The organism is Cellulosimicrobium sp. GQ32 (assembly GCF_059758455.1).
In genome coordinates this window covers 1-57671 of record NZ_JCAXEP010000005.1, presented here as the reverse complement: position 1 = coordinate 57671, position 57671 = coordinate 1, and the positions used below count along the sequence as shown (strand labels likewise).

Here is a 57671-nt window from a genome sequence, read left to right as displayed (position 1 = left end):
GTCGAGCACGGCTTGACCTGGAGCGCGCTCCAGCATCGAGCATCGGGGCCATGACCGCACAGCAGAACGCCCCCCAGATCGTCCTCGGGACCATGGACCACGGCACGCGCGTGGAGCAGACCACCGCGTTCCGGCTGCTCGACCGCTTCGTCGAGGCCGGCGGCCACTGGCTCGACACCGCCAACTGCTACGCCTTCTGGACCGACCCGAGCGGTCTGGGCGGCGCCAGCGAGCGCGTGCTCGGCGCGTGGCTGCGGGCGAACCCGGGGGCGCGCTCGGCCGTCGGGCTCGCGACCAAGGTCCGCCAGGACCCGCTGGTCGCGCACGCCTGGCCCGAGAGCGCGGAGGGCCTCTCCGCGTCCGCCGTCCGGGCGGGCCTCGACGGGAGCCTCGAGCGCCTCGGCGTCGACCACGTCGACCTGCTGTGGGCGCACGCGGAGGACCGGACGGTGGACCTCGGCGAGACGGTCGCCGCGTTCGGAGAGGCGGTGGCCGAGGGGCGTGCCACCCGGATCGGCGCGGCCAACCACGCGTCGTGGCGGGTGCAGCAGGCGCGTGACCTCGCGTGTCGGCAGGGCGTGGCCGAGTGGTCGGCGCTGCAGCTTCGGCACTCCCTCGTGCAGCCCCGTCCGGGGACCACGGTCCCGGAGGCGGGCCACAAGCTCCTGGCCCCGGACGACCTCGACCACGCCCGCACGGAAGGGCTCGACCTGTGGTGCTACACGCCCTTGATGATGGGCGGGTACACCCGTGCGGACCGCCCGTTCTCCGCGGGCTACGACCATCCCGGCACCGAGCGGGTGCTCCGCGTGCTCGGCGAGGTCGCCCGGGAGACGGGGGCGACGCCGAACCAGGTCGTCCTGGCCTGGCTCATGAGCCAGGGGATCTCGCCCATCGTCGGGGCGAGCAGGATCGAGCAGGTCGACGAGGCGATGGCCGCGCGCGACGTCACGCTGTCCCCGAGCCAGCTGGACCGCTTCGCCGACGCCCGCTGACCCCCGAGGAAGCCCCCGTCGAGCACGACATTGCTGTCGTTATCAGCCCGATAACGACAGCAACGTCGTGCTCGGCAGGGTCACTGGGGCTCTAGCGGGCCGTCTTGGCCCGCTACCAGGTCGCCGCAGGTGGTCTCCTGGGCCGTGGTGACGACCGGGTCGTCCGGGGCGGCGTCCTGGGCGACGGTCTCCTCCTCGCCGTTCGTCGCCGTCTGCGCGCCCGCGTCGAGGTCGACGAAGGTGCGCGAGACGGTGAAGGCCGTGCCGTCGTCCGACACGGCGTTCAGGCCCGCGAGGTGCAGCTCCCCGTCGACCTCGGTGCACCCGACGCCCGTGCCGAACCCGGTGAAGCCCTTGTCGAACGTGTACTGCTCGCCCTGGGAGTTCTGCGTCGGCGTGACGGCGCAGTCGGCGGCGGAGAAGAGCAGGACCTCGCGGCCGGTGTCGACGAGGGCGATCGGCGCGGTGGCGTCGCCCGCGGCGACGAGCTGGACGACGGCGCTCGCCGCGACCGGGCTCGCCGACTCGATCGGCGCGGAGAACGTCGCACCCGAGGCCGTCGTGATCCCGAACGCGCGGTCCGCGCCCCCGGTCAGCCACGCGGTGTCCGGGCGGCCGTCACCGTCGACGTCGACGATCTCGTGCGTGCCCGCCCCGGCGGGGACACCGTCGCCCGCCGCCGGGCACCCCTCGGCAGCGGGCGTCGACGTGTCGTCGGTCGTCGTGCCGGTGTCCGTCGGCGACGGGTTCGGGGACTCCGTCGCCGTCGGGGTCTCCGCCGCGGGCGCGTCGTCCGCCGGGCGGTTGACGAGCCACACGACGACACCGATCACCACCACCGCGACGACCGTGAGCACGATCCACGGCCAGGTGCGCCGCGGCTGCTCGGGCTCGGGGTCGGGCATGGGGAAGGGCAGCTCCGGCGTCGTCATTCCCTCAGGCAATCACCCGCGACGACACGCGGCATCCCGGCGCGCCGGGCAGGTCACGAGGTGGCGTCGCTCACCCGGCGGGCCGGGTCGGCCCCGCCCCCGACCGCTCAGCGGCGCAGGGCCCGGGCGAGGGCACGGGTGAGCGCGTCGCCGTCGGGGCCGAACGCCGTCGGGACGCCGCTGCCGACCTCGCCCGGGAGGCTGCCCGGCGTGGGCAGCGGGGAGCCGTGGGCGAGGACCTGCTGCGCGGGCGTCAGCTCGCGGATCGCGACGGCCGCGACGTGGTCCGGGTACCGCCGCGCCGCACGCGCGTAGATCTCGGGGTCGTGCTGGCCGTCGTCGCCCACCAGCAGCCAGTCGACGTCGGGCAGCTCGCGGAAGAGGCGGTCGAGGGACGTGTCCTTGTGCTCGGGGCCGCTGCGGAACCAGCCGGTGTTCGTCGGGCCCCAGTCGGTGAGCAGGAGCGGGCCGGGCGGGAACCCGTGGCGCTGGAGGAAGCGCCGCAGGTTCGCGGCGGTGTTCCAGGCGCCGGTCGAGACGTAGACGAACGGCGTGCCGGGGCGCTCCGTCGCGATCCCGCGGTACAGGGCGGCCATGCCCGGCACGGGCACGCGCGCGCTCGAGTGCCGGACGAACGTGTTCCACGCCGCGATGAACGGGCGGGGGACGGCGGTCACCATCGCGGTGTCGTCGATGTCGGACACGACGCCGAGCCGGCGCCCGTCGGCCACGACGAACACGCGGCCCTTCGCGACGGCGCCCGAGGACGGGCGGAACGTCACGTCGTGCCACCCGGGAGCGAGCGCGACGTCGATCGTGGCGTCGAGGTAGCCGCCGCGGTCGGACACGAGGTCGACGGTCGTGCCGCCGACGTGGACCCGGACCTCCTCCCGCGGCGCCGGGGCGGTGAAGAAGTACCGCCACCCGCGGCGGTCCGCGGACTCGCGCTCGTGCAGCGCGGGGTCGAACGCGGGGCTCGCGAGGAGCACACGGCCCAGGACGCGGACGCGTCGGGGGCTGCCGTACCCGGCGAACGGCTCCACGCGGGGTCGCCACCCGCGCGCCTTCTGGAAGCGGGAGACGACGGCGCGCCACCGGTCCTCGAGCCGCGCCGCCCGGTGGGGTCGCTGGCTCGGGGTGGCCTCGGTCGAGACGGTCGGTACGGGTGCGGTCTGGGGCATGGGCGCAGCGGTGTCCTCGGTCGGGGGTGGCTGGTCAACCCTGTCACAGCCCGCCGACGCGCGCGGTCCCGGCCGGGCGCGGCGTGCGGGCGGGTGCGCCCCCACCTAGCGTGGGCGCGTGAGCGAGCAGACGCCCCCGAACCCTGCCGACCTGCCCACGAGAGAGACCCCGCCGGGCGTGAGCGACGCGACCGTCGAGGCGCTCGGCGCGCTGAGCGAGGCGCTCGAGACGACCGAGCGGGCGCGCGGGCACCTGTACACGTTCCACCAGCTCACCGGCGAGGCGGACCTCGCGCTCGGCGACGCCGTCGAGAAGCTCCGGGCGGCGGGGCACGCGGAGGTCGCCGACCGGATCGCGACCGACCTGGTCGGGCGCAACGTCGCGCCCGGACGCTGGACGTTCCAGCTCGTCGAGGAGTACGACGACGGCTACTGGTCGGTGTTCCGCGACCACGAGCGCGCGGCGCGCGAGCAGCTCGCGGGTGGCGTGCGCCATCTCTTCGAGGCGCGCATGAAGCAGGAGCGCCGCACGGCCGGGCGGCCGGGCCACGAGGCGGGGCCCGGCGACCTGGGCTGAGGCCGATGAGTCCGGGCGTGCTCGACGGTCCCAGGAAGGACGGACGAGACCGCCGACGAGAGGCGCATGACGACCGCACCGCCCACGGGCACGCCCGGCGCGCCGGAGGGCACGCTGATCCCCGGCTACAGCTCCCCGGGCGCGAGCCCGGTGCCCTGGGAGTCCGTCCGGCGGGCGCTCGAGCGCGCCGAGATCTCCTGGATCTCGACCGTGCGGCCCGACGGCCGGCCGCACGTCACGCCGCTCATGACGGTCGTCGCGGACGGCTGCCTGCACGTCACCACGGGGCCGCACGAGCGCAAGGCCCGCAACCTCGCCGAGAACCCGCACGTGGTGCTCACGACCGGGACGAACGTCTACGAGGACGCGCTCGACGTCGTCGTGGAAGGGACGGCCGTGCGCGTCACCGAGGACGCCGCGCTGCACCGGCTCGCCGAGCGGTGGCGCTGCAAGTACGGCGACGAGTGGTCGTTCACGGTCGAGGACGGCGCGTTCGTCAACGACGGCGACCCGGCGCTCGTCTTCGCGGTGCGGCCCGAGGTCGTGTTCGCCTACGAGCGCACGGCCGAGCACGCGGCGATGCGGTGGCGGTTCGGGTCGGGCGAGCGGCCCGACCTGCGTGCCCCGGACGCACCGCAGCCCGCCCCGTGAGGCGGGCTGCGGCGTCGAGCGGGGTGTGGACGGACGTCAGTTGCGCGTGATGGTGAAGGTCGACGTCGTGTTCTCGATGTCCCGGAAGTTGCCCGAGAACGTGAGGTTGGTGAACGTCGCCGTGCCCACGGCCGGGCCCTGGCCGGCCTCCGGCATCGGGTTGGCCCAGATGCCGTAGCCCGACTTGGCGTCGTACTGGTCCCCGCTCTTCTTCGCCCCCGTGATGGTGACGTTGGTGAAGGTCGGGTTCTGGAACGTGTTCTGCGGCTGCCCGCCGACGTAGTTCGTCTGGAACATGATCCCGGAGTACGTCGGGTCGATGACGTCGAGGTTGTTCACCTGGATGTTCCCGAACGCCTTGGACGCCGAGAACATCCACACGGCACCGAACACCTGGTCGCCCCAGAAGTGCCCGCCGGAGCGGACGACGGTGAGCCCGTCGAACACGGTGGGCGCCGGGCCGAAGCCCTCCATCGGGTACCCGAAGTCGAGCGAGCTGATCGTGACGCCCGAGTAGACCAGCGTGTCCGCGATGTAGATGTTGCGGAACGTGTTGTCCTGGCCGCCGTAGACCGCGAGGCCGGCGGCACGCCAGGTGTTGGTCGAGGTGAGGTTCTCGAACACGTTGCCGCGCTGCCCGCTGCCGCCGTTGTCGGTGGCCGCGAAGAGCGCGAACGAGTCGTCACCGGTGCCGCGCGCCTGGTTGTTGTGGACGTGGTTGTTCGCGCTGCCGTTGGTCATGTTGATCGCGTCCGCGAACGTGTTGCGGATGCGGGAGTTCGTGACCTCCGAGTCGTCCATGTTGGACGCCCAGAACATGCAGATCATGTGCTCGACCCAGATGTTGTCGATCGTCATGTTCTTCACGTTGGCGAAGTCGAAGACCTTGCCCGGGCCGTCGATGCGCGACGTGTAGTTCCCGAAGTACGCGAAGTCGCGGAACGTCGAGCCGTTCGCGCTCGCCTCGGCACGGAAGCCGACGTCGGTGTTCTCCTGGCCCTGCGGCGCGAAGAACCGCGTGAACCACGGCCCGGCGCCGACGACGTCGACCCCCTTTCCGTAGACCTGGAACTTGCTCGACGTCTGGTAGTCGCCGGCCGGGAGGTAGACGCCCTTGAGCGTGCCCGTGGCGTCCATGCGGACCTTGTCGAGCGCGGCCTGGACGTCCTGGTGCGTGAAGCCCGCGGGCTGCGTGTACTGCGCGGGGTTCGGGTTCGCCTGCGGCGTCGCGAGCTCGAGGTCGACGAAGTCGATCGCGTACTGGCTCGTGCTGCTCGCCGTCTTCTGGAGGCGGATCTTCGAGCCCGCCGGGACGGTCGTGCCGAGCAGCGTGCTCGCCTCGTCGTAGACGTGCCGCGGCGCGCCCTGGCCCGGCTGGTTGCCCGGGTTGGTCTCGTTGCCGTAGAGCCACGCGTAGCGCGAGGTGAGGTCGATGTTCTTGAGGAACTGGCCGTCGACGTAGATCGCGAGGGTCGCGTTCGTCCCGCCGCCGCCCGCCGAGTCGGGGATGGAGAAGCGGGTCAGCAGGGTGTTCGTCGGGGCCTTGGTGGTCCACTCGACGTACGCGCCGGTCTGGTTGAGCGTCACCGCGCGGCGGCCCGACGCCTCGCCCGCGAGGTCGCCGACGACGCGGTTGGGCGCCAGCACGGTCGCGCCGCCGCCCGTGACGCCGTCCTCCGCCTCGTACGTGTCGAACGGCAGGTTGGCGCCGCGCCCGACGAAGAGCGGTCGGGTGGCGGTGTTGTTGGCCTGCTTCGCGGAGACCTCGGTCGAGTCCGGCGCGGCGACGACCTTGAGGTCGTAGTTGCCGTTCGCGGCGGTCCACGTGCCGAGGTTGACGCTCGTGCTGCTGGCGCCCGCGGCGATCGCGCCGCTCGCGGAGCCGGTGAGGGTGCGCACGACGGCGCCCGTCGCCTTGTTCGTCACGGTGACGGTGAGGCCGTGCGCGGCCGTCGACGTCGCGACGTTGCCCTGGTTGGCGATCGTCGCGGAGAAGGTCACGGTGCTGCCCGCGGCGGGGTTGCTCGGCGACCACGTGAGGGTCGGGAGGAGGTCCGAGCTCGGGACGGCGGTGACGACGAGCGGGGTCGGGTTGGCGTAGGCGTTGTTCCCCTCGTTCTGCTCGGCCACCGTGCTGCCCGCGTCGGCGACCGCGCCGATCGTGTAGCTCGCGGCGGGGCGGGCTCCGACGTCGGCCGTGACGGTCGCCTGGGCGCCGGCCGCGAGGCCGCCGACCGGCTTGGTCGCGACGGTCTGGCCGTTCAGCGTGAACGCGACGTCGGTCGCGGCCGACGACTGCGTGCCGATGTTCTTGACGACGGCCGCCAGCGTGATCGCCTGCGACTCGAGCGGTGACGCGGGGGTCGCGGTGACGCTCGTGACCACGAGGTCCGGGTTGGGCGCGGCGGTGCCGAACACCTGGAGCTCGGCGACCTGGCCGTTGCCGGAGCCGGTGTTGCCGGTGAACCGCAGCCGCACGTCCTTGGCGGTGCCGGTCACGGGGACGTTCACGGTGTTCCCGGTGCTCGGAGAGAACGCGTAGCCCGCCGACGCCTTGAGCGTCTGCCACGCGCCGGTCGTGGTCGCGCGACCCTGGACCTCGAAGGTCTGGGTGCGCGGGCCCCACACCGACGCGGGCGGGAGCTTGACGACGACGTTCGTGAGCTGCGCCGCGGAGTCCAGGGACACGGTGAGCGTGCTCGGGTACTGGCCGCCCGCGCCCTCCCAGTAGGTCGAGGTGCTGTCGTCGTTCGCGTTCTTCGCCACGAACTGCCACTCGGTCGACGACGCCTCGATCGGCTTGTTCAGCGCGAGGTTGGTGCCGGTCGGAGGCTCCGGGTCGCCGGGGTCTCCCGGGTCGGTGCCGCCGGCCGTGCCGCGCACCTCGAGCTCGGAGAGCTGGCCCGCGGGCCAACCCGTGTTCGCGGTGATCTGCACGCGCACGTAGCGGGCGGACGTGTCCGGCACGTCGATCGTCACGGTGTTCCCCGACGCGGGGTTGAACGCGTACGCCTGCGACGCCTTGATCGTGGAGAAGGTCGAGCCGTCGGTGCTGGACTGCACGCTGAGGGTCTGGTTGCGCGTCTCCCAGCCCGTGGGCAGCTTGAGCACGAGGTCCTCGACCGTGGCGGGCGCGCCGAGGTCGACCTGCGCCCACTGGGGGAACGTGTTGTTGGTCGACTCCCAGTAGGTGCCCTGGTTGCCGTCGGTGAGGTTGCCGGACAGGTACGGCGAGTTGTTGCTGCTCGCCGCCGTCGACTTCCCGGTGGACAGCACCGTGGGCGCCGCCGTCGCGGTGGTCGTCAGGCCGAGCGGGACGAGCAGGGCGGCCGCCCCCGCGGTCGCGGCGAGCAGGCGGAGCCGGCGCGGCGGCGCCCCGGCGGGTGTGCGGTTCGACGTGCTGGGTCGATGTCTCATCGATGTCCTCGATCTCCCGTCGTCGTCGACGGGCGTCAGGCCGCGCCGAGCGCGACCCCGCACCGGACCGGACGCCCGGGTCGGAGGACGGGCCGCGGCGCAGGTCCGGCCGGGGCCGGCTGGCTCGGGTCAGTACCTTCGAGAATTGCGGACCCGCTGTGCCGCACCGCACAACGGAGTGTTGATTTCTTGCATCAACACGCAAGAACGCTACTGCCGGGTGAAGGAGGCGTCAAGAGATGTCGCAAGCACCCGATGCGCCCGGTTCGTCGCGGGAGAGACCGCCATCAGGGGAGGGGGCGCGGTTCTGTCTCGGCGAACCAGAGCTGGCTCCGGACGGTTCGGGTTTCGGGGTCGAGATGCGGGCGCAGATGGCTCGTCGCTACCGCACGGTCGCAACGCTTCCCGGGATGCCTGCCTCCACGGTTCCTGGGGATGCGACGGCGGGCGGGCACTCGGTCCTCGACGCCGCGGCCGTCCCGTCATCCGCGACGTTTCCGATCACGTCGAATCGGTTCGAGACTGGACTCCGTCGACGGTCGAGGGGTTGTGGCTTGTTTAGGGCGCTCTCGAGCGCTACTGTCGAACCGGTTCGCTAGGAGGAGGCATTGTGGCCACCATTGGAGACGTCGCCCGGGTCGCGGGTGTCTCACGCAGCACGGCGTCGTACGCGCTCTCGGGGAAGAGGGCGATCTCGGCGGACGTGCGCCGGCGCGTCGAGGACGCGGTCCGGACGCTCGGGTACACCCCGAACGCGGGTGCCCGCGCGCTCGCGACCACGCGCACGATGGTCATCGGGCTGCTCGCCCAGTTCCTCGAGGACGAGTTCGCGCCCGCGATGCTGCAGTACATGCTCGGGGTGTCGAACACCGCGCGCGAGCACGGCTACGACATCCTGCTCGCGACCGACGCGGACGGCACGCGCGCCCTGCGGCGGATGACGGACTCGCGCATGGTCGACGGCGTGGTCCTGCTCAACGTCGCCGAGGACGACGAGCGTCTCCCGATCCTGCGCGCGGCGCCCCAGCCGGGCGCGCTGGTCGGGCTGCCCGCCGACTGCACGGGGGTCGACGTGTTCGACCTCGACTTCGAGGAGGCGGGCCGGCTCATGGTCGAGCACCTCCACCGGCTCGGGCACCGCGAGCTCGTCCTCGTGTCGCAGCCCGAGCACGTGGTCGAGCGCGGCGGTGCCTACGTGTGGCGCCTGCAGAACGCCGCGCTCGAGGCCGCGCGGGCGCGCGGGATCACGCTGCACGCGGCCTTCGGCCCCTCGAGCCAGCCGGACGTCGGCCGTGCGCTGCACGCGCTGCTCGACGCGCACCCCGGTGCGACCGGTCTGCTCGTCAACAACGAGGCGGCGGCCGCCGCCCTCCCCACGGTCCTGCATGACCGCGGCCTGTCAGCCCCGCGGGACCTGTCCGTCGTCGGGCGCTACTCGGACGAGTTTGCCCGCACGTTCTCCCTGCCCTTCTCCTCGGTCGAGTCCGCGCCCGACCGCCTCGGCCGGATGGCCGTGCGCCAGCTCGTGCGGCGCATCGAGGGGGAGGTCGGGGGCGACGAGCCGCACGTGACGCGGTTCGTGACGCCCGAGCTCGTCGACCGCGGCAGCACGGGGGCGCCGCCTCGACGCACCGGGGCCTAGCCCCACCGGCGGTCCGTGCCGAGCGCGGGCCCGAGACCAGGTCGCCGACGCCGTCGGCCGCCATCGTTCAAGGAGGAACTCGAGATGCACCACACGCGGCGCAAGCCGGTCGCCCTCGCGGGGACCGCTGTCCTCACCACCATCACCCTGGCGCTCGTCGGGGCTTGCTCGTCCGGTAGCGGCGCCGGTGGCGAGACGACGGGCAGCAGCACCACCTACACGTGGTGGGACCCGTACCCGCAGCACGACAAGTCGTCCGACTGGGAGGCGCGAGTCCAGCAGTGCGGTGAGGACGCCGGGGTCACGATCCAGCGCACGGCCTACGACACGACGGCGCTCACCAACCAGGCGCTCCTGTCCGCGCAGGAGGGCACGTCCCCGGACGTGATCCTGCTCGACAACCCGGCCGTCTCGACGCTCGCCGACACCGGCATGCTCACGACCACCGAGGAGCTCGGGCTCGACACGTCCGACGTCGACGAGAACCTCCTCGCGGCGGGCGTGCTCGACGGCGACGCGTACGGCATCCCGATCGGCGCCAACACGCTCGCGCTCTACTACAACAAGGCGGTCCTCGACGAGGCTGGCGTGGACCCGAGCACGATCACCGACTGGGCGTCGCTCACAGCCGCGCTCCAGGCCGTGACCGGGGCCGGTCACAAGGGCATCACGTTCGCGGGCATCGGCACGGAGGAGGGCTCGTTCCAGTTCCTGCCGTGGTTCTGGGGCGCGGGCGCCGACCTCACCCAGCTCGACTCGCCCGAGGCGGTCGAGGCGCTCACGCTGTGGAAGGACTGGCTCGACGCCGGCTACGCGCCGAACTCGGTCATCCAGAACTCGCAGAACACCGTCTGGGAGGAGTTCCTCACGGGGGACTTCGCGTTCGCGGAGAACGGTACCTGGCAGGTCAACAGCGCGGCCGAGGCCGACTTCGAGACCGGCGTGATCCAGCTCCCCGCGAAGGACGGCGGCGTGGCCCCCGCCCCGACGGGTGGCGAGTTCATCGTGGCCCCGGTGCAGAAGGACGACTCCCGCTACGACGTCACCCGGCAGATCGTCGAGTGCATGACGACGCCCGAGGGCTTTGTCGAGACGGCCAACACCTTCGCGTACTACGTGCCGCCGACCGAGGCGGGACAGGAGCAGCTCCTCGCGGAGAAGCCGGAGCTCGAGACCTGGGTCGAGGCTGTCCGTAGCGCCAAGGGCCGCACGAGCGACAACCTCGGCACCGACTACCCGAAGATCTCCGAGGCGCTGTGGACCGCGGTCCAGAACGCCCTGTCGGGCGCCGCGACGCCGCAGGACGCGCTCTCCACGGCCCAGTCCGACGCCGAGGCCGCGACGAGCTGACCCTCGCACGCACGCGACGGACGTCGCATGTGAACGATCACATACCCGGACGAAGGACGATCATGACCACCCTCCCGACCGCCGTCGGGACGCGCGCGGGCACCGGGGGAGCGGCGGGCACCACGCCCGCCGCCCCCACGGGGCCGCGCCGCCGGCGGGGACCGAACGCCAGCCAGTGGGCAGCCCTCGGGTTCGCCGCACCGCTCCTGGCCTACCTGGTGCTCTTCTACGCGTACCCGCTGTGGCGGAACATCGACCTCAGCCTGCACGACTACACCATCCGTGCGTTCGTCCAGGGGAACCCGGAGTTCGTGGGGCTCGACAACTTCGCCGACGTCTTCGCGTCGTCGACCTTCCCCACGGCCCTGTGGAACACGGTGTTCTTCACGGTCGTCTCGATCGTCTTCCAGTTCGCCATCGGCCTCGCGCTCGCGGTGTTCTTCCGGTCGAGCTTCCGGCTCTCCGGCATCCTGCGGGCCCTGTTCCTCGTGCCGTGGCTCCTGCCGCTCATCGTGTCGTCGTCCACCTGGGCATGGATGCTCAACAGCGACAACGGCATCGTGAACTCGGTGCTCGGGGCCTTCGGGGTCGGGCAGATCAACTGGCTCACGTCGCCGGACACGGCGCTCATCGCCGTCACGATCGCGAACATCTGGCTCGGCATCCCGTTCAACCTGGTGATCCTGTACTCCGGTCTGCAGAACATCCCCGGTGAGGTCTACGAGGCGGCGTCGCTGGACGGCGCCGGCGCCTGGCGGCAGTTCCGCAGCATCACGCTCCCGCTGCTGCGTCCCGTCTCCGCGATCACGATCCTGCTTGGGCTCATCTACACGCTCAAGGTCGTCGACGTCATCTGGATCATGACGACGGGCGGTCCGGGCGACGCCTCGACCACGTTCGCCGTCTGGTCCTACCGCGAGGCGTTCGGCACCGGTCAGCCCGACTTCTCGCCCGCGGCGGCGGTCGGCAACATCCTCATCCTCGTCGCGCTCGTCTTCGGGTTCCTGCACCTGCAGCTCCAGCGCCGTCAGGAGGCGTCATGACCACCACCCGCCCCTGGTGGAAGACCGCGCTCGGCGTCGTCTTCACCGCGCTCATGCTGTTCCCCGTCTACTGGATGGTGAACGTCTCGCTCACGCAGACCAAGGACCTGCGCGCCGACCCGCCGCACTGGTTCCCCTGGGAGCCGACCTTCGACGGCTACCAGGCGGTCTTCGCCCAGCAGCTTCCTGCGCTCGGCACCAGCCTGCTCGTCGGCCTCGGGTGCGTGGTGCTCACGGTGCTCATCGCCGCGCCGGCCGGCTACGCACTCGCGCTGCTCAACCTGCGGGGCCGCAGGACGCTGAACTTCCTGCTCCTCGTCGCCCAGATGATCCCCGCCGTCGTCATGGCCATGGGCTTCTACGCGATCTACGTGCGCCTCGGCCTGCTGAACACCGTGGGCGGGCTGATCATCGCTGACTCGACCATCGCAGTGCCGTTCGGCGTGCTGCTGTACACCGCGTTCATGTCCGGCATCCCGCGCGAGCTGCTCCAGGCCGCGCGTGTCGACGGCGCGGGGGCATGGCGCACGTTCGTGTCGATCGTGCTGCCGGTAAGCCGCAACTCCACCGTGACCGTCTCGTTGTTCGCGTTCCTGTGGGCGTGGTCAGACTTCATCTTCGCCTCCACGCTCAACCGCAACGGGGACCTCATCCCCATCACGCTCGGGATCTACAACTACATCGGGAACAACACGACGCAGTGGAACGCGATCATGGCTACCGCCGTCGTCGCGTCCGTCCCCGCGGCTGTCTTGCTCGTCCTGGCGCAGCGCTACGTCGCTGCCGGGGTCACAGCCGGCGCCGTGAAGGACTGAGAAGCCAGCACAGGATGCCCGGATCGGCCCGGGCGTGAACCAGTCGCCGCACCCCTCGCGGCGTTTCTAACGAAGGACACCTCGTGACCGAACGATCGACCACCGTGGCGGGCTTCGCGCCGTCGAGCACCGGCTTCGATCCCGTGCCCGGACCGGAGCTGGCAAGCCCTGTCGCGACGTCCCCGCCAGGGCGCCGCGGCCTGGGCATGGGTGAGGTCCGGCTCACCGGTGGGTTCTGGGGCAGGCTCCAGGTGACGAACGGGTGGGCCACCATCAATCATTGCCTGACCTGGATGGACCGGCTCGGATGGCTGGCCAACTTCGATGCCGTCGCGCAGGGCAGGACGGGCGAGAACCGCCCAGGCTGGCAGTTCTCTGACTCCGAGGTCTACAAGATCTTGGAGGCGATGGCGTGGGAGCTCGCTCGCACGGGCGAGCCGGCCCTCGCCACCGCGTACGACAGCCTCGTCGAGCGCGTCGCGGCGGCTCAGGATGAGGACGGCTACCTCAACACCTGCTATGGCCACCCGGGCAGACCCGAACGCTGGAGCGATCTCGAGCGAGGACACGAGCTCTACTGCGTCGGGCACCTCCTGCAGGCAGCGGTCGCGCGTGTGCGGACCGCGGGCGAGGACCTTCTTGTCCAGATCGCGCGCCGCGCCGCGGACCAGGTGTGCCGCGAGTTCGGCCCAGAGGGACGCCAGGGCATCTGCGGGCACCCGGAGATCGAGGTAGGGCTGGCCGAGTTCGGCCGCGCCCTGGGCGAGCCGCGCTACACAGAGCAGGCACGACTGTTCGTCGCGCGGCGCGGTCACGGGACGCTGACTCCGATCCCGCTGCTCAGCCCCGCCTACTTCCAGGATGACGTCCCCGTACGCGACGCGGACGTATGGCGCGGGCACGCCGTACGTGCGCTCTACCTCGCTGCTGGGGCCGTCGACGTAGCCGTCGACACGGGCGACGCCCAGCTTCTCGAGGCGGTCGCGGGGCAGTGGGATCAGACCGTCGAGCGTCGCACCTACCTCACGGGAGGTATGGGGTCACGGCACCAGGACGAGGGCTTCGGCGACGACTGGGAGCTGCCCGCCGACCGGGCCTACTGCGAGACGTGCGCCGGCGTCGCGTCCGTCATGGTGTCCTGGCGCCTCTACCTCGCGACCGGCAATGTCCGGTACGCCGACCTCATCGAACGCACGTTCTACAACGTCATCGCGACCTCACCCCGGTCAGACGGCCGCGCATTCTTCTACGCCAACCCGCTCCAAGTCCGGGTCCCCGGGCAGGGCGTCGAGCAGGACGCCGAGAACCCTCGTGCGGAAGGCGGCGTCCGAGCGCCGTGGTTCGACGTCTCCTGCTGCCCGACCAACATCGCCCGCACCCTGGCCTCCTGGCACACCTACGCCGCCGCGGTGGAGGGCGACGAGCTCAGCATCCTCCAGTACGCGTCAGCAGACATCGACGCCAGGCTTCCCCAGGGTGGACGCCTCCTCGCTCGCGTCGAGACGCAGTACCCTCACGCGGGAACGGTGACCATCGAGATCACCGATGCACCGGCTCGCGACATCACCTTGCAGCTCCGCATCCCAGCCTGGGCGCACGGCACGACCATCTCCAGGAACGGAGAGCCGGCGCGGCTCGTCGCCCCCGGTTGGGCGATCCTTCATGGGATCGCCACCGGTGATCTCGTCACGCTCGAGCTCTCGGTAGAGCCTCGGTTCACGTGGCCGGACCCGCGGATCGATGCCTTGCGCGGAACAGTCGCCGTGGAACGAGGCCCGCTCGTACTGTGCCTGGAGTCAGTCGACCTTCCCGAGGGCGTGGCCCTCGAGGACGTGCGCCTCGATCCCGGAGTAGCTCCCGAGCCCGAAGAGGACGGGGCGCTGGTGCGCGCATCGATCATGGCGCCTGCACCGGAAGACCGCGCGCTGCCCTATCGGCACAGATGGCCGGCCGCGGCACCCCGCGAAGAGCTGACCTTGCCTCTCGTTCCCTATCACCGGTGGGCCGAGCGCGGACCGTCGACCATGCGCGTCTTCATCCCCACCTTCTGACCATGTGCCGGACTAGCCCGAGGAGTCTCGGTGACCATGCACCATCCCGATAGCCCGGTTCGAGTCGAGGGCGCCCGCCTCGTGTGGCGCGGGGGCGGGGAGACCCTCGTCGTCGAGCCATGGGGCACGAACGGCGCGCGCGTTCGGGCGACCATCATGGGCGACGTCGTCGACAGCGAGCACGCGCTCCTGCCAGCCGACCCCTCGCCCGACGTCCGCATCGAACTGCGGCCTGACGGCGCAACACTCGGCAACGGCACTCTGCGGGTCGAGCTACGCGCGACAACATGGTTCCACGAGCCGGTCGGACACGAACGTTCCGCGTGCGAGGTCTCCTTCTACGACGCGCAGGGACGTCTGCTGCTGCGCGAGCACGGCCGGGGCGGCTCGCTCGACCTCCAGGCCCGCCGTTTCCGGCCGCGCCTCGGCGGGGATCTCGAGCTCACCGCGTCGTTCGAAGCCGACCCCGCGGAGAAGCTCTACGGCATGGGCCAGTACCAGCAGCACGTGCTCGACCTGAAGGGCTCCACGTTCGAGCTCGCGCACCGCAACTCTCAGGCGAGCGTGCCGTTCGTGCTGTCGAGCGCAGGTTACGGGTTCCTGTGGAACGACCCGGCGATAGGGCGCGCGACCTTCGCACGCAATCGCACCGAGTGGTACGCGGAGTCCACGCGACAACTCGACTACTGGGTCGTGGCCGGCGACTCGCCCGCGCAGATCGCCTCGGCCTACGCTGACGCAACAGGACACGCACCGATGATGCCGGAGCGGGGACTGGGGTTCTGGCAGTGCAAGCTCCGGTACGCGAGCCAGGAGGAGCTCCTTGAGGTCGCGCGCGAGCACCGGCGGCGCGGTCTGCCGCTCGACGTGATCGTTGCGGACTTCTTCCACTGGCCGCGCATGGGCGACTACCGGTTCGAGGGAGAGTTCTGGCCGGACCCGGCGGCGATGGTCGACGAGCTGCGAGAGCTCGGGGTCGAACTCATGGTCTCGGTCTGGCCGCAGGTCTCGCTCGAGTCGGAGAACTACTCCCACCTGCGACGCGAGAACCTGCTGGTACGGGCAGAGCGGGGGCTGGACGTGCAGATGGCGTTCCAGGGGCCGAGTGCGTTCCTCGACGTGACCAACCCTGCGGCGCGGCAGTGGCTGTGGGAGACGTGCCGCCGAAACTACGGGGCATACGGGATCCGGACGTTCTGGCTCGATGAAGCCGAGCCCGAGTACGGGGCGTACGACTTCGATGCCTACCGCTACCACCTCGGCCCGAACGTGCGGGTCGGGAACCTCTACCCGCAGCTCTACGCGCGCGCGTTCTGGGACGGGCAGCGGGCGGACGGCGAGAGCGAGGTGGTCAACCTCGTGCGCTGCGCATGGGCGGGCAGCCAGCGCTACGGCGCGCTCGTGTGGTCGGGTGACATCAGCTCGACCTGGGAGGACCTTGCCCGCCAGGTCACCGCCGGCATCCATATGGGCGTCGCGGGCATCCCATGGTTCACGACCGACATCGGCGGATTCCACCACGGCGACGCAACCGACCCGGCGTTCCACGAGCTCCTCGTTCGATGGTTCCAAGTCGGAGCGTTCAGCCCGGTGATGCGTATGCACGGCGACCGGCTGCCGTACAGGGACGTCGTCGCGGCAGACGGGTCGCCGCGACTACGCTCCGGGGGGCCCAACGAGCTGTGGAGCTTTGGCGAGGACGTCTACCGGGTTCTCGAACGCTACGTCCACCTGCGTGAGGCGCTGCGCCCGTACCTGCGCGGCATCATGCGATCTGCGCACACCGACGGCCAGCCGGTGATGCGCGGACTCTTCCACGAGTTCCCCGACGACGCCGACAGCTGGGACGTCGACGATCAGTTCCTCCTCGGCCCCGACGCCCTCGTCGCACCCGTCCTCACCGCTGGCGCGCGCGAGCGCGACGTGTGGCTTCCCGCCGGGGCGAGGTGGACGGACATGGCCTCCGGTGTGGTGCACGACGGCGGACAACGCGTCCGCGTCGACGCACCCCTCGACGTCGTGCCGGTGTTCTTGCGTGACGGAGCCCTGGGACACCTCGTGGGGCGCACTCGGAGCCGCTACGCCCACTGAGACGGCCGGCACGACGACGATGGTCCGACGATCGTCGTCGAACCGGTTCGATATATGCCCTCGCAGACAGGACAGAGAGAGGAGGTACAGCCCCCACAAGAAGCTCATCGTCGGCGGGGGAGAGCCGCAGCCGGAGCCAAGCGCTCCTGGCCCTGACCACCGCGGACGGCGGTGAGCACGAGCACCCGCATCGCAGCGAGTGCAAGCACAAGAGAGACCCACGGTCACGCCATGGGTCGAACGACGGAACACGGCGCAGCAAGCCGGAGCAACGATGCACCGGGCCTCGAGCGAGCCGCTCGAGGCGATGCGCTCCACCACCGAAGACGGAGGACAACCGTGTCAACCACAAGAGCCACCTCAGCACCGAGGCGCCGCACGGCAGCAGCCGTGGCAGCAGCGCTCGTCGCTCCCCTCGCCATGACGGCGGGCGGCCTGGGCCTCGCGGCACCGTCCGCGACCGCAGCCCCTGGGCCTGCTTCCACGCTCGTCGTGGAGGCAGACCAACCGTTCCGCGACGTCTCGTACGTCGCGACCGGATCGCTCTACGGCATCGCCGACGAGGGCGTCCCCTCGGACGACCTCATCGCGCCCATCAAGCCCAACACGTTCATGCAGATGCCGCCGAACGGGCGCCAGCAGCCGACCGGCGACACCGCGAAGGTCTGGCGCACAGCCGCGAGGCACGACGCCGACGTCGTCGTGCGCATCATCGACTACTACCCCGGCTGGCCCTACCAGTTCAGCTGGGAGACCACCGCCGACCGCAAGGGCTGGGAGGACGTCATCCGCGACGTCGTCGCCGACGTCGAGGCGTCGGGTGCCACGAACGTCGTCGCGTACGCGCCCTTCAACGAGCCCGACATCACCTGGCGCGAGGCAGAGAACGGTGACTTCCTGGACGCGTGGAAGTTCACCTACGACGTGCTCCGCGAGGAGATCGGGCCGGACGTCCCGATCCAGGGCCCGAGCTTCTCCGACAACATCACTCGGATGCGCGAGTTCCTGGAGTTCGCGAAGGAGACGAACACCGTCCCCGACGTGCTCGAGTGGCACGAGCTCATCCGCTCATCCAAGACGAAGGGTGACGTCGAGGCGGTGCGCGCCATGCTCGACGAGCTCGGCCTGCCCGACCTGCCCATCGACATCGCGGAGTACGCCTCGCCGCAGGAGGTCGGTCTGCCGGGACCGCTCGTCGGCTATATCGCCAAGTTCGAGCGCTACGGGATCCAGCGAGCCGAGCTCGCGTTCTGGAACCAGTCCGGGACGCTGGGCGATCTGCTCGTCTCACGTGGCGGGGCACCGAACGGCGCCTACTGGCTCTACACCTGGTACGCGGACATGGAAGGCCAGATGGTCACCACCACCCCGCCGTCCAACGAGAGCCCGCTGGACGGCGCCGCGTCGGTCAACGACGCGCAGGACGAGGTCAAGATCATCGCCGGAGGCAACAGCGGTCCGACGTCGATCGTCGTCAACGGTCTCGACGAGCTGGCGCTCGGCGACTCCGTGAACGTCAAGCTCGAGACCACGCCGTCCTACGGCAGGACCACGCCGACCCCGGGACCGATCACCATCTCGGAGGCGACGTACGAAGTGGGTGACGACGGTTCGATCACCGTCCCCGTCGTCATGAACCCGAACTACGGCTACCACGTGGTCGTCACCTCGGCCGCGGAGACGCAGAGCCTCGCCGGCACATACACCCTCACGAACCGCAACAGCGAGCTCGTGCTCGACACCGCCGACGGTTCGACCACGGCAGACACGCACGTCGTCCAAGCGGAGGCGTCGGACGGCGCGACGCAGGTGTGGCGCGTCGAAGAGGCGGGCTCGGGTCTGTACAAGATCGTCAACGACGCCAGCGGGCTCGCGCTCGGGGTGCAGGATGCATCCACGGAGAACGGCGCACCCGCCGTCGTGCAGGACGACACCGGCGCAGAGAACCAGCTGTGGCAGCTCGTACCCGACCCGGACGGGCGTGTGCGTCTCGCCAACTACGGCACCGGTCTCACCCTCGGCGTGCGAGACATGAGCACGGAGCCCGGCGCGCCCGTGATCCAGTGGACCGACGGCGCGCCGACCTCCAACTGCCGCGCCGACGGCGAGCGTCAGCCCGGCAAGATCGGCACGGCGATCGACTTCTGCCACAGCGCCTCCTACGTGACCCTGCCCAACGCAACCCTCTCAGGCCTCAACGGCGACTGGTCCGTCTCGACCTGGATCAAGCCCGCTGCACTCACGACCTGGTCACGCGTGTTCGACCTCGGAGGAAGCTCGACCAAGAGCATGTTCCTCACCGTCAGTGCTGGCAACGGCCCCCGATTCGCGATCACCGCCAACGGCTCGGGCGCTGAGCAACGGCTCAGCTACAACGGCCAGAACTTCGCCCTCGACCAGTGGTCGCACGTCGCGATCACCGTCGCAGGCACCACCGGGACCATGTACATCAACGGTCAGGCCGTGGCCACGGGTCAGATCACGACGAAACCGTCCGAGCTCGGCGACACCACCAACCGGAACTACCTCGGAAAGTCGCAGTACAGCAGCGACCCGGCGTTCGACGGAGCGATCGACGACTTCGCGATCTACGGCAAGGCACTGACATCCCAGGAGATCTCGACGCTCGCCTCAGGCCAGCCCGCCCAGGGGGACGTTCTGAACTACGCCTTCGACGAGGCCGAGGGCAAGACCGCCGTCGACTCGTCGGGCAACGGGAAGAACGGCACCATCACCGTCGGTGGTGGTGCAGGCGGCACGACGACCTCGACCGACGAAGCCACCGCCGACCGGTTCTGGACACTCACGCCTGCTGACAACGCCGGCGATCTCGCCATCGACGTCACCGCCCAGCCGCGATGCCTCGCAGGCAACCCCTACCTCGCGGTCCGCGCGACCAACCTGGATGAGGTACCGCTCGACATCACGCTCTCCACGCCCTACGGCGAGAAGACCGTCGTCGCGGTCGGCCCAGGGAAGAACGCCTACCAGTCGTTCGCGGTCCGCGGCACCTCCGAAGCAGGCGTCGCGTCAGCCACAGTGATCGCCGCTGACGGGCGCACCTCGACTCTCGAGGTGCACTACGAGGCGCCCACCTGCGGCTAACCATCAGTCGCATCCTGCATGCACGCAGGAATGGCCTTGCGTGACGGTCGAGCCCCGCACCCCGAGGTGCGGGGCTCGACCCACAGCCATGGACACCCCGCACCTCGATGACACGTGCAACGAGGCGTCGTCGGAGAATCGAGCGATGAGCAAGCCTCCTAGGGCCTGCTTCGGGATGGGCTAGCGGCGGCTGATCCAGGCGAGGATGTCGTCAGCGATGGTCTTGGGGTCGGCGGCGGTGGTGATGTCGTGCTCAGCGTTGTCCGCGTCGAACCGGTCGAGCTCGAAGCCGCCGAACGCGCTGATGCTCTTGGAGACCGCGAAGGACCACTCAAGGTCGTCGTCGACGGGGTAGACGATGAAGAACGTGTTGCCGTCGGTATCGAGGGTTTCGGCGAGGTCGATCAGGTCGCTCCGGTCGGACCGATCGATGTCGTCGCCTCCCTCGGGGGTGGCGTCGTGGGCGCCCGCCAGCCGAACCTTGGCTTTGCGGTTGGCCTGCTGGTCGGTCTTCTCCGGGATCGTCGCCGCGATCCCGCGCCGCCGTAGCCGGGCCCGGTTGCCCGCGGAGGTGTAGCCCCAGTCCGCGCGGACCCGGTCGGGGCGGGTTCGCGGGCGCCCGATCCCGCCGGGGCGGTGCACCTTCTTGGCCGTAGCGAGCACGGGCCCGAACTGAGGGCTGTCAGTCCCCGGCGGGCCCGAAGCGCTCGGTCTTGACCCGTGCCGGGTCGTGGCCGAGGGAGACGAGCTGGCGGGCGACGGCCTCGACGAAGCCCGTCGGCCCGCACACGAAGCACGCGGGCTCGATCTCGGCGAGCCAGCCCCACGCGGCGAGGTCGCGGCGCTCGAGCCGACCGGGGCCGCGCATCGAGCCGAGCGGCGTCGAGCGCGTGTAGACGACCTGGACGTCGAGACCGTCGTGCGCGGAGGCGAGCCGGTCGAGGTCGCCGACGTACAGCCGGTCCTCGGGGCGGCGGACGGAGTAGACGAGCCGGAACGGCGTCCGGTCGCCCGCGTCGCGGCGCGTCCGCAGCATCGCCATGAGGGGGACGAGCCCCGACCCGCCGGCCGCGAGCAGGACCGGTGTCCCGGCGTCGTGCTCCGGAGACCAGACGAACCATCCACCGATCGGTCCGCGCAGCTCGATCGCGTCACCCACCGCGAAGCCGTCGGTGAGGTAGGTCGAGACCTCCCCGCCGGGGACGCGCTGCACGGTGACCTCGACGCGCGCGGGCGAGTCGTCGTCGGGCACGCTCGCGCGCGTCGCCGCGCTGCCGATCGAGTAGCTGCGCTCGGCGGTGTAGCCGTCGGGTGCGGTGAGGCGCAGGTCGACGTGCTGGCCGGCCAGGTGCCCGGGCCAGGCGGGGACCTCGAGGACGAGCGTCCGTGCGGACGGGCTCTCCTCCCACGCGTCGACGAGCGTCGCGACCTGCCAGCGCGACGGGGTCGCGTACCGGGCGCCGAGGCGGACGGGCGCCTCGGTCATCGTGAGACCTCAATCACCCTGGTACCTCTGCTCTCGCCACGGGTCGCCGAGGTCGTGGTAGCCCAGGCGCTCCCAGAAGCCCTGCCGGTCCATGGGCATGAGCGTGATGCTGTTGACCCACTTGGCCGACTTCCAGAAGTACAGGTGCGGCACGAGCAGCCGCGCCGGGCCGCCGTGCACGGGGTGCAGCGGGGCGCCGTCGAACGTGTGCACGACCCACGCCTTGCCGCCCAGGAGGTCCGCGACCGGAAGGTTCGTCGTGTAGCCGCCGTAGGAGCCGATCATCGCGAAGTCCGCGGTGGACTCCACGTCGGCCAGGAGGGTGTCGAGCGAGACGCCGCGCCACGACGTCCCGAACTTGGACCAACGGGTCACGCAGTGGATGTCGACGGTCGGCTCGTCCTGGGGGAGCGCCATGAGGTCCGACCACGACCACGCGTGCGTCGTGCCGGTCTCGGTCGTGACGTCGAGCCGCCAGGTCGCGGTGTCGACGCGCGGTGTGGGCCCCGCCGAGAGCACGGGGAACCCGGTCTCGACGTACTGGCCCGGCGGGAGTGCCACGCCCTGCGGGCGTGGCCGGCCGTGGAAGCCGGGGGTGAGCGTGCTCATGGCACACGGTAGGCGCGGTGCCCGACGGCGCGCCAGGGCTCAGGCGTTCGCGCCCTCTGTCGGCGGTGCCGCGACGAGGCGCACGACGGCGTCGCGCAGCCAGGCGCGGTATCGCTCGTCCGACCAGCCCGCCCCCTCGACGAAGTGGGCCCATCCCTCGGGTGCGAGCAGGTAGGAGAGGGTCTCGGCCGCCTCCTCCCGCGCGGAGTGCGGGCGGAACCCGTGCGCCACGAGCACGTCGACGCTCGCGCGCAGGTCGGCGCGGCGGCGTCCGAGGAGCGCGTCGAGCTCCGCGGCGACGGCCTCGTCGGAGCGCGCCGCGGACGTGAAGGCGGACCACAGGCCGGCGACGCGGGCGTTCGCCCCCGCGACGAGCGCGACCAGCCCGTCGAGGAACTCCTCGGGATCGGTGGTGCCGGCGACGGAGCGGCCCTCGGGTCGTTCGCCGAGGGACTCCCGACCCTCGGACCCGGCGAACGTGAGCTCGAACGCGGCGAGGAGCAGCGCGCGCTTGGGCCCGTGCGCCTTGACCGTCTCCAGCGACACGCCCGCGCGCTCGGCGACGCGCGCGAGGGTCGTGCGCTCGTAGCCCCGCTCGGCGAGCTCCCGAGCGGCGGCGCGCACGACCCGTTCGCGCGTGCGCGCCGCCTGCTCGGCGCGGAGGTCGGACGTGTAGGCGCGCGGGACCACTATTGACTACCCTTCAAAGGTGATGAATACTCCTGACGGTTGATCGATCTTCTCACACGCCGGCTCCCCACCGGCGCCCCCGCGCAGACGGCCCGGTCCTGCGCCTACCGTCCGTCCGGCGCGCCGCGCGCCGCCACGAGAGAGGCACCACCGATGGCCGACGTCCTGCTCTGCTCCACCCCTGTGCACGCCCACGTCACGCCGCTGCTCGCCGTCACGCGGGCGCTCGTCGCCCGCGGGCACGACGTCCGGTTCCTGACGGGGGCCCGGTTCGCCGCGGCCGTCGAGGCGGCGGGCGCCACGTTCCTCGCGCTCCCCGCAGAGGCCGACTTCGACGACCGGGACCTCGCGGCCGCGTTCCCCGGTCGCGCGGGGCGCACCGGGCTCGACGCGATCCGGCACGACATGCTGGAGATCTTCGTGGAGCCCGGCGTCGCGCAGCACCGTGCGGTGGTCGACGCCCTCGCGTCGCGCCCGGCGGACGCCGTGCTCGTCGAGCCGCTGTTCCTCGGCGCGATGCCGCTCGTCGCGTCGCCCGCCGACAGCCGGCCGCCCGTGCTCGCGCTCGGCATCTTCCCGCTCGGGCTCAGGAGCGACCGCACCGCGCCGTTCGGCCTCGGGGTCCTGCCCGCGCGCGGACCGCTCGGCGTGGCGCGCAACAGGGTGCTGCACCGGTTCGTCGAGCAGGTCGCGTTCGCCGCCCCGCAGCGCGCCACGCAGGACATGGTCCGTGCTGCGGGCGGGGAGCCGAGCGGCACCTTCTTCCTCGGCTGGCCGGCCGACGCGGACGCCGTCGTGCAGCTCACCGTTCCCGAGCTCGAGTACCCGCGGCCCGACGTCGCGACCCCGGTCCGGTTCGTCGGCCCACCGCGCCCGGCGGCGGGGAGCGGCGACCTCCCGGCGTGGTGGGGCGACCTCGACACCCGCCTGCCGGTCGTGCACGTCACGCAGGGGACCGTCGCGAACGAGGACCCGACCCAGCTCCTCGTCCCCACGCTGCGCGCGCTCGCCGACGAGGACGTGCTCGTGGTCGCCGCGACGGGCGGCCGCCCGGTCGGTTCGCTCGGGCCGCTCCCGGCGAACGCGCGCGCGGCCGAGTACCTCCCGTACGACGCGCTGCTGCCGCGCACCTCCGTCCTCGTGACCAACGGCGGCTACGGCGGCGTCCACCACGCGCTGCGCCACGGCGTGCCCGTCGTCGTCGCCGGCAAGACGGAGGACAAGGCGGAGGTCGCCGCGCGCGTCGCGTGGACGGGCGCCGGCCTGCGGCTGCGGACGAGCACGCCGCGGCCCGCCCAGGTGCGGCGCGCGGTGCGGCGTCTGCTCGCCGACCCGTCGTACGCGCGGGCCAGCGCACGCCTCGGCGAGCGCATCGCGGCCTCGCCGGGCGAGGACGGCGTGGTCGACGTCGTCGAGGAGGTCGTCGCCGCCCGGGAGGCGTCGCGCGCCGTCCGCTGACCGGGGCAGGATCGGGGGATGCCCAGCGACCTGCTCATGCGCATCCACGACCCCGAGTTCCGCGCCATGTCCGAGAGGGTGCTGAAGGCCACCGAGCTCACCTCGCGGCTCAACGTCCTGCCGTTCGACGACGCGGAGGGCCGGGCGCGGCTGTTCGAGCAGATCCTGGGCCGCCCGCTGCCGCCGCGCGTGACGATCTACCCGCCCTTCTTCACGGACCACGGCCTGAACCTGGACCTGGGGGAGCGGGTGTTCGTCAACCAGAACTGCACGTTCCTCGACTACGCGGGCATCCGGCTGGCCGAGCGCGTCATGGTCGCGCCGAAGGTCACGTTCATCACCGTCGGGCACCCGGTCGACACCGACGACCGCAAGGTCTGGCTGACCGGCGGCCCGATCGACGTGCACGAGAACGTGTGGATCGGGGCCGGGGCCACGATCCTGCCCGGCGTGACCATCGGTCGCGACGCGGTCGTCGCCGCCGGCGCGGTCGTGACCGAGGACGTCCCGCCGCGCAGCCTGGTCACCGGCACCAAGGCGGCCGTGCGCCGCACGTGGTGAGCGGTCGGCCCGCCTCCGAGGGCGACTCAGAGGTCGGCGACGTGCGGGACCGCCGGGGCGACGGCGTCGCGCACCCACGCGGCGAGGGGCGTCGTCGGCGGGCGCAGGATCACGGTGTCCACGCCGAGCGCGGCGAGCGGGCGGACCTCGTCGATGAACGCCGTGACGTCGCCGTGCAGCAGCGCCTCACCGCCGTGCAGCACCGTCACCCGGACCTGGGCGGGGTCGCGCCCGACGTCGTCGCAGTGCCGGCGGAGCACGTCCAGCTTGTGCGCCACGTCCTCGGGCGACGTCGCGAAGAGGTTGCACGCGTCCGCGTACTGCGCGACGAGCCGCAGCGTCTTGCGCTCGCCCGACCCGCCCACCATGATCTCCGGCGTGCTCAGCGGGAGCGGCGAGCACAGCGTCTCCGCGAGCTGGTAGTGCACGCCCTCGTAGGGGCCGTTCGCCGCAGGGTCGTACATCTGCCGCGCGATCTGCAGCGTCTCCTCCAGCCGCTCGAACCGCTCCTTGAGCGGCGGGAACGGGACGCCGAGCGCCGCGTGCTCGCGCTCGTACCAGGCCGCGCCGATCCCGAACGTCGCCCGCCCGCCCGAGAGCACGTCGAGCGTCGCGACGGTCTTGGCGAGCAGGCCCGGGTAGCGGTACGTCACGCCGGTGACCAGCGCGCCGAGCTGCACGGTCTCGGTGCGGCCCGCGAGGTAGCCGAGCGTCGTGTAGGCCTCGAGCATGGGGTCCGACGGCGGGAGGCCGGCTGGCTCCATCTGGAACCAGTGGTCCATCACGGAGATCCAGCTGAGGCCGGCCTCCTCCGCCGCGGCGGCCGTGTCCCCGAGCTCCCGGCGCAGGGCCGAGGGCTCGACGGAGTCGAATCGCATGAGGTGTGCACCGAGTCGCATACCTCGCATCGTTCTCCTTCGAGCGCGCTCGAAGTCAACCCCGGCGGGAAGGTGCGGTGGGCACTCGACCCGTCGGTCGTGCCGGAGCCTCCGCTTGCTTCGCTGCGCTCCGGCTCAGCACTCGATCTGCTGGTCGTGCTGAAGCCTGCGCTTGCTTCGCTGCGCTCCGGCTCAGCACTCGACCACGTTGACCGCGAGGCCCCCCGTCGAGGTCTCCTTGTACTTGGTCGACATGTCGACGCCGGTCTGGCGCATCGTCTCGATGACCGTGTCGAGCGAGACGACGTGCGAGCCGTCGCCCTGGAGCGCGAGGCGTGCCGCGGAGACGGCGGTGCAGGCGGCGATGGCGTTGCGCTCGATGCAGGGCACCTGGACGAGCCCGCCGACGGGGTCGCACGTGAGACCGAGGTTGTGCTCCATCGCGATCTCGGCCGCGTTCTCCACCTGGGCGGGCGTGCCGCCGAGCACGGCGCAGATCGCGCCCGCCGCCATCGAGCACGCCGAGCCGACCTCGCCCTGGCAGCCCGCCTCCGCGCCCGAGATGGACGCGTTGCGCTTGTAGAGCGCGCCGATCGCGGCGGCCGTGAGGAGGTAGGTGCGCATGGCCCGGCGCCGGCGAGAGGGGTCTGCGGCGACGTCCGGGTGGGTGCGCAGGAAGTGCCGACCGACCGCGGGGATGATCCCGGCGGCGCCGTTCGTCGGGGCGGTCACGACGCGGCGCCCGTCGGCGTTCTCCTCGTTGACGGCCATCGCGAACGCCTGGAGCCACTCGATGGTCGTGTCGGCGCCGCGCTCGTCAGCGAGCTCGAGGCGCTCGCGCTGGGCCCGCGCCCGACGGCGGACCTTGAGGCGCCCGGGCAGCACCCCGTCGCGCTCGAGCCCCGCGTCGACGCACGCGCTCATGGTGTCCCAGATCCGGTCGACGCCCGCCTCGACCTCGGCTGCGGGGCGCAGAGCGGACTCGTTCGCCCACGCGACGGCCGCGATGGACGTGCGCTCGCGCTCGCACAGGGCAAGGAGCTCGGCGGCGTTGGCGAAGGGGAACGGCACGCCCGCCGGCTCCGTCCGGGGGTCGATCGCCTCGCCCGCGAGCTCGGCGCCGAGCTGCGCGGCCTCGTTCGCGGCGGCGGACTCGAGCTCGGCGGCCGTGAGGACGAACCCTCCGCCGACCGAGTAGTACGCCTCCTCGGCGAGCGTCGCGCCGTCGGCGTCGAGCGCCGTGAAGCGCATGCCGTTGGGGTGCCCGGGCATGCGCGTCAGCGGCGCGAGGCGCACGTCCTCGCTCGTCATGGTGATCCGGTGCCGGCCCAGCAGCGCGACGGGCGCGCCGTCGCCCAGCTTCTCCCACGAGCCGGGGACCCGGGCGGGGTCGCACGTCTCGGGGTCGAGGCCGAGCAGCCCTGCGACGACGGCGTCCGGCGTGCCGTGGCCGACGCCCGTCGCCCCGAGCGATCCGCACAGCACGACCCGCAGGCCGGCGACCGCGTCCAGCACGCCGCCGTCCTCCAGCGCCGCGACGAACGCCTTCGCGGCCCGCATCGGCCCGACGGTGTGCGAGCTCGACGGCCCCACGCCGACGGAGAAGAGGTCGAGGACCGACACGTACGCGCTCATGGAGACCATGGTCGCACCCTGTCCCACGATGCGGGCGCCTTTTGCTATAGCGAATCCGCGCGCTGGCCCATCAGGCTGGCGTGCCCAGGACGACCGGGCAGGTCGCGAGGTGGTCGTCGACGAGCCCGCACGCCTGCATCGCGGCATAGGCGGTCGTCGGCCCGACGAAGCGGAAACCGTGCTTCTTGAGCGCCTTCGAGAGCGCGGTCGACTCGGGGGTGAGCCCGGGGACGTCGCCCCACGTCGCCGGGCGCTCGCGACCGGCCGGTGGTGCGAACGACCAGATCAGCTCGTCCAGCGTGCGCCCGCTCTCCTGGAGCGCCAGCAGGGCGCGCGCGTTGTCGATCGTCGCCGTGATCTTCTGCCGGTTGCGGATGATGCGGGCGTCGCCGAGCAGACGCTCGACGTCGGCCTCGTCGAACGCGGCGACGGCCTCCGGGTCGAACCCCGCGAAGACCTCGCGGAAGGCGGGCCGCTTGCGCAGCACGGTGATCCAGGACAGGCCCGACTGGAACCCCTCGAGCGCCAGGCGCTCGAACAGCGCCGTGTCCCCGTGCACCGGGACCGCCCACTCGGTGTCGTGGTACTCCTCGTAGAGCGGGTCGCCGTCGCCGAAGCACCGGGCGCCGGGCTGCGGGGCGGCGGGCGCGTCGTCGGGCACCGCGAGGGGCGTCGGCGGGGTCGTCTCGGTCGTCATGCGTCCACTCTGCCCGGTCCCGCCGACACGGCGACTGCGCCGTACGCCGGGTGTGGACGGGGACCTCGCGATCGGGGCCTGTGCACGCTCACGCTCCCGGAGACGGCGTGGGAGGCAGGCGGAGGTCCGCGATCGCGCGCAGCGCGTCGAGGTGCGCGCCCAGCGCCGCGCGGCCGGCGCCCGTCAGGCGGACCCACGTGCGCGCCCGGCGACCCGACCGCTCCTTGGAGATCTCGACGTACCCCGCGGCCTCCAGCACGGTGAGCTGCTTGGACAGCGTCGGGTCGGAGAGCTCGATGGTGTCACGCAGGGTCTTGAAGTCGGCCTTCTCGACGCCGGACAGCGCCGCGACCACCGAGAGGCGCACGGGGGAGTGGATCACGTCGTCGAGGGTGTGGCGTGGGTGGTGCTCGGCGGCGTCACCCGTCGACGACCCGGTGCGCTCGGTCGTCACGCCGTCACCGCCGTCTCCCGTGGCGCGGGGATCCACGCCGCGAGGAGCAGCGGGACGGCGCTGACGAGCGCCGCGGGGACCCAGAACACGACGTCGCCGGCGAACCGGTCGAGACCGACGAAGAGCGTCGCGCCGTAGACGACGGCCCAGGCGCCGGCACCGACGGCCAGTCGCGGGCGCGCGCCCGCGACCATGGCGCCCTGGCGCGCGGCCCAGGTGACCCCCACGGTCACGAGCAGCGCCCAGGCGCTCATGCCGGCCACGAACCCGACCCGGCCACCGAGGCCGAGCGCGAGCACCAGGCCGACGCTCGCCGCGGCCCAGCCCGTGAGGTAGAGGCGGACCCATCGCCAGGCCGTGGCGCGGGTGGAGGCGGCGAGCCGCGACGCGTCCGCCAGCGCCGAGGAAGCCTCGGCGGGGCTGGGCGCGGTGCGGGAGGGCGTGTCGTCGGTGCTCATGGATGTCATTCCAGCATCTAGTTGCCTATCTGGCAACTAGTTTCCTCGGGGAGTTCTGCCGATGGCCGGGCGTCAGTCGTCCAGGGCACACTGGGTCCCGGCCGGGTGCATCCGGCGCGATGACGCCGTCGTCCCACCATCGTCTCCCCGAGGAGCAGCCATGTCCGACGCCCTGGCCGCGCTCGCCGCCGCCGTCGCGGCGGCGCCGTCGAGCGCCCCCCTGCGCGTCCACTACGCGAGCCTCCTGCTGGCCGCCGGGCGACCGGTCGAGGCGCTCGAGCAGGCGAGCGCCGCGCTGCGGATCGACCCGGCCGACGGCGAGGCGCTCCGCCTGGTCCAGGACTCGGCCGTCGCCGCGGCGACGGAGGCCCGGCCGGCGGCCGACCCGCCCGCGACAGGTCCCGCCGCGTCGTCGGCCCCGGTCGCCGGGCTGCACGCACCGACGTCCGCGCCGGGAGGCCTCGACGACGGGATCATCACCGGCGTGCCGTCGGACGCGACCGTCCCGCGCGCGCCCGGCGGGCCCGCGCCCCGCACCCCGACCGCGGGGGTCCCCGTGGCACCCGCCCCCGCGTCCACGCCCGGCGTTCCCGCCGCGCCTGGCCCCGCGGCATCAGGTCCCGCGGCGCCGTCGGGCATCGACTGGGACCGGTTGGAGCACGAGGTGGGTGTCCATGTCCCGGCACCCTTCGTCGAGACACCGGCCGTCGAGGCGCCGCCCGGGCAGACGCCCGCCGGGCCGGGCTCCGCTCCCCGCGAGGAGGCCGACGGCGCCGCGCCGCCCGCACCGACCGGCCAGCCGTTCCTCGTCCCCGCGCGCGTCGACGTCCCCGACGACGGGTCAGGGCTGCTCGAGGTCTCGCGCGAGACGGTGACGCTCGCGGACGTCGGCGGCCTGGAGCCGGTGAAGCAGCGCATCCGCGAGGCGTTCCTGGAGCCGATGCGCCACCAGGCGATCGCCAAGGCGTTCGGCAAGTCGCTGCGCGGCGGGCTCCTGCTCTACGGGCCGCCCGGGACCGGCAAGACGTACATGGCCCGGGCCGTCGCGGGCGAGCTCGGGGCGCGCTTCCTCACGGTGACGCTCGCGGACATCCTCGACAAGTACATCGGGGAGAGCGAGCAGAACCTCCACGCGCTGTTCCAGAAGGCGCGACAGCTCGCGCCCGCCGTGCTCTTCCTCGACGAGGTCGACGCGATCGGCGGCAAGCGCGCGCAGTACTCCGGCTCGTCGGGCATGCGGACCGTCGTCAACCAGCTCCTCCAGGAGATGGACGGCATCGGCTCCGACAACGACGGGCTGTTCGTCCTCGGCGCCACGAACCACCCGTGGGACGTCGACACCGCGCTCCTGCGCCCGGGGCGGTTCGACCGCGTCGTGCTCGTCCTCCCGCCCGACGAGCCCGCGCGCGAGGCGATCCTGCGCCACCACCTCGCCGGCCGGCCGGTCGCCGGGATCGACCTGCGTGCGATCGTGCAGCGCACCGACGGGTTCTCCGGCGCGGACCTCGAGCACCTCGCGGCGACCGCGGCCGAGAAGGCGATGATGGACTCGATCGCGTCGGGGCAGGTGCGGCCGATCACCATGGCGGACCTGGACGCCGCGCTCGCCGACGTGCGTCCCTCGACGACGGCGTGGCTCCAGTCCGCGCGGAACGTCGTCACCTTCGCGAACAACGACGGCCGCTACGACGACCTCGCCGCGTACCTGCGCGCGCGGCGCATGCTCTGAGCCGCGGGCCCGGACCGTGAGCACCACGACCGACCCGCGCGCCGTCGCCTCGCGCGCGGAGCTGCTCGTCCAGATGGGGCGGCCCGAGCGCGCGCTCGACGAGGTCGACGACGCGCTCGCGAGCCTGCCCGACGACCCGCGCCTGCTCCTCGCCGCCGCCTGGGTGCGGCTGCACCTCCAGCGCTCGGCCGAGGCGCTCCCGCTCCTGGAGCAGGTCGTCGGCGCGCAGCCCGCGGCCGACGGCGCGCTCTACCTGCTCTCGATCGCGCGCCAGAACACCGGCGACGTGGCCGGGGCGCGCGACGCCGCGGCGAAGGCGCTCGAGCTCGACCCCGACGACGCGCGGTACCACCTCCAGCTCGCCGACACGCACCTGTCGGGCCGCGTGCGCGGTGCCGACCGGAGGCTCGCGCGCGAGCGCATCGACTCGGCGCTCGCGCTCGCTCCGGAGAACCCCGACCGGATCGTGCAGGCCGCGCGACTCTGGTCGCGCCTCGGCGACGACGACCGGGCACGCACGCTCGTCCGCCAGGGCCTCGCCGTCGCCCCGGAGCACGAGGACCTGCTCTACCTCGACGCGGCGCTCGCCCTCGACGCGGGACGCAGCGCGAAGGGGTACAGCGGCGTCCTCGCGACGAACCCCGAGCACGCCGAGGCGGGCTACCTGCTGCACCTCAGCGTCTGGCAGCAGATCCTGCGTCTCGTCGAGATGCCGGTCCTGCTCGTCGGCGCGGTCGCGCTCGTCGTCGCCTTCTCGATGAGCGACTCGTCCGTCGGCAGCGTCCCGGTCTGGGGGATCCTGGTCCTGCTGTGGACCGGGATCACCGCCCTGCGCGTGCTGCCCGTCCTCCTCCAGGTGCCGCGCGGCCTGCTGCACCGCACGCTGCGCCGGACGCCGTTCCGGGGCGGGACCGTCGCCGCCGTGGTCGTGGGCTGGGTGGGCGTGCTCGCGGGTCTCGCGCTGCTCTACGTGGTGCGCGACGCCGTCGTCGTGCGCTGGTTCCTCGTCGGTCTGGGCGGGGTGCTCGCGGTCACGGCCGTGACGTCCGCGGTCCTGCACGCGGCCATGCTCACGCAGACGCGCGAGCTCGGGTACCTCCCGCCCGGCCCCACGGGGGCGGCCCGCATCGCCGGGCTGCGCTCAGGGCTGCGCGGCGCCGTCGTGCGCCGCACCGTGGTCATGGGCCTCGTCGCGATCGTGGTCGCCGCGATCGGCCCCGGAGGGTTCGCGCGCGGCGACGCCCGGCCCGTCGCTGCGCTCGCCGCCGTCGCGTTCGTCCTGCCGGTCGCGGTCGGCCTGTGGGTCGCCTGGCGCGTGTCCGCCCAGCAGCGCGCGGCGTCGGACGAGCGCCCCGCCGTCAGCGCCGGCGCGGCCCTCCGCGCCGGGCTGGGCGCGGCGGTCCTCCTCGTCACGACGGCGCTCCTCGCGCTCGGCGGGGTGGCGGCGCTCGCCGCGCTGCCCGTCAGCCCGGGCGAGCACGACGCCGACGGACGCTACGTCCAGGCGCCGAAGGCCCCGCGCGACCCGGACTCGGACGTCCAGGACTGCGCCGGCCGCCCCGTGACCCGCCTCTCCTGCATCCAGGAGAACAACCGGATCCGGCAGGAGGAGCTGCGCGACCGGATGGAGGGCATCGACATCCCGAGCATCGACGTCCCGACGCTCGACCTGCCGGACCTGCCCGAGGTCCAGGTGCCCGACGCCCCGGTCCAGCCGACTCCCTGACGAGGGGAGACTCCGGGCGAGCGGGTGGGGCGCCGCCCCACCCATGGACCCGGCCCCGTGCGGCGGTCAGCCGTGCTCGGCGACCGCGCGGGCGGCGGCACGCTTGGCGACGAACGCCTCGATCCCGTCGAGGAGGATGTCGAGCCCGAACCCGATGTCGCTCTCCCAGTCGTCGGGCTGGGCCTCTGCCGGCGTCCATGCGGCGAGCGCCCCGGTGAGCGCGGGGTACGTCTCGGGGTCGACGAGCCGGGTGAGCACGAGCTCGTAGTCGGCGTACGGGTTGGCGGCCGCGACCGCGTCCTGGTCGAGCTCGACCTCGGGGGTGTCGGCCGGGAGGCCCTGGGCGCGGCGCACGGCCTCGGCGGCGGCGCGCCGGGTCTCGACCTGGACGCGCCCCTCGCCGAGCACGTGCTGCGCGAGGAGCCCCACGATCTGGAGCTTCTCGTCCGTCGTCAGGTCGAGCGGCGCGAGGATCGCGAACGCGCGGTCGATCCAGCGCAGGCGGTTCGGGCCGACCTGCGCGGTCGTCAGCGGCAGGTCGAGGAACCAGGGGCGCGCGAGGACGCCCTCGATCTGCGCGCGCGTCCAGGCGCTGAGACCGGCGCGCCAGTCGCCCTCGTCGTACGGCGGCAGCGTCAGGACGTCCGCGGCGGCGTCGGCCATGAGGACGAGGAGCTCGTCCTTGCTCTCGACGTAGCGGTAGAGCGCCATCGACGAGTACCCGAGCGACTCGGCGACGCGCGCCATGGACACCGCGGGCAGGCCCTCGGCGTCGGCGAGGTCGACGGCGGCGCGCACCACCTGATCGACGGTGAGCGCGGGCTTGGGGCCGCGCCGCGGGGTGGGGCCGCGACCCCACAGACGCGCGATCACGGGCGGCAGCTCCGTCCCGGCGTCCGGTCGGTCGGTGCGGGGTCGGTCGTCGGCGTCGGTCCCGGTCATGTCGTCATCCTCCCGCGGGCCTTGACCGCTCGCGAAACTGTGTCTACCGTCAGCAGAACAGTAGAGACCATAAACAGTTTTGCCGAGAAGCGGTTAAGCCGCGCGATCCAGGGGAGTTCCCATGTCAGCACCGGACGTGCTCGTACGTGCCGACGGCCTGCGCAAGAGCTATCGCTCCGCCCGCAGGTCGGTGCGCGTGCTCGACGGCGTCGACCTCACGCTGGACCGCGGCGAGGTCCTCGCCCTCCTCGGCCCCAACGGCGCGGGGAAGACCACCACCGTCCGCATCCTCGCGACGCTCCTGCGCCCCGACGGCGGCACGGCGACGGTCGCGGGGCACGACGTCGTGCGTGACGCCGCGCGCGTGCGCGGCCTCATCAGCCTCACGGGCCAGTACGCGGCGGTCGACGAGAAGCAGACGGGCCGCGAGAACCTCACGATGATGGGTCGCCTCGCGCACCTGCCGCGCCGTGCCGCGCGCGCCCGCGTCGACGGCCTGCTCGACGCGTTCGACCTCTCCGCCGCCGCCGACCGCCGCGTCGGGACCTACTCGGGCGGCATGCGCCGTCGGCTCGACCTCGCGGCCGGCCTCCTCGCTCGTCCGCAGGTCATGTTCCTCGACGAGCCCACCACCGGCCTCGACCCGCGCAGCCGCCAGACCATGTGGGAGGTGATCCGCGGCGTCGTCGCCGACGGCACGAGCCTGTTCCTCACGACGCAGTACCTCGAGGAGGCCGACCAGCTCGCCGACCGCGTCGCGCTCATCGACGACGGCCGCGTCGTCGCCGAAGGCTCGCCGTCCGACCTCAAGCGCCGTGTCGGCGACGCGAGCATCGAGCTCACGTTCGCCTCGGTCGCCGAGGCGGCGTCGGTCGGGACCGCGGGGCCGTGGCCGGAGGCGCCCGGGCTCACCTCCCCGACGCTGCGCGTCCCCACCGACGGCTCGGTCGAGCACGTGCGCGACGTCCTCGCCGCGGTGGCGGCGACCGGCGTCGAGACCGTGCGGTGGGAGGTGCGCGAGCCGACGCTCGACGACGTGTTCCTCACCCTGACCGGCCACGCCGCGCGGACGCGCGACCGGGACGTCGCGACCGCGACCGACCACGAGGAGACCGCAGCATGACCGCCCAGACCACCGCCGCGCCGTCGGGCACGGCCGCGCGGCTCCCCGCTCCCGTGGCCCGGCCGGGCCGGCACGTGCTCGCCGACGCCGGGACGATGGTCGCGCGCTCGTTGCGGCTCGTGCGCCGCGAGCCGGACGAGCTGGTCCTCGCGCTCGTGCTGCCCGTGATGCTCATGATCCTGTTCGTGTACGTGTTCGGCGGCGCGATGAGCGTCGGCACGGACTACGTCACGTATGCGACGCCGGGGATCATCCTGCTCTGCGCGGGCTACGGGGCGTCGAACACGGCGATCGCCGTGGAGCAGGACATGTCCGGCGGCATCATGGACCGGTTCCGGTCGATGCCGATCGCGAGCTGGACGGTCCTCGTCGGGCACGTCGTGGCGAGCGTCGTGAAGAACCTCGTGACGACGGCCGTCGTGCTGGGCGTCGCGTTCCTCATCGGCTTCCGGCCCGACGCGGACGCGCTCGAGTGGTGGGGGGCCGTCGGGGTCGTCGCGGCGTACGTGCTGGCGATCACGAGCATCGCGGCCTTCGTGGGCGTGCTCGTGCGCTCGCCCGCGGCGGCCGGGGGGTTCAGCTTCTTCATGCTGTTCCTGCCCTACGTGTCGAGCGCGTTCGTGCCGCCGGAGACCATGCCGTCGTGGCTGCGCGGCTTCGCGGAGCACCAGCCCGTCACGCCGGTGATCGAGACGATCCGCGGACTGCTCGTCGGCATGGACTCGACGGGCGCGCCGGTCACGGACCTGGGCCCGACGGCGGCCCTCGCCCTCGCGTGGTGCGCCGGTCTGGTCCTGGTGTTCCTCGGTGCCGCGGCGTGCGTGTTCGCCCGGCGCCGCCGTCAGTAGCGGGCGCGACGGCCTGCCGCGCCTGCGGCGAGCCGTGCGGCGAGGGGAACGACGGCCTGGACGGCCAGGCTCGCGACCAGCGCGACCGAGAACGCCGCGGCGACGCCGAGCCGTTCCACGAGGAGCGCGACGAGGAGGCAGAACACCGCGAACCCGGTGAGCCCGGCGAGCAGTCCCCGCAGGAGGCGGACCGTCTCGGCCGAGCCGCGCTGCGCGAGCGCGAACGCGGCGACCACGCTCGACGCGATCGGGAACGGCGCGAGCACGCCCGTCATCGCCGGTCCGAGCGCGCCCGACGCGGTGGTGACGGCGAGGACCAGCGCCGCCGTCGTCGCGGCACGGGCGGGAAGGTCCCACCAGGGCGGCAGGACGGTCGACGGCGGGGGCCCCGGTGCGTCGGGCGGCATGACGCGGGACGCGCCCCAGAACGTCGCGAGCGCCACCACGAACGCGACCCCGGCGGGCAGCGTCAGCCGGGCGAGGGCGACGTCCGCCACGAGGCACGCGGCCCAGGGCGCCGCGAGCGCACCGACCCAGCCGGTCCGGCGCGAGCACCAGCCGAACACCACGGCGAACAGGGCGAGCGACGTGAGGCCGAGGAGCGCCGAGGACGCCGCGGCGGCGCCGAAAGCGGTGCCGTGGTCGAGCGTGGTGATGAGCAGGATCGGCCCGGCCACGACGGGCAGCCCGACGAGCACCCCGGTGAGCCGAGCTCCCCAGCGTCGTCCGGCGAGCGTGGACGCGACCACCAGAGCAGGTGCCAGCACGAGCTTGAGGAGCAGCGTCACGCGGTCACGGTAGCCCGTGCCGGTGCCGGTGCCGGTGCTGGTGCCGGTGCCGGTGACCGACCGCTCGCCTGGGCAGGAGGGCTCAGGGACACGAAGAAGGGCGGCGGTCCCGGAGTCCTGTCCACCGGGACCGCCGCCCGCGAGGGCGACACCGTCGACGTGAGGCCGCCCCCGAGTCGGGGGCCGGGCGGTGAGGAGGCCCCGCCCGGCCGTGCGCGACGGTCGGTCAGACCGCCGCGAGCCGACGGCGCAGCCCGAGCCCGACGCCCGCGACGCCCGCGAGCACGGTCCCGCCGACGAGCGCCGACATGCCGAGCGACACCCGTCCGACGGGGCTGTTCTCGACGCTGTCCTTGAGCTCCGCCGTGCCGTCGGAGAGGGTTCCCGTGCCGTCGGACAGCGTGGCCGCGCCGTCCGCGATGCGGGTGCTGCCGTCGTGCAGGTCCGCCGCGCCGTCGGCGAGCGTCGTCGTCCCGGCGTGCAGGGTCGTCGAGCCCTCGGCGAGCGCGGCGTTGCCCGCCGCCAGGGTCGTCGCGCCGGTGGACAGCGTCGTGAGCCCGTTCTGCAGGCGCAGCGTCCCGTCCTCCAGGCGTGTCGTCCCGGCGAACAGGTCGCCCGCGCCCGTGCGCAGCCGCACCGTGCCGGCGGAGAGGTCGGCGGCGCCCGTCGCCGCCCTGGTCGTCCCGGCGTAGAGGTCGGACGCGCCGGTCGCGAGCCGGGCGGTGCCGGCCCGAAGGTCCTCGGCGCCGATCGCGGCCCTGGAGGTGCCGGCCGAGAGGTCGGACGCGCCGGTCGCGAGCCGGGCAGTGCCCGCCCGGAGATCCTCGGCCCCGGAGGCGGCCCGGGTCGTCCCGGCCCGGAGGTCGGTCGCGCCCTGCGCGAGGGTCGACGTCCCGGCGGCGAGCTCGGACGTCCTCTGGGCGATCGTGGCGTTGCCGTCGCGGACCGTCCCGGCACCGGCCGAGGCGCTGAGCGTGCCTTGGGCGACGCTCGCGGTGCCGGCTGCGACCGCGGCAGCCCCGGTGCTCAGGGTGCTCGCCCCGGTCTCGAGGGAGGCCGCGCCGCTCGTCAGCCGTCCGAACCCACCGGTGAGCTGCGAGGCTCCGGACGCGAGCTCCTGCGAGCCGGCGGCGAGCTCACCCGCGCCCCCGGCGACCTTCTCGGCACCGACCGAGAGCGCCGACGCACCGTCGCGCACCGTGGCTGCGCCGTCTGCCGCGGCACGTGCACCGGAAGCCACCGCACCGAGCCCGTCGCGCAGTGCGGCGGCGCCGGCGGCGGCCCCCGTCTCCCCGGCGAGTCCGGTGCTCAGCCCGTGGATGCCTTCCTGGAGCGCGTGTGAACCCTCGTCGGCTCGTGCGGCCCCCGCGGAGAGCTGCGCGGCACCCTGCGCGAGGCCCTCGATCTGGGCCTTGAGTGCAGGGTCGGTCGTGGTCTCGGCGAGGCTGGCGAGCCCGGCGGCGAGGTCGGACGCGCCCTTCCGCACCTCGCTGGTGCCGTCGGTCAGGGTGGCGGCGCCGCGCGAGAGGGCGGCCGCGCCGTCGCGCACCGTGGTGAGACCCATGGCGAGTCGGTCGGACGCGTCGCGCAGCGACGCGGTGCCGTCGGCGACCGCGGAGGTCCCTCCGGCGACCTGCGCGGTGCCCGTCGCGAGGTTCCGGGCACCCGTCGCCACGCCCTGCGAGCCTGCGGCCACGGTGCCGGCACCGGCCTTGAGCCCTTCGGCCCCGGCAGAGAGCCGAGCCGCGCCGGAGCTCGCCTCCGAGACGCCGGTCGAGAGCTGAGCGGCCCCGACGGACAGCGAGTCGGCACCGGTCGAGACCTGTCCGGCCCCTGCGGCGGCGGCCGTCGCCCCGGTGGCGAGTCGGGTCACGCCGTCGGCGAGGTCCCGGGCCCCGGCGTAGAGGGTCTGGGCACCCGCAGAGATCTGGGCCGCGCCGCTCGCGGCGTCGGCGTTGCCGGCGGCGAGGCGGGCGGCCCCGGCGTCGAGGTCCTTGCTTCCGGCGGCGAGTCGGGCGGCGCCGCTCGCGGCGTCGGCGTTGCCGGCGGCGAGGCGGGCGGCCCCGGCGTCGAGGTCCTTGCTTCCGGCGGCGAGTCGGGCGGCGCCGCTCGCGGCGTCGGCGTTGCCGGCGGCGAGGCGGGCGGCCCCGGCGTCGAGGTCCTTGCTGCCCGCGGCGAGGCGGGCCGCGCCGCTCGCGGCGTCACCCGTGCCCGCGGCGAGGCGCGCGGCCCCGGCGTTCAGCTCGTCCGCGCCGGCGGCGAGCTCGGTCGCCCCGTCGAGCGCGGTGGTGCCGCCCGTCGCGAGCTGTGCGGCGCCGTCGGAGGCCTTCTGGGCCCCGGCGACGAGGTCGCCGGCGCCGTCCCTCAGGTCGCCTGCCCCGTCGGCCAGGCGCTGGGCGCCGGCCTGGGCCTCGGCGGTCCCGTCGGCGAGCGTCGACGCACCGTCGGAGAGCTGCGTGGCGCCGTCGTCGAGGCGGGTCGCGCCGTCGGCGACCTTGCCGTTGTACACGAGCAGGAACGCGATCAGGCCGGCCACCGCGAGGGCGAGCACGGCGAGCGCGACGGACGTGAGGACCGTGTGGGTGCGCGACGGTCGGGGAGAGGCGTGCTGCGTCATCGGTCGTCCTTCCTCGCGCCCGGCGTCGTCGCAGGGCGGTCGGCAAGAGGGGAGAGGAGCGGGAGAGAGGCGGGGTCACGTGCGTGCCCGCCGCGGGAGTGCGCCGGGACCACGTCCCGCCAACATTGGTGAGACGTGGGGTAGCAGGTAAATCTCGAAAGACGCTAGCAACCGCCCGGCAAGGGCGGACAGCGAGTACTAGGTACTTTCGCCGTCACGATTCGGTCACGGGGCCGAAGTATCAGGTACTCCGTGCCGGAACCTGTCGCTCGGGGCAACGGGCGGGTCTCCGGTGGCCAGCACCGGCCGGCGCGCACTGTTCATCCGCCCGTCACCCGGCGGTCCCGGGACGGTCGTCGTCGCGCCACCGCGGGACACCAGCCTCTGCTCGACCCTCGTCGAAGGAGAGACATGCCAGTCATCCCTGAGCGGATCTCGGCTCGCACCCCCGTGCGCGCCCAGGCCCGCCGCACGCGCCTCGCCGCGCTCGTCGCCACGGGCGCGACGCTCACCCTGGGGCTGAGCGCGCTGCCCGCGCTCGCCGCGGCTCCCGCGCACCCGGCCGGCGCCGCGTCCCCGACCCCGACGGCGGCGGGCGCGTGGACGACGCCCGCCGCGGACGAGACGTTCCACCGCCTCGCCACGTACCCCGTGTTCCAGAACCGCCCGGCCGGCGAGGACGCCGCCGCCGAGACGGTCGCCGAGATCTCGGCGGTCAGCGAGGACGGGCGCACGGTCGTGCACACGGACGCGCTCGCGCGCCGCATCGGCTTCCTCGACCTCACGGACCCGAGCGCGCCGAAGGGCCTGGGCACGCTCAGCCTCGCCGAGCTCGGCTCGGAGCACGACGAGCCGACGTCGGTCGCGATCGTCGGCGGCTACGTCCTCGTCGTCGTGGACACGTCGGTGAGCTTCACCGAGCCGAGCGGTCGCCTCGACGTCGTCGACCTCGCCACGCGCGAGCGCGTGCGGTCGCTCGACCTCGGCGGCCAGCCGGACTCGGTCGCCGTCACGCCCGACGGTGCGCACGCCGTCGTCGCGATCGAGAACCAGCGCGACGAGGAGGCGACGCCCGAGGGTGCCGACGAGGGCGACCTTCCGCAGCTTCCCGGCGGCTTCCTCCAGATCCTCGACCTGCCCGGCGACGACCCGGCCGCCTGGTCGACCCGCGCCGTCTCCTTCCTCGACGAGGCCGGTGCGCCGCTCCCCGTCGTCGAGGCCGCCGGCCTCGACACGCCGCAGGACCCCGAGCCCGAGTACGTCGCCGTCAACCCGGCGGGCACCCAGGTCGCGGTGACGCTCCAGGAGAACAACGGCGTCGCCGTCGTCGACATCGCCACGGGCGAGATCGAGACCGTCTTCTCCGCGGGCGCGGTCGCCGTGCCCGGGATCGACGTGAAGAAGGACGGCGTGATCGACCAGTCCGGGTCGATCCCCGCGACGCCGCGGGAACCCGACGCGATCGGCTGGCTCGACGACGCGCACGTCGCGACCGCGAACGAGGGCGACTGGAAGGGTGGCTCGCGCGGCTGGTCGGTGTTCGACGCCGCGTCGGGCGAGGTCGTGTGGGACGCGGGGGCCGCGCTCGAGCGTCTCGCCGTCCGCGTCGGCCTGCACACGGAGGACCGCGCGGCCAAGAAGGGAGTCGAGCCCGAGGGCCTGACCGTCGCGACGCTCGGCGGGACGCGCTACGCGTTCGTCGGCTCCGAGCGCTCGAACGTCGTCGCCGTCTACGACGTCTCCGACCCGGGAGCCCCGCGGTTCGTCCAGGTGCTCGCGACGACGAACGGCCCCGAGGGCCTGCTCGTCGTCCCGGAGCGCGACCTGCTCGTCGTGTCGAGCGAGGAGGACGACGCCGGCGCGGGCGTGCGGTCGGCCGTCACCGTGTTCGGGCGCGGGGCGCAGTGGGCCGACGGCGCGGGGGCGCCGCAGTTCCCGAGCGTCGTCTCGGCGGACGCCACCGAGGGCGCGCAGGCCGGCGCCCCGATCGGGTGGGGCGCGCTCGGCGCGCTGAGCGCCGACCCGACCGATCCCCAGCGCCTGTGGACGGCGACCGATGCCGCGTACTCCACGACGCAGCTCCTGTCGCTCGACGTGAGCGGCTACGGCGCGGGCTCCCCGGCCGTCATCGACCGGTCCGTGCCCCTCACGCGCGACGGCGCCCCGGTGGGCCTCGACGTCGAGGGCGTCGCGGCGCGCGCCGACGGCGGGTTCTGGCTCGGGGTCGAGGGCGCGAAGGGTGCGGAGAACGCGATCGTGCGCGTCGACGCCGCGGGTGCGGTCGTCGAGTCCGTCGCGCTGCCCGAGGCGGTCGCCGCGGGCCTCGGCAAGCAGGGCATCGAGGGCGTCGCGGTCGCTCCGGCGGTCTCGACGGCCGACGGAGACGCGGAAGAGGCTGCGGGCGAGCAGGTGTGGGTCGCGCTCCAGCGCGGCCTGTCCACCGACGAGGGCGGCACGGCAGGCACCGCGCGTCTCGGCCGCTACGACGTCGCGTCGGGCACGTGGGACTGGTTCGCGTACCCGCTCGAGCAGACCACGACCGACGGTGACTGGCTGGGTCTCAGCGAGGTGACCGTCGTCGACCACGACACCCTCGCCGTGATCGAGCGCGACAAGCTCAACGGCACCGCCGCCGCGGTGAAGCGCGTCTACGCGGTCGACGTGCCCGACGTCGCCGTCGGGGCCGCGTCGGCGACACCGGTCGCGGTGACCAAGACGCTCGCGCACGACGTCCTGCCCGACCTGCGCGCGACGAACGGCTGGACGCAGGAGAAGCTCGAGGGCCTCACGGTCGGCGGCGACGGCACGGTCTGGGCGATCACCGACAACGACGGCCTCGCCGACGCCACGGGCGAGACCGTCCTCCTGAGCCTCGGCGCAGCCTCGGACGTGTTCGACGGTCACCTCGACGGCGAGAACCCGGGCGGTCCGGGCGAGCCCGGCGAGACGCCCGGCGCGGGCGAGGAGCCGCCGTCGTCCCCGCTGCACACGGTCGGCGCCGACGACCTCACCGACGCGAACCACGGCGGCGTCACCCTCTCCCCGGCGCGCGTCCGCGCGGGGGAGCAGGTCACGGCGACGGCCGAGGGCTTCGCGCCCGGCGAGTGGGTCTCCGCGACCCTCTTCTCGACCCCGGCCGACCTGGGCATGGTCCGCGCCGACGCGTCGGGCACCCTCACCGCGACCGTGACGGTCCCGGCCGACGTCGCGGCGGGCGTGCACCGGTTCGCGATCGTCGGGCAGGTGGACGGCCGCGTCCTGTGGACGGAGCTCGAGGTCCTCGCCGCGGACGGCGCGCCCGGCGGGTCGGACGGCGAGGAGCCGGGCCGACCGGACGGGCTCGCCACGACGGGCGCGCACGTCGGCGCCCTCGTGGGCCTCGCGATCGTGCTGGTCGCGGGCGGCGCGACGATCGTCGTCGCCCGGCGCCGCATGCGCGGCCTCCCGGGCTGACGGCCCGGCCCGCGCCGAACCCGGGGTTGCGGGCGGTCTCGAGCCCAAGACCGCCCGCAACCCCGGGTTCGGCCGCGTGCCGGCGCGGAGGGTCAGTCCCGGTCGGTCGGCATGAGGGCCCAGAGGATCAGGTACGCGACGACCTGCGGGCCGGGGAGCAGGATCGAGACCGCGGCGACGATGCGCACGACGGTCGGGTCCCACCCGAACCGGCGGGCGATCCCTGCGCACACGCCGGCGATCATCCGACCGTGGCGCGGCCGAGACAGGGTCGGCCGGAACGAGGCTGCGGAGGCGTCTGAGGTGCTCATACCTCGACGGTAGGAGCGCGCTCGTCGCGGGGGTATCGGGAAGTCCCCCGAACCGACCCTGATCCTTCGGACGCCGACCCTGACCCTGGCCCAGCTCCAGAGAGCCCGGCTCAGCTCCCGAGGGCGGCCTCGAACGCCGCCAGGGCGCGGGGGGACACGAGCGCGAACGTCACGGCGGTGACACCCGGGTCGGCACCTGGACGGGCGGCGGACCACCCGCGCGCGGCCCCGACCGCGACCCGCGCGACGTCGTCGACGTCCCAGCCGTAGACGCCCGCGCTCACGGCGGGGAAGGCGACGGTCGCGGCGCCGAGGTCGGCGGCGACGTCGAGCGAACGCGTGAAGCACGACGAGAGGAGCGCGGGGTCGGTCTGGCCGCGGTGGCGGTTCGGCCCGACCGTGTGGAGGACCCAGCGAGCGGGGAGGTCGTAGGCGCCGGTCGCGACGGCCTCGCCGACGGGAAGGCCGTCGGGGAGGTTCTTGCGCCGGAGCCGGCGGCACTCCTCCAGGAGCGCGGGCCCGGCGGCGGCATGGATCGCGCCGTCCACGCCCCCGCCGCCGAGCAGCGACGAGTTGGCGGCGTTGACGATCGCGTCGACCGTGAGCGTCGTGATGTCGGCGAGCCGGGCGTCGAGGTCCATGCCCCCATCGTGCCTCGCGGCGCGTCACGACGCCCGAACCCGTCCTCACGCGCGGTCGAGCACGACCTGAAGGACGGAAAGGGCCCTAAAACGACCTTCAGGTCGTGTTCGGCGGGGAGGTCAGTCGCGCGAGACCACGACGCTCGCGCTGTGGCCGCCGAAGCCGAACGCATTGACCAGCGCGTGGCGGGCGATGGTCTCCCGGGCGGTGCCGCGGACGACGTCGAGGTCGATCGCCGGGTCCAGCGCGTCGAGGTTGAGGGTCGGCGGCACGCGGCCGTCGCGCACGGCGAGCAGCGCGACGAGGACGCCCAGCGCGCCGGAAGCGCCGAGCAGGTGGCCCGTCGCACCCTTGGTGCTCGTCACGGGCGGCGGCATGCCGAGCGCGGCGTGGAGGGCGTCGGACTCGTTGACGTCGCCCACCGGGGTCGACGTCGCGTGCGCGTGGACGAGGCCGAGGTCGCCGGGGGAGAGGCCCGCCGACCGCAGGGCCATCCCGATCGTCCGGGCCTGGTTCTCGGGGTCGCCGCCGACGATGTCGAACGCGTCGGACGTCAGCGCGGCTCCGGAGACGACGCCGTGCACCGCGGCGCCGCGCGCCCGCGCGTGCTCCTCGCTCTCCAGGACCAGGAGCGTCGAGCCCTCGCCCATGACGAAGCCGTCGCGGTGCGCGTCGAACGGTCGTGACGCGCGCTCGGGCTCGTCGTTGCGCGTCGACATCGCCCGTGCCGCGGCGAACGCGGCGAGGGAGAACGGCCGGACGCCCGCCTCCACGCCCCCGCACACGACGACGTCTGCCGACCCGGCGAGGATCATCTCGCGGCCCATCGTGATCGCCTCCGACCCCGCGGCGCACGCGCTGATCGGCGCCCGCGCGCCCGCCTTGGCGCCCAGGTCGATCGAGAGCCAGGCCGCCGGACCGTTGGCCATGAGCATGGTGACGGTGTGCGGCGAGACGCGCCGCGGGCCCTGCTCGTCGAGGACGTGTGACTGGTCGAGCGTCGTCGCGATCCCGCCGTTCGCGGACCCGACGACGACCGCGAGCCGCGTCGGGTCGACGTCGGGCGACCCTGCGGAGGCCCAGGCCTCGCGGCCCGCGACGAGCGTGAGCTGCTCGGCCCGGTCCGTGCGGCGCGCCTCGCGCACGGCGAGCCCTTCCGCGAAGGCGTCGTCCACCCGTGCCGCGATGCGCACGGGCAGGTCGGCGGCCCAGTCCTCCTTGATGGCCCGCACCCCGGGCTCGCCGCGCAGCAGCGCGTCCCAGGTGTCCTCCGCGGTGAGCCCCACAGGGGTCACCGCCCCGTAGCCGGTGACGACGGCTCGTGTCATGGTGTCCCCCTACCTGCGGGCGTCGCCCCGGCGGCGACGGTTGTGGTCGATGGGTCCCATTTCAAGACATCCGTATGGGGTTTGTCTTGTCCGACAGTGTGACAGTGCGCACGCTGTCACTCACCACGAGTGAAGCGGCGGGTCGGCGAACCGAGCGCGGCGGGCTCGCAAGGTCGCGTACGGTCGGCACACAGACGGGACATGGAGGAGCGCCAGGTGGGTCGTGCAGCGGGTGCGGTCGGCGCGGTCGTGGCCGCCGCGCTGGGGCTCGCGGGCTGCGCGACGGCGGACGGACCGGCAGGCGGGACCGCGGGTGAGGGGTCGTACCGGTGCTGGGAGACGGTGGTCCCCGACGACGTGCTGGAGTCGGGCGTGACGGCGGACCACCTCAGCGAGGACGGCCGGGCCGCGCTCGACGGTCTCGAGGTGCCGCCGATCGACCCTGCCGAGTGGACCGTCGTCGAGGACGGCGCCGAGCGGGTCGCCCTCCTGCGCGCGCTCGACGACCCCGAGGACCTGGGCGCGGGCGACGTGCGCACCCACGAGATGCTGGTGATCGAGTGGACCGACGCGCCGAACCTCGACCCGTCGCCCACGTGGTTCCTCACCGCCGCGCAGACCTGCGCCCTGCGCGCCGACCTCGGTGAGCTCGGCACCGCGACGGTCACCCTGGACCCGGAGAACCCGCCGGTGCCCGACGCGCGCGAGCTGCACCTCCTCGTCACCGAGATGGCGTGCAACAACGGGGAGGACGCCCAGGGCCGGGTGCGGTTGTCGGCGCTCGCCGTGCGTGACGACGCCGTCGCGGTGACGGTCGGCGTCGAGCCGCGTACCGGCGAGGCGAACTGCCCGTCGAACCCGCCGACGCCGTTCGTCGTCGAGCTCGACGAGCCCCTGGGCGACCGGGCCGTGCTCGACGCGTCGGTGCACCCGGCGCGGGAGGTCGTGCTGCCGTGAGCCGGGCGTGGTCCCGGGGCACGACGGCGGTCGTCGTGCTGGCCCTCCTCGCGGCGGGAGCGACCGGGTGCACCGTGGACCGGACGCCTACGGCGACCGCGTCCCCTCTGCAGGTGCCGGCGCCCGACCCCCCGCCGACCGACGGCGTCCTCGACTACCAGCTCGGCGGCGCGTACGACGAGGTCGACGCCGGTTCCGGGCCCGTGGCGCCCGACGTCGTCGTGCGGGACGCGACCGCGGAGCCCCTGCCCGGCGCGTACTCGGTCTGCTACGTCAACGGGTTCCAGACCCAGCCCGGCGAGGCCGACCGGTGGCTCGACGACCACGAGGACCTGCTCCTGCACGACGCGGACGGTGGCCTCGTCGTCGACCCCGACTGGCCGGACGAGCACGTCCTCGACCCGTCGACCCCCGAGCAGCGCGAGGGCATCCTCGCGATCCTCGGCCCGGTCGTCACCGGCTGTGCCGACGACGGGTTCGACGCCGTCGAGATCGACAACCTCGACACGTGGACACGGTTCGACGCGATCGACGAGGACGGCGCCCACGCGCTCGCGCGGGCGTACGTCGACCTCGCGCACGACGCCGGGCTCGCGATCGCGCAGAAGAACGCGGCGGAGGTCGCGGGTGTCGCGCGCGGCGTCCTGGGGTTCGACTTCGCCGTCACCGAGGAGTGCGCGGTCTTCGACGAGTGCGGCGCCTACACCGACGTCTACGGCGACCACGTGCTCCAGGTCGAGTACCCCGACGCGCTCGACGACGCGGGTCTCACCTTCGACGACGTCTGCGCCCGCGACGACCGCGCCCCGCTCACCGTCCTGCGCGACCGCGACCTCGTCACCCCCGACGACCCCGAGTACGTCTACGACGCCTGCTGACGCACCGCCCGACGGCGGTCAGGCCATGCGCGGTAACCGGCTGGTCGGCGCCGCGCGTCACCAGCCGTCGGGCGTGAGGAGCTTGCGGATGCGCTTCTCGCTCACCGGACCGTCCGTGCCGAGCTGCTGCGCGAACAGCGACACGCGCAGCTCCTCGACCAGCCACCGCACCTCGGCCAGGTCGGCAGCGCGGACCGGGTCAGCCGGGCCCTGGGCGTAGGCGGCACGGGCGCGCTGGTACGCCTCCTCGACGTCGTGCACGCGCCATGCGAGCTCGGCGTCGCGGTTCGGGTTCGCCTGCGCCTTCTCCAGCCGGTACGACGCCGCGCGCAGGTAGCGCGTCAGGTGCGGCAGGCGCCGGGGCGGGGTCTGGGAGACGAAGCCGTCGTGGATCAGACCCGCGGCCTGGTCGCGCAGGTCGGTGAGCGTGTTGAGCAGTGCGAGGCTGTTCGACGCGCGGATCTCCGCGTCGAGGTTCCGCGACGCCGTGAGCGCTGCGACCACGTGCCCGACCACCTGGTGCACCTGGTCCTCCAGGTGCGTCCGCACGAACGCCCGCGCCGCCGCGTAGGCGTCGGCGTCGCGGATCGTCGCGACGTCCGGCTGCGTGCCGTGCGGCCCGCTTCCCCCGCTCGTCAGCGCGATCACCGCGGCGAGCTGGAGGTCCGCGACGAGCGCGTCCGTGTTCCGGTACGGGCTGGCCGCCATCGTGAGCGACTGCGTCCCGTTCCACCGGCTCGTGATGCGCCCGGTCTGGAGCGCCGTCTCGGACAGCAGCAGACGCCGCACACCGCGCGCGTGCTCGCGCACCTGCGCGTTCGCGTCGGCGAGCACGCGCAGCGCGACGACCGGCTTGCCCTTGGCATCCTGCTCCTCGACGACCGCGGGGTACCCCCGCACGACCACCCCACCCCCGAGGTCCGTCGACACCGCCGCAGGCAGCTTGCCGCCCGTGAGCTCGGGCCACGTCGTGAGACCGGTCTGCTCGGTGACGAGCACGCTCGTGGCTGGGTCCGCGGCGGCTGCCCCCGAGGTGCTCGGGCTACCATCCGCAGCCCTCGTCCCTCGGGCTGCTCCCGCCAGGCCCGCCACGCCCTTCGCATCCTCGGGCGCAGCCGCCGCTCGTCCTGCACCTCGCCCTGGTGAGCCGGGCGCGGAGGCGGGGGAGGGGGCGTCGGATGCGATCGGGCGTGGGGGTGTCGAGGATCCGGTGGGAGCGCCGTGACCATCGAGCGGCGCGGATGGTAGCCCGAGCACCGACGCCCCCTCCGCCGCCGGACCCGGCCCCGCACCCGCGGCGCCCGTCCCCGCCCGAGATCCCGCCTCGCGCAACGCCGCGCCCACCGCCCCCTTGACTGCCGCCCGCACCGCCGCCTGGTTCTGGGCGGCCAGACGGCGCTGGAGGGCGAGGAGGTCCTTCGACTCGTCGAGGACGACGGAGCCTCCCCGGCCGCGCGGGTCCTCGACGCGGAAGGTCATGCGCAGGTGCGCAGGGAGGCGCGCCTCCTGCTCGGGGCCCCACGCGTCGTCGGGGATGACGACGTCGCGCAGCGCCCGGACGGCGCGCGTGAACGCGACGTGGAACGGCTCGGCCATGTCGCCCGCGCGGGCCATGTCCTCCCAGGCGGGCGTGTGGGCACGGAGCCAGGCGACGACGTCGCGCGCGACGTCCGGTGCCGGCACGAGCTGCACGCGGACCGGCTTGGGCAGCGAGCGGATCGTCGCCGTGGCGAGCTCGTCGAGCAGGCCGGGGACCATCCAGTCGAACCCGTCGGGCACGACCCGGTTGAGCACGGAGATCGGGACGTGCACGGTGACGCCGTCGGCCTCGGTCCCGGGCTGGAACTGGTAGGTGAGCGGGAGCGTGAGCTCGCCCTGGGGCCAGGTCTCGGGGAACTGCGACGTGTCGACCTGCTCGGCGTCGGGCACGAGCTGTTCGAGCGTGAAGGTGAGCAGGTCGGGTTCGCGGCGTTGCGCCGTCTTCCACCAGCGGTCGAAGTGCGCGGCGGACACGACGTCGTCGGGCACGCGCTCGTCGTAGAAGTCGAACAGCACGTCGTCGTCGACGACGAGCCCGCGCTGGCGCGAGCGCGCCTCGAGCTCCTCCGCCTCGGCGAGGAGCTTGCGGTTGTCGTGGAAGAACCGGTGGTGCGTGGTCCACTCGCCCTGCACGAGCGCGTGCCGCACGAACATCTCGCGCGCGGCCTCGGGGTCGACCTTGGCGTAGAGGACCTTGCGGTCGGCGACGATCGGCACGCCGTACAGCAGCACCTTCTCGGTCGCGATCGCCGCGCCGCGCTTGGTCGACCAGTGCGGCTCGGAGTACGTGCGTCGCGCGAGGTCGCCCGCGAGGTCCTCGGCCCACTCGGGCTGGATCCGGGCGACGTCGCGCGCCCACAGCCGCGACGTCTCCACGAGCTCGCCCGCCATGATCCACGCCGGCGGCTTCTTGCTCAGCGGCGAGCCGGGAAAGATCGCGAAGCGCGCGCCGCGCGCGCCGGTGTACTCGTTGCGGGCCTGCTTCTGCGCGCGCCGCAGCGCCTTGGCACGGGCCTCGCCCTTGAGGTGCGCGACCGACGACGCCTTCACGTCGCCCGTGTCCTGCATCCCGAGCTGCGACAGGAGCCCGGACAGGAGCGCCTTGTGGATCGTGTCGCCGTCCCAGGCGCGCTTGTACGCCTGGGTGTCGGGGGTCGCGTCGGGAGCGGTGGCTGGGTCCGCGGCGGGTGAGCCCGACGCCCCCTCCGCCGCCGGGCCTGAGCCGGAGCGTCCGGCGCGCGGCTTGTACGACATGTCGATGCCGAGAGGCTTGGACATCTCGCGGAGCTGGGCGACGACGTCCTGCCACTCGCGGATGCGCAGGAAGTTGAGGTACTCGGCCTTGCACAGGCGGCGGAACGCCGACGACGAGAGCTCGTGCTGCTGCTCGCGGACGTACTCCCAGACGTTGAGGTAGGTGAGGAAGTCGGAGTGCGGGTCGGTGAAGCGCGCGTGCGCCTGGTCCGCCTGCGCGCGGACCTCGGCGGGGCGCTCGCGGGGGTCCTGGATCGACATGACGGCGGCGATGATCGCGACCTCGCGCGCGACGCCGAGCCTCGACCCCTCCCAGATCATGCGAGCCAGGCGCGGGTCCATGGGGAGCTGCGCGAGGACGCGCCCGACCTCGGTGAGGCGCGTGACGCCGTCGGACGTCGCGAGGGCGCCGAGCTCGGTGAGGAGCTGGACGCCGTCGCGCACGGCGCGCGTGTCCGGGGGCTCGACGAACGGAAAGCGTGCCACCTCGTCGGGGGTCTCGACCACGCCGACGGAGATCATCTGGAGCAGCACCGACGCGAGGGAGGTGCGCAGGATCTCCGGCTCGGTGAACTCGGGGCGGGAGAGGAAGTCGTCCTCGGAGTAGAGGCGCACCGCGATGCCGTCGGCGACGCGGCCCGAGCGGCCGGAGCGCTGGTTCGCGCTCGCCTGCGAGACGGGCTCGATCGGCAGGCGCTGGACCTTGGTCGCCTTGGAGTAGCGCGAGATGCGGGCGGTGCCGGGGTCGACGACGTAGTGGATGCCCGGAACGGTCAGCGACGTCTCGGCGACGTTCGTCGCGAGCACGATGCGCCGCGAGGAGTGCGCCTGGAACACGCGGTGCTGCTCGGCCGACGACAGCCGCGCGTACAGCGGCAGGATCTCGACGCGCTGCGGGTGCTTGGGGTCGGTGACGCGGTCCTTGAGGTGGCCGGTGAGCGCGTCGGCGGCGTCGTGGATCTCGCGCTCGCCGGAGAGGAACACGAGGATGTCGCCCGGTCCCTCGCGCATGAGCTCGTCGCACGCGTCGACGATGCCGGTCACGAGGTCCTTCTCCTCGGCGTCCGTGCGACCCTTCGCCTTCCCGGAACCGGGGTCGACGTCGGGGGACAGGGGCCGGTACCGGATCTCGACCGGGTAGGTGCGGCCGGACACCTCGACGACGGGCGCGGCGTCGGGCAGCGCGTCGACCACGTAGTCCGGCGCGCCGCCGAGCTGGGCGAGGTGCGCGGGGGAGAAGTGCTGCGCGAAGCGCTCGGAGTCGATCGTCGCCGACGTGATGATCAGCTTGAGGTCGGGGCGGCGCGGCAGGAGCCGCGCGAGGTAGCCGAGCAGGAAGTCGATGTTGAGGGACCGCTCGTGCGCCTCGTCCACGATGATCGTGTCGTACGCGAGGAGCTCGGGGTCGCGCTGGATCTGCGCGAGCAGGATGCCGTCCGTCATGACCTTGACGAGCGTGTCCTCGCTGGACGTGTCGGTGAACCGCACCTGGTACCCGACGACGCCGCCCAGCTCCGTGCCGAGCTCCTCCGCGATGCGCTCGGCGACCGTGCGCGCGGCGATGCGGCGGGGCTGCGTGTGGCCGATCTGCCCTGCCCGGCCGCGGCCGAGCTCGAGCGCGATCTTGGGGAGCTGCGTCGTCTTCCCGGAGCCCGTCTCGCCCGCGACGATGACGACCTGGTGGTCGCGGATCGCGGCGGCGATGTCCGCGCGTCGGGCGCTGACGGGGAGCTGCTCCGGGTACGTGATGGGCGGGACCGTCACGGCCTCGCGCGCCTGCGCGGCCCGATCGAGCTGCGCGCGGCTCACCTGCCGCGGGCCCGACGGCGTCCGCTCGCCCCGGCCGCGCCGCGTCGGTGCCGTGGTCGTCGCCGTGCCCGACATCGGGCGGTCGCCTCGCCCGCGGCCGCGGTGGTTCCCGCGGCGTCGGCGACCCTCGCGCGGGGTGCCCTCGGCGGCGCCGTCCCGCTGGGGAGGGCGCGCGTCAGGCTGGTTCGCTGCGGGCTCGGTACTCACGACGGTCCATTCTCTCAACCCGCCGCAACTTCATTGCTCTCGGCCCGGGGGAGATCGTGGCGGGAGGTGCTGTCATTTTGCTAGCATCGCCGTGGAGGTGGTCGGGATGGCGACGCTGACGATCCGAGGGCTCGACGACGACGTGCGCGAGCAGCTGCGAGCGCGGGCTGCCGAGCACGGCCGGTCCATGGAGGCCGAGGTGCGCGAGATCCTTGCCGCTGCCGTCCGCTCGCCGAGCGGGGTCGAGCGCGGTCTCGGGACCTGGATCGCGGAGACCTTCGCCGGGATCGGCGGGGCCGAGGCGGACGTGTTCGACGTGCGCCGCGATGATCGCCCCCGGGTGGTCGACTTCAGCGACCCAGCGTGATCGTCCTCGACACGAACGTCGTCTCGGAGCTCACGAGAACGACGCCGGAGCGTGCCGTGGTGCGTTGGCTCGACCGGGTGTCGCCGCTGGACGTCTGGCTCACGTCGATCACGATCGCGGAGATGTCGTACGGCATCGCTCGGTTGGCGGCCGGTCGCCGGCGCGACGAGCTCGTCGTGCGCGTCGAGACGGTCCTCGACGGGCTCGGCGGCCAGGTGCTGTCGTTCGACCAGGAGGCCGCGCACGCGTTCGGCGCCGTCATGGCCGGACGAGACCGCGCCGGGCAGCCCATCAGTACCGCGGACGCACAGATCGCCGCGATCTGTCGCGTGCACGACGCGACGCTCGCGACGCGCAACGTCCGCGACCTCGTCGGTACCGGCGTCGCAGTCGTCGACCCGTGGGGCACGGGGCCTTCCTGACCCTGCACGCTCAGCCGAGCGCGCGGCGCATCACGACGCGCGGCACGCCGCCGCTCACGCCGGTGGTCGGCGCCGCACGCACGAACCCGGCCTGCTCGAACAGCGCGACCGTGCCGACGTACCCGGAGATCACGTCGACGCGCTCGCCGCCCGCGTCGACGGGATAGCCCTCGACGGCGGGTGCCCCGTGCACGGCGGCGTGCTCGACGGCGCCGGCGAGGAGGTCGTGCATCAGCCCTCGGCGCCGGTACCCGGACCGGACGACGAAGCACACCGCGCTCCACGCGTCGAGGTCGTCGACGAACGGGATGGTCCGGGCGTTCATGAGCCGCCGGTAGGTGCTGCGCGGCGCGACCGAGCACCAGCCCGCGACCTCGCCGTCGACGTACGCGAGCACGCCCGGCCCGGGGTCGGTCTCGCACAGGCCGGCCATGAACGCCGGACGGTCCTCGGCGCTGACCCGGCTGTCGCGGTAGGACATGCACCAGCACCCGCGCACCCCGGCCTTCCGCGGGCCCACCACGGTGGCGAAGTCGTCGTACCGCCCGACGGCGGAGCGCACCTCCACGTCCATCCCGCCCACGCTAGGCGCGCCCGCCCACGCGGGCGAGCGCCGCCGTCGGGCACCCTGTCGGGAGCGGTCGCCCAGAACGCCCCCACCCGCCGTCGAGCACGACCTGAAGGACGGAAAGCGATGGATAACGACCCCCACGTCGTGTTCGGCGAGCCCGGGGGTGGGCCGGGGCGGGGGCGGGGGGTCAGGGGGGCGTTGCGCGGGCGTAGCGGGTTGCCAGGGTGCGGACGTAGTCGACGAGAGCCTGTGGCTTCGTCACGTGGAAGTCGAGGCCGAGCATGCCGACCCACACCGCGACGACCTCGACGCTGTCACCGCCGGTGACGAGGACGCAGCGGTCGTCATCGAGCGGCTCGACCGTGCCCACCGTCGGGTTGATCCGCCGCAGGACCTCCTCGGCGGGCGCGTCGACGACGATCCGGGCGTGGACGGCCCACCCGGTGCGCGCGACCTCCCGCACGACGAACTCCGTCATGTCCCCGGGGAAGTCGACCGGCGCGAACCGCCGCCCGCCCGGCACGCGCAGCACGAGCCAGTCGACGCGGTAGGGAGCCCACGCGCCCGTCGCCGGGTCGCGCGCGACGAGGAACCAGCGGCGCTGCCACGCGACGAGGCGGTACGGCTCCAGCTCGAGCGGCTCGTCCCGGTAGAAGCAGCGCAGGCCCTGGTGGTCGCGCACGGCGTCGGCGAGGGCGGTGAGCGTGTCCGGGTCGACGACCGGGTCCTCGACGTTCGAGTCGGTGTTGGCCGGCCCGGCGGCGCTCGCGGACCGCAGCGCGACGAGGCGGCGGCGCAGCCGGTCGGGCATGACCTGCTCGAGCTTCGCGAGCGCGGAGGCCCCGGACTCCTCGAACCCCGCCGTGCCGGTCGCGGCCCGCAGCCCGACGGCGACCGCGACGGCCTCGGCGTCGTCGAGCAGGAGCGGGGGGAGCCGGGCGCCCGCGCCCAGCCGGTACCTGCCCCCCGGGCCGCGCACGGCGTCGACGGGGTAGCCGAGCTCGCGCAGCCGTGCGACGTCGTTGCGGACGGTGCGGTCGGTGACGTCGAGGCGCGCGGCGAGCTCGGCGCCCGACCAGTCCGGACGCGACTGGAGCAGCCCGAGCAGGGCAAGCATGCGGGCCGAGGTGGAGGCCACGAGGTCCCTCCGAGAGGTCGCCGGAAGAAAGCCGGAACCCGTTCAGAATAGCGGAAGAAACCGTTCCTGAACCCTGCGTAACGTCGGTCTCAGAGCAGGGCACGAGGCCCGCTCCGACCGAGGAGGCATCATGAGCAGCACGACCCTCGAGCACCGCCCGTTCTCCGTGGCCGTCCCGCAGGCCGACCTGGACGACCTGCGCGAGCGCCTCGAGCGGACCCGCTTCGCGCCGGCCGCGCCCGGCGACTCCTGGGACTACGGGACGCCCGAGTCCTACCTGCGCGACATGGTCGGGCGCTGGACGGCGTTCGACTGGAGGGCCGTCGAGGACCGGGTCAACGCCTACCCGGGGTTCCGCACGGAGATCGACGGCCAGCCGATCCACTACCTGCACGTGCGCTCGCAGCACGAGGACGCGACGCCGCTGCTGCTCGCGCACAGCTACCCGGGCTCGATCCTCGACTTCCTCGACATGATCGACCCGCTCGTCGACCCCGTCGCGCACGGCGGTCGGCCCGAGGACGCGTTCCACCTCGTGATCCCGTCCATGCCGGGCTTCGGGTTCTCCACGCCCGTCGTCGGGGACACGGACTGGACCATGGCACGCGTCGCCCGGGCCTACGACGCGCTCATGCGCGACCTCGGCTACGCGTCGTACGGGATCCACGGCAGCGACGGCGGCGCGATGGTCTCGCGCGAGCTCGCGATCCTCGACCCCGAGGGCTTCCTCGGCGCGCACGTGCTCCAGCTCTTCTCCTTCCCGTCCGGCGCGCCGGGGGAGATGGACGGCTTCGGGGAGAAGGAGTTCGCGGCGCTCGGCCACCTCCAGTGGTTCCAGTCCGTGGGCGCCTACAACACGATGAACGCGTCCCGGCCGCAGACGATGGCCGCCGGCCTCGCAGACTCGCCCGTCGCCGTCCTCGCCTACCACGAGCTGTTCGAGAGCTTCGGCAACGGGACGAGCCTCGTGAGCGCCGACCAGGTGCTCGCCCAGGCGACGCTCTACTGGCTCACCAACTCCTACGCGACCGCGGTGCGCTACCACTACGCGGAGCAGCGCTCCGGCGCCGAGCCGGTCGTCAGCCAGGGCCGGATCGGCGTGGCGGTCTTCGCCGACGACTTCCAGACCATCCGCGCCTTCGCCGAGCGCGACAACGCCCGGATCGAGCACTGGTCCGAGTTCCCGCGCGGCGGCCACTACGCGTCGCTCGAGGTCCCGCTCGACGTCGTCGCGGACCTCCGGACGTTCTTCGCCTGACACCCCCGATCGTCGAGGCCGGTGTGACGCGCCCTCGACCACGACGTTGCTGTCGTTATCGGCCGGATAACGACTGCAACGTCGTGCTCGGCGCAGAATGGGGCGGTGCTCGACCGACCCGTGACCCGCCTCGACCTCCTCCCGCGCCGCGTCCGCGTGCACCGCGTCCACGAGACGGCCGGGGCGCTCCGGCGCATCACGTTCCGCGACGCCGCCCCGACCTACGATGACGGACGGGGGGCCGGGACTGGTGCCGACGACTCGGGCGGGGCCTCGCTCGCGACGCTGCGCGCCCCCGGTCCCGACGACCACGTGAAGGTCTTCCTGCCCGACCCGGCGACCGGCGTCCTGCACGCCCCGACGCTCACGGCCGACGGCGCGCTCCAGCGCCCGACGGGCGCGGTCTCCATCTCGCGCGAGCTGACGGTCCGGGCGACGCGGGTCGTCGACGGGGTCGCGGAGGTCGACGTCGACTGGGTGCTGCACGGCGGCGGCGACCCGGGCGCGCCGCCCACCGGTGAGGGCGGACCGGCGTCCGCCTGGGCGGCCCGAGCCCAGGTCGGCGACGAGGTCGTGCTCGCCGGTCCGACGACGAGCCGCGCCGTGCCGGACGGTGTCGCGCGGCTGCTGCTCGTCGGGGACGAGGCCGGGCTGCCGGCGCTCGCGCGGTGGGTCGACGCCGTCGGGGCGGACGTGCCGGTGACGGCGATCGTGGAGATCGGCGACGACGTGGACGAGGCCTTCGTCGAGGACGAGCTCGGCCGCGCGACGGTCGAGATCCTCTACCGCACCGACGGGCCGGGCCAGCTCGCCGAGGCGGTGCGCGCGCTCGGCCCGCTCGACGCCCACGAGTACGTGTTCGGCGCCGGCGAGGCGACCGACCTCGCACAGGTGCGCCGCGATCTGCGGCGGGGCGGCGCGCGTCCCGACCAGCTCGCCCTCCACGGCTACTGGCGCCGCGGCGTGGTTAACCTCGACCCCGACGCACCCCTGGACCCGACCGACCCCGACTGAGCGTCGGCCCGGCGCGCTGGGCCCCGGGTCCCAGGTCGTCGTGGAGCACGTCCACGGCGAGCCCACGCCCGGCGACGGCGAGCCGCGCGTCGTTCGTCCACAGGGCCGTGCACCCGTGCACCTGCGCGGCGGCGAGGTGGAGCGCGTCGGGCGTGCGGAGCGACGAGGCGGCGCGGAGACGCGCGGCGCGTTCGAAGACGTCGGCGTCGAGCGGCACCTCGACGAACAGGGCCAGGGCCGCGCGGTAACGGTCCTCGAGCTCGACGTCCCCGGACCGGAGCGGCCCGACGAGGCACTCGAGCCGGACGAGCGGGCTGATCGCGAACTCCTCCTCGCCGTGCCTGGCGAGCAGCCCGCGCACGTGGAGCCCGCGCTCCACGTCCTCGACCAGGTACATCACGAGGCACGAGTCGAGATAGATCACTCCCAGCCCTCGCGCTCGGCCTCGATGGCGGCGTCGACCTGCTCCGCGGTCCGGAGCGAACGGGTCGCGTGCGGGTGGTCGTCCAGCCACTCGACGATCGCCGCGCCCGTCCCGTGTGCGAGGTCGGCCTTGACCGGCACGAGCCGGACCAGCGGGACACCGCGGCGGGCGATGACCACGTCCTCACCGGCCGCGGCACGGTTGACGAGCTGAGAGAGGTTGTTCTTGGCATCGAGCACGTTGACCTGCACGGCGCCTCCTCGATGTTCCGACCGGCCTGATGGCCAGGATACCTGGCCAGGTGCGTCAGTGGAACCCCGGGGAACCGCGCGTGCCACCGGCCGTCTGCCCGAGGCGTAAACCGGCTGCGGGTGACCTCGCGCCGGGGGAGAGTGAGGCCATGACGCGTCTCCTCGTCCTCGGCGGCTCCGACTTCGTGGGGCGGGCCGTCGTCGACGACGCCCTCGCCCGCGGGTGGGACGTCACGGTCCTCAACCGCGGCAGCACGCCCGTGCCCGACGGCGTCCGGCAGCTCGTCGGCGACCGCACCCGGCCGGACGGCCTCGACGCGCTGCACGCCGACGACGTCCCGCAGAAGTGGGACGTCGTGGTGGACACGTGGTCGTGGGCGCCCGTCGCGGTGCGCGACGCGGCGCGCACGCTCGCGGGCCGGCTCCCCGGTGACGACCGGTACGTCTACGTGTCGTCGCGCTCGGTGTACCCGTTCCCGCCCGCGCACGGCGCCGACGAGACCGCCGCGCTCGTCCCGGGCGACCCGGACGACACCAGCCACGACGACTACGCGCGCGCCAAGCGGGGCGCGGAGATCGCCGCGGTGGACATGCTCGGCGACCGCGCGATCCTGCTCCGCGCCGGCCTGATCCTCGGGCCGCGCGAGAACGTCGGCCGCCTGCCGTGGTGGCTGCGGCGCGTCGCGCGCGGCGGGCCGGTGCTCGCACCCGGACCGGCGGACCTGCCGCTGCAGTACGTCGACGCGCGCGACCTCGCGGCGTTCGCGCTCGACGCGGCGCTCGCGGGCGCGTCGGGGCCGGTCGACGTCGTCAGCGCCCCGGGCCACACGACCATGGGCGGGCTGCTCGCGGCGTGCGTCGAGGCTACGGCGGACGACGCGGCGGCGGCCGGGAACCCGCCCGCCGAGCTCGTCTGGGTCGAGCCGGAGGCCGTGCTCGCGGCGGGCATCGAGCCGTGGACGCAGCTCCCGGTCTGGCTCCCGCCCGGCGAGCTGCACGACGCGCTCCACGGCTCCGACACCTCGCGCGCGTACGCCCTCGGACTGCGCCCTCGGGACGTCCGCGAGACCGTCCGCGACACCTGGGCGTGGCTCCGCGCGCTCGACGCGGCGGGCGAGGCGACCCCGCAGCGTGCGGACCGCCCCGCCGTCGGGCTCCCGCCGGACCTCGAGGCCGCCGCTCTCCGCGCCGCCGCCGGCTGACCCGCAGAAAGGGCAGGCGACCGACCCGCCGACGGGCCGCCGTCGAGCGCGACCCCGCCCGCCGTCGAACACGACATAGAGGACGCTTTCGACCGGA

Annotated in this window: 48 protein-coding genes (1 of these 48 running past the window's edge); 25 read left to right on the top strand and 23 right to left on the bottom strand. The window is 73.5% G+C overall.

What is annotated here, in order from left to right:
- Window positions 1–16: the 3' portion of a MerR family transcriptional regulator gene (locus AC6CH9_RS09890; protein WP_498154728.1), read on the top strand. 401 nt of this gene lie to the left of the window's left edge; the window shows 16 of its 417 coding nt (coding positions 402–417); the start codon falls outside the window, past its left edge; it ends in the stop codon at window positions 14–16.
- A 34-nt stretch (window positions 17–50) separates the two neighbouring features.
- The gene (locus tag AC6CH9_RS09885) at window positions 51–995 is read left to right on the top strand and encodes an aldo/keto reductase (protein ID WP_498154727.1); all 945 of its coding nucleotides are present in this window, start codon (window positions 51–53) and stop codon (window positions 993–995) included.
- Window positions 996–1075: 80 nt separating this feature from the next.
- Here the strand turns inward: AC6CH9_RS09885 and AC6CH9_RS09880 are convergent, their stop codons facing one another.
- Window positions 1076–1927 carry a hypothetical protein gene (locus tag AC6CH9_RS09880; RefSeq protein ID WP_498154726.1) on the bottom strand — a complete coding sequence of 284 codons (852 nt, stop codon included), beginning with the start codon at window positions 1925–1927 and terminating at the stop codon, window positions 1076–1078.
- A gap of 107 nt (window positions 1928–2034) precedes the next feature.
- Window positions 2035–3108, bottom strand: coding sequence for an App1 family protein phosphatidate phosphatase (locus AC6CH9_RS09875; RefSeq protein WP_498154725.1), 1074 nt, complete (start codon window positions 3106–3108; stop codon window positions 2035–2037).
- A 118-nt stretch (window positions 3109–3226) separates the two neighbouring features.
- Between AC6CH9_RS09875 and AC6CH9_RS09870 the strand changes: the two genes are divergently transcribed.
- Together AC6CH9_RS09870 and AC6CH9_RS09865 are read left to right on the top strand one after the other, a co-directional pair.
- Complete coding sequence (locus tag AC6CH9_RS09870; RefSeq protein ID WP_498154724.1) at window positions 3227–3685, top strand: hypothetical protein; 459 nt, start codon at window positions 3227–3229, stop codon at window positions 3683–3685.
- 66 nt (window positions 3686–3751) lie between these two features.
- Window positions 3752–4336 carry a pyridoxamine 5'-phosphate oxidase family protein gene (locus AC6CH9_RS09865; protein ID WP_498154723.1) on the top strand — a complete coding sequence of 195 codons (585 nt, stop codon included), beginning with the start codon at window positions 3752–3754 and terminating at the stop codon, window positions 4334–4336.
- A 36-nt stretch (window positions 4337–4372) separates the two neighbouring features.
- Here AC6CH9_RS09865 and AC6CH9_RS09860 read toward each other — a convergent pair whose 3' ends face one another.
- Window positions 4373–7753 (bottom strand): discoidin domain-containing protein, encoded by a 3381-nt coding sequence (locus AC6CH9_RS09860; RefSeq protein WP_498154722.1) that lies wholly within the window; start codon window positions 7751–7753, stop codon window positions 4373–4375.
- A 610-nt stretch (window positions 7754–8363) separates the two neighbouring features.
- On the opposite strand from AC6CH9_RS09860, the gene AC6CH9_RS09855 reads away from it, so the two are divergent.
- The 7 genes from AC6CH9_RS09855 to AC6CH9_RS09825 all read left to right on the top strand — a co-directional run bounded on the left by AC6CH9_RS09855 (window position 8364) and on the right by AC6CH9_RS09825 (window position 19850).
- Window positions 8364–9395 carry a LacI family DNA-binding transcriptional regulator gene (locus AC6CH9_RS09855; RefSeq protein WP_498154721.1) on the top strand — a complete coding sequence of 344 codons (1032 nt, stop codon included), beginning with the start codon at window positions 8364–8366 and terminating at the stop codon, window positions 9393–9395.
- Window positions 9396–9479: 84 nt separating this feature from the next.
- Window positions 9480–10745, top strand: a complete 1266-nt coding sequence (locus AC6CH9_RS09850) for a sugar ABC transporter substrate-binding protein (RefSeq protein WP_498154720.1) — start codon at window positions 9480–9482, stop codon at window positions 10743–10745.
- A 62-nt stretch (window positions 10746–10807) separates the two neighbouring features.
- On the top strand, window positions 10808–11788 hold the full coding sequence (locus AC6CH9_RS09845; protein WP_498154719.1) for a carbohydrate ABC transporter permease: 981 nt from the start codon (window positions 10808–10810) through the stop codon (window positions 11786–11788).
- Window positions 11785–12603 (top strand): carbohydrate ABC transporter permease, encoded by an 819-nt coding sequence (locus tag AC6CH9_RS09840; RefSeq protein ID WP_498154718.1) that lies wholly within the window; start codon window positions 11785–11787, stop codon window positions 12601–12603. Before AC6CH9_RS09845 ends, AC6CH9_RS09840 begins: the two co-directional genes overlap by 4 nt.
- 83 nt (window positions 12604–12686) lie before the next feature.
- Entirely contained in the window at window positions 12687–14654 is a 1968-nt protein-coding gene (locus AC6CH9_RS09835; protein ID WP_498154717.1) for a glycoside hydrolase family 127 protein, read from the top strand.
- 36 nt (window positions 14655–14690) lie between these two features.
- On the top strand, window positions 14691–16745 hold the full coding sequence (locus AC6CH9_RS09830) for a glycoside hydrolase family 31 protein (RefSeq protein ID WP_498154716.1): 2055 nt from the start codon (window positions 14691–14693) through the stop codon (window positions 16743–16745).
- 390 nt (window positions 16746–17135) lie between these two features.
- The gene (locus AC6CH9_RS09825; RefSeq protein WP_498154715.1) at window positions 17136–19850 is read left to right on the top strand and encodes an RICIN domain-containing protein; all 2715 of its coding nucleotides are present in this window, start codon (window positions 17136–17138) and stop codon (window positions 19848–19850) included.
- Window positions 19851–20030: 180 nt separating this feature from the next.
- Here AC6CH9_RS09825 and AC6CH9_RS09820 read toward each other — a convergent pair whose 3' ends face one another.
- Genes AC6CH9_RS09820 through AC6CH9_RS09805 form a run of 4 tightly spaced genes read right to left on the bottom strand, consistent with a single transcriptional unit; the run spans window position 20031 to window position 22635 of the window.
- Window positions 20031–20513, bottom strand: coding sequence for a hypothetical protein (locus AC6CH9_RS09820; protein WP_498154714.1), 483 nt, complete (start codon window positions 20511–20513; stop codon window positions 20031–20033).
- A gap of 19 nt (window positions 20514–20532) precedes the next feature.
- On the bottom strand, window positions 20533–21336 hold the full coding sequence (locus tag AC6CH9_RS09815) for a ferredoxin reductase (protein WP_498154713.1): 804 nt from the start codon (window positions 21334–21336) through the stop codon (window positions 20533–20535).
- A gap of 9 nt (window positions 21337–21345) precedes the next feature.
- Entirely contained in the window at window positions 21346–21945 is a 600-nt protein-coding gene (locus AC6CH9_RS09810; protein WP_498154712.1) for a sulfite oxidase-like oxidoreductase, read from the bottom strand.
- A 39-nt stretch (window positions 21946–21984) separates the two neighbouring features.
- Window positions 21985–22635, bottom strand: a complete 651-nt coding sequence (locus tag AC6CH9_RS09805; protein ID WP_498154711.1) for a TetR/AcrR family transcriptional regulator — start codon at window positions 22633–22635, stop codon at window positions 21985–21987.
- A gap of 153 nt (window positions 22636–22788) precedes the next feature.
- Here AC6CH9_RS09805 and AC6CH9_RS09800 point away from each other — a divergent pair, with 153 nt between their 5' ends.
- The gene (locus AC6CH9_RS09800; protein WP_498154710.1) at window positions 22789–24093 is read left to right on the top strand and encodes a glycosyltransferase; all 1305 of its coding nucleotides are present in this window, start codon (window positions 22789–22791) and stop codon (window positions 24091–24093) included.
- 18 nt (window positions 24094–24111) lie between these two features.
- Window positions 24112–24654, top strand: coding sequence for a DapH/DapD/GlmU-related protein (locus AC6CH9_RS09795; RefSeq protein WP_498154709.1), 543 nt, complete (start codon window positions 24112–24114; stop codon window positions 24652–24654).
- A 26-nt stretch (window positions 24655–24680) separates the two neighbouring features.
- Here the strand turns inward: AC6CH9_RS09795 and AC6CH9_RS09790 are convergent, their stop codons facing one another.
- The 5 genes from AC6CH9_RS09790 to AC6CH9_RS09770 all read right to left on the bottom strand — a co-directional run bounded on the left by AC6CH9_RS09790 (window position 24681) and on the right by AC6CH9_RS09770 (window position 28776).
- Complete coding sequence (locus AC6CH9_RS09790) at window positions 24681–25532, bottom strand: LLM class F420-dependent oxidoreductase (protein ID WP_498154708.1); 852 nt, start codon at window positions 25530–25532, stop codon at window positions 24681–24683.
- Between the two features lie 192 nt (window positions 25533–25724).
- On the bottom strand, window positions 25725–27167 hold the full coding sequence (locus AC6CH9_RS09785; protein ID WP_498154707.1) for an L-serine ammonia-lyase: 1443 nt from the start codon (window positions 27165–27167) through the stop codon (window positions 25725–25727).
- A 70-nt stretch (window positions 27168–27237) separates the two neighbouring features.
- Window positions 27238–27864, bottom strand: a complete 627-nt coding sequence (locus AC6CH9_RS09780; RefSeq protein WP_498154706.1) for a DNA-3-methyladenine glycosylase I — start codon at window positions 27862–27864, stop codon at window positions 27238–27240.
- An 88-nt stretch (window positions 27865–27952) separates the two neighbouring features.
- A complete protein-coding gene (locus AC6CH9_RS09775) occupies window positions 27953–28318 on the bottom strand; it encodes a winged helix-turn-helix domain-containing protein (RefSeq protein ID WP_498154705.1) in 366 nt (121 codons plus the stop codon).
- Window positions 28315–28776: a hypothetical protein gene (locus tag AC6CH9_RS09770; protein ID WP_498154704.1), complete on the bottom strand. Its 462-nt coding sequence runs from the start codon at window positions 28774–28776 to the stop codon at window positions 28315–28317. The genes AC6CH9_RS09775 and AC6CH9_RS09770 overlap by 4 nt, the downstream gene beginning before the upstream one ends.
- A gap of 160 nt (window positions 28777–28936) precedes the next feature.
- Here AC6CH9_RS09770 and AC6CH9_RS09765 point away from each other — a divergent pair, with 160 nt between their 5' ends.
- Window positions 28937–30505 carry an ATP-binding protein gene (locus tag AC6CH9_RS09765; protein ID WP_498154703.1) on the top strand — a complete coding sequence of 523 codons (1569 nt, stop codon included), beginning with the start codon at window positions 28937–28939 and terminating at the stop codon, window positions 30503–30505.
- 16 nt (window positions 30506–30521) lie between these two features.
- Complete coding sequence (locus AC6CH9_RS09760; RefSeq protein ID WP_498154702.1) at window positions 30522–32231, top strand: tetratricopeptide repeat protein; 1710 nt, start codon at window positions 30522–30524, stop codon at window positions 32229–32231.
- Between the two features lie 66 nt (window positions 32232–32297).
- Here AC6CH9_RS09760 and AC6CH9_RS09755 read toward each other — a convergent pair whose 3' ends face one another.
- Window positions 32298–33173: a TetR/AcrR family transcriptional regulator gene (locus AC6CH9_RS09755; protein ID WP_498154701.1), complete on the bottom strand. Its 876-nt coding sequence runs from the start codon at window positions 33171–33173 to the stop codon at window positions 32298–32300.
- A gap of 121 nt (window positions 33174–33294) precedes the next feature.
- Between AC6CH9_RS09755 and AC6CH9_RS09750 the strand changes: the two genes are divergently transcribed.
- A complete protein-coding gene (locus AC6CH9_RS09750) occupies window positions 33295–34296 on the top strand; it encodes an ATP-binding cassette domain-containing protein (RefSeq protein WP_498154700.1) in 1002 nt (333 codons plus the stop codon).
- The gene (locus AC6CH9_RS09745) at window positions 34293–35144 is read left to right on the top strand and encodes an ABC transporter permease (RefSeq protein ID WP_498154699.1); all 852 of its coding nucleotides are present in this window, start codon (window positions 34293–34295) and stop codon (window positions 35142–35144) included. The genes AC6CH9_RS09750 and AC6CH9_RS09745 overlap by 4 nt, the downstream gene beginning before the upstream one ends.
- Here AC6CH9_RS09745 and AC6CH9_RS09740 read toward each other — a convergent pair.
- Both AC6CH9_RS09740 and AC6CH9_RS09735 read right to left on the bottom strand, forming a co-directional pair.
- Window positions 35138–35932: a hypothetical protein gene (locus AC6CH9_RS09740; RefSeq protein WP_498154698.1), complete on the bottom strand. Its 795-nt coding sequence runs from the start codon at window positions 35930–35932 to the stop codon at window positions 35138–35140. The genes AC6CH9_RS09745 and AC6CH9_RS09740 overlap by 7 nt on opposite strands.
- Window positions 35933–36158: 226 nt before the next feature.
- Entirely contained in the window at window positions 36159–38549 is a 2391-nt protein-coding gene (locus AC6CH9_RS09735; protein ID WP_498154697.1) for a beta strand repeat-containing protein, read from the bottom strand.
- Between the two features lie 411 nt (window positions 38550–38960).
- Here AC6CH9_RS09735 and AC6CH9_RS09730 point away from each other — a divergent pair, with 411 nt between their 5' ends.
- The gene (locus AC6CH9_RS09730; protein WP_498154696.1) at window positions 38961–42002 is read left to right on the top strand and encodes an esterase-like activity of phytase family protein; all 3042 of its coding nucleotides are present in this window, start codon (window positions 38961–38963) and stop codon (window positions 42000–42002) included.
- A gap of 92 nt (window positions 42003–42094) precedes the next feature.
- On the opposite strand, the gene AC6CH9_RS09725 is transcribed toward AC6CH9_RS09730, so the two are convergent.
- The 3 genes from AC6CH9_RS09725 to AC6CH9_RS09715 form a co-directional block, all read right to left on the bottom strand.
- Window positions 42095–42313 (bottom strand): PspC domain-containing protein, encoded by a 219-nt coding sequence (locus tag AC6CH9_RS09725; RefSeq protein WP_498154695.1) that lies wholly within the window; start codon window positions 42311–42313, stop codon window positions 42095–42097.
- Between the two features lie 110 nt (window positions 42314–42423).
- Window positions 42424–42954: an O-acetyl-ADP-ribose deacetylase gene (locus tag AC6CH9_RS09720; RefSeq protein WP_498154694.1), complete on the bottom strand. Its 531-nt coding sequence runs from the start codon at window positions 42952–42954 to the stop codon at window positions 42424–42426.
- A 120-nt stretch (window positions 42955–43074) separates the two neighbouring features.
- Complete coding sequence (locus tag AC6CH9_RS09715; RefSeq protein WP_498154693.1) at window positions 43075–44283, bottom strand: beta-ketoacyl-[acyl-carrier-protein] synthase family protein; 1209 nt, start codon at window positions 44281–44283, stop codon at window positions 43075–43077.
- Window positions 44284–44499: 216 nt separating this feature from the next.
- On the opposite strand from AC6CH9_RS09715, the gene AC6CH9_RS09710 reads away from it, so the two are divergent.
- Window positions 44500–45240: a hypothetical protein gene (locus AC6CH9_RS09710; RefSeq protein ID WP_498154692.1), complete on the top strand. Its 741-nt coding sequence runs from the start codon at window positions 44500–44502 to the stop codon at window positions 45238–45240.
- A gap of 113 nt (window positions 45241–45353) precedes the next feature.
- Complete coding sequence (locus AC6CH9_RS09705) at window positions 45354–46118, top strand: endo alpha-1,4 polygalactosaminidase (protein ID WP_498154691.1); 765 nt, start codon at window positions 45354–45356, stop codon at window positions 46116–46118.
- 57 nt (window positions 46119–46175) lie between these two features.
- Here the strand turns inward: AC6CH9_RS09705 and hrpA are convergent, their stop codons facing one another.
- Window positions 46176–50720 (bottom strand): ATP-dependent RNA helicase HrpA, encoded by a 4545-nt coding sequence (gene hrpA, locus AC6CH9_RS09700; protein WP_498154943.1) that lies wholly within the window; start codon window positions 50718–50720, stop codon window positions 46176–46178.
- Window positions 50721–51033: 313 nt separating this feature from the next.
- On the opposite strand from hrpA, the gene AC6CH9_RS09695 reads away from it, so the two are divergent.
- The gene (locus tag AC6CH9_RS09695; RefSeq protein WP_400574294.1) at window positions 51034–51294 is read left to right on the top strand and encodes a FitA-like ribbon-helix-helix domain-containing protein; all 261 of its coding nucleotides are present in this window, start codon (window positions 51034–51036) and stop codon (window positions 51292–51294) included.
- Window positions 51291–51716, top strand: a complete 426-nt coding sequence (locus AC6CH9_RS09690) for a type II toxin-antitoxin system VapC family toxin (protein WP_498154690.1) — start codon at window positions 51291–51293, stop codon at window positions 51714–51716. The genes AC6CH9_RS09695 and AC6CH9_RS09690 overlap by 4 nt, the downstream gene beginning before the upstream one ends.
- A 10-nt stretch (window positions 51717–51726) precedes the next feature.
- Here the strand turns inward: AC6CH9_RS09690 and AC6CH9_RS09685 are convergent, their stop codons facing one another.
- Window positions 51727–52290 carry a GNAT family N-acetyltransferase gene (locus tag AC6CH9_RS09685; protein WP_498154689.1) on the bottom strand — a complete coding sequence of 188 codons (564 nt, stop codon included), beginning with the start codon at window positions 52288–52290 and terminating at the stop codon, window positions 51727–51729.
- A gap of 184 nt (window positions 52291–52474) precedes the next feature.
- Window positions 52475–53425, bottom strand: coding sequence for a helix-turn-helix transcriptional regulator (locus tag AC6CH9_RS09680; protein ID WP_498154688.1), 951 nt, complete (start codon window positions 53423–53425; stop codon window positions 52475–52477).
- Window positions 53426–53555: 130 nt separating this feature from the next.
- Here AC6CH9_RS09680 and AC6CH9_RS09675 point away from each other — a divergent pair, with 130 nt between their 5' ends.
- Together AC6CH9_RS09675 and AC6CH9_RS09670 are read left to right on the top strand one after the other, a co-directional pair.
- A complete protein-coding gene (locus tag AC6CH9_RS09675; protein ID WP_498154687.1) occupies window positions 53556–54683 on the top strand; it encodes an epoxide hydrolase family protein in 1128 nt (375 codons plus the stop codon).
- Window positions 54684–54788: 105 nt separating this feature from the next.
- Window positions 54789–55697, top strand: coding sequence for a siderophore-interacting protein (locus AC6CH9_RS09670; protein WP_498154686.1), 909 nt, complete (start codon window positions 54789–54791; stop codon window positions 55695–55697).
- Here AC6CH9_RS09670 and AC6CH9_RS09665 read toward each other — a convergent pair.
- Complete coding sequence (locus tag AC6CH9_RS09665) at window positions 55651–56121, bottom strand: type II toxin-antitoxin system VapC family toxin (protein WP_498154685.1); 471 nt, start codon at window positions 56119–56121, stop codon at window positions 55651–55653. The two genes, AC6CH9_RS09670 and AC6CH9_RS09665, sit on opposite strands and share 47 nt — an antisense overlap.
- On the bottom strand, window positions 56118–56372 hold the full coding sequence (locus tag AC6CH9_RS09660; RefSeq protein ID WP_498154684.1) for a type II toxin-antitoxin system Phd/YefM family antitoxin: 255 nt from the start codon (window positions 56370–56372) through the stop codon (window positions 56118–56120). Before AC6CH9_RS09660 ends, AC6CH9_RS09665 begins: the two co-directional genes overlap by 4 nt.
- A gap of 149 nt (window positions 56373–56521) precedes the next feature.
- Here AC6CH9_RS09660 and AC6CH9_RS09655 point away from each other — a divergent pair, with 149 nt between their 5' ends.
- Window positions 56522–57574 carry an NAD-dependent epimerase/dehydratase family protein gene (locus tag AC6CH9_RS09655; RefSeq protein ID WP_498154683.1) on the top strand — a complete coding sequence of 351 codons (1053 nt, stop codon included), beginning with the start codon at window positions 56522–56524 and terminating at the stop codon, window positions 57572–57574.
- The last annotated feature ends 97 nt before the right edge of the window (window positions 57575–57671 follow it).

Bases quoted from the DNA above. Each gene is read 5' to 3' on its own strand.
- AC6CH9_RS09880 (WP_498154726.1), bottom strand. From the start codon at position 1,927: ATGACGACGCCGGAGCTGCCCTTCCCCATGCCCGACCCCGAGCCCGAG.
- AC6CH9_RS09750 (WP_498154700.1), top strand. From the start codon at position 33,295: ATGTCAGCACCGGACGTGCTCGTACGTGCCGACGGCCTGCGCAAGAGC.
- AC6CH9_RS09795 (WP_498154709.1), top strand. From the start codon at position 24,112: ATGCCCAGCGACCTGCTCATGCGCATCCACGACCCCGAGTTCCGCGCC.
- AC6CH9_RS09730 (WP_498154696.1), top strand. From the start codon at position 38,961: ATGCCAGTCATCCCTGAGCGGATCTCGGCTCGCACCCCCGTGCGCGCC.
- AC6CH9_RS09850 (WP_498154720.1), top strand. From the start codon at position 9,480: ATGCACCACACGCGGCGCAAGCCGGTCGCCCTCGCGGGGACCGCTGTC.
- AC6CH9_RS09800 (WP_498154710.1), top strand. From the start codon at position 22,789: ATGGCCGACGTCCTGCTCTGCTCCACCCCTGTGCACGCCCACGTCACG.
- AC6CH9_RS09735 (WP_498154697.1), bottom strand. From the start codon at position 38,549: ATGACGCAGCACGCCTCTCCCCGACCGTCGCGCACCCACACGGTCCTC.
- AC6CH9_RS09810 (WP_498154712.1), bottom strand. From the start codon at position 21,945: ATGAGCACGCTCACCCCCGGCTTCCACGGCCGGCCACGCCCGCAGGGC.
- AC6CH9_RS09765 (WP_498154703.1), top strand. From the start codon at position 28,937: ATGTCCGACGCCCTGGCCGCGCTCGCCGCCGCCGTCGCGGCGGCGCCG.
- AC6CH9_RS09755 (WP_498154701.1), bottom strand. From the start codon at position 33,173: ATGACCGGGACCGACGCCGACGACCGACCCCGCACCGACCGACCGGAC.
- AC6CH9_RS09715 (WP_498154693.1), bottom strand. From the start codon at position 44,283: ATGACACGAGCCGTCGTCACCGGCTACGGGGCGGTGACCCCTGTGGGG.
- AC6CH9_RS09840 (WP_498154718.1), top strand. From the start codon at position 11,785: ATGACCACCACCCGCCCCTGGTGGAAGACCGCGCTCGGCGTCGTCTTC.
- AC6CH9_RS09770 (WP_498154704.1), bottom strand. From the start codon at position 28,776: ATGAGCACCGACGACACGCCCTCCCGCACCGCGCCCAGCCCCGCCGAG.
- AC6CH9_RS09655 (WP_498154683.1), top strand. From the start codon at position 56,522: ATGACGCGTCTCCTCGTCCTCGGCGGCTCCGACTTCGTGGGGCGGGCC.
- AC6CH9_RS09745 (WP_498154699.1), top strand. From the start codon at position 34,293: ATGACCGCCCAGACCACCGCCGCGCCGTCGGGCACGGCCGCGCGGCTC.
- AC6CH9_RS09685 (WP_498154689.1), bottom strand. From the start codon at position 52,290: ATGGACGTGGAGGTGCGCTCCGCCGTCGGGCGGTACGACGACTTCGCC.
- AC6CH9_RS09695 (WP_400574294.1), top strand. From the start codon at position 51,034: ATGGCGACGCTGACGATCCGAGGGCTCGACGACGACGTGCGCGAGCAG.
- AC6CH9_RS09830 (WP_498154716.1), top strand. From the start codon at position 14,691: ATGCACCATCCCGATAGCCCGGTTCGAGTCGAGGGCGCCCGCCTCGTG.
- AC6CH9_RS09675 (WP_498154687.1), top strand. From the start codon at position 53,556: ATGAGCAGCACGACCCTCGAGCACCGCCCGTTCTCCGTGGCCGTCCCG.
- AC6CH9_RS09865 (WP_498154723.1), top strand. From the start codon at position 3,752: ATGACGACCGCACCGCCCACGGGCACGCCCGGCGCGCCGGAGGGCACG.
- AC6CH9_RS09885 (WP_498154727.1), top strand. From the start codon at position 51: ATGACCGCACAGCAGAACGCCCCCCAGATCGTCCTCGGGACCATGGAC.
- AC6CH9_RS09720 (WP_498154694.1), bottom strand. From the start codon at position 42,954: ATGGACCTCGACGCCCGGCTCGCCGACATCACGACGCTCACGGTCGAC.
- AC6CH9_RS09790 (WP_498154708.1), bottom strand. From the start codon at position 25,532: ATGCGATTCGACTCCGTCGAGCCCTCGGCCCTGCGCCGGGAGCTCGGG.
- AC6CH9_RS09860 (WP_498154722.1), bottom strand. From the start codon at position 7,753: ATGAGACATCGACCCAGCACGTCGAACCGCACACCCGCCGGGGCGCCG.
- AC6CH9_RS09875 (WP_498154725.1), bottom strand. From the start codon at position 3,108: ATGCCCCAGACCGCACCCGTACCGACCGTCTCGACCGAGGCCACCCCG.
- AC6CH9_RS09845 (WP_498154719.1), top strand. From the start codon at position 10,808: ATGACCACCCTCCCGACCGCCGTCGGGACGCGCGCGGGCACCGGGGGA.
- AC6CH9_RS09725 (WP_498154695.1), bottom strand. From the start codon at position 42,313: ATGAGCACCTCAGACGCCTCCGCAGCCTCGTTCCGGCCGACCCTGTCT.
- AC6CH9_RS09780 (WP_498154706.1), bottom strand. From the start codon at position 27,864: ATGACGACCGAGACGACCCCGCCGACGCCCCTCGCGGTGCCCGACGAC.
- AC6CH9_RS09785 (WP_498154707.1), bottom strand. From the start codon at position 27,167: ATGAGCGCGTACGTGTCGGTCCTCGACCTCTTCTCCGTCGGCGTGGGG.
- AC6CH9_RS09815 (WP_498154713.1), bottom strand. From the start codon at position 21,336: ATGACCGAGGCGCCCGTCCGCCTCGGCGCCCGGTACGCGACCCCGTCG.